At 71.6% G+C, this 57316-nt stretch carries 46 protein-coding genes, 1 tRNA gene and 3 pseudogenes (1 of these 50 running past the window's edge); 23 read left to right on the forward strand and 27 right to left on the reverse strand.

All coding sequences use genetic code 11. The annotated features are described in order from the left end of the window. From ACIRF9_RS32880 to ACIRF9_RS32900, 5 genes are all read right to left on the reverse strand, one after another. A partial coding sequence (locus ACIRF9_RS32880; RefSeq protein ID WP_403829590.1) for a YbhN family protein occupies nucleotides 1-1444 on the reverse strand: 1444 nt, incomplete at its 3' end. Beyond that, nucleotides 1444-2562: a trans-aconitate methyltransferase gene (locus tag ACIRF9_RS32885; protein WP_403829593.1), complete on the reverse strand. Its 1119-nt coding sequence runs from the start codon at nucleotides 2560-2562 to the stop codon at nucleotides 1444-1446. The genes ACIRF9_RS32885 and ACIRF9_RS32880, both read right to left, overlap by 1 nt. After that, the gene (locus ACIRF9_RS32890) at nucleotides 2559-3767 is read right to left on the reverse strand and encodes a glycosyltransferase family 4 protein (protein WP_403829596.1); all 1209 of its coding nucleotides are present in this window, start codon (nucleotides 3765-3767) and stop codon (nucleotides 2559-2561) included. Before ACIRF9_RS32890 ends, ACIRF9_RS32885 begins: the two co-directional genes overlap by 4 nt. After that, nucleotides 3764-4162: a 6-pyruvoyl trahydropterin synthase family protein gene (locus tag ACIRF9_RS32895; protein WP_403829598.1), complete on the reverse strand. Its 399-nt coding sequence runs from the start codon at nucleotides 4160-4162 to the stop codon at nucleotides 3764-3766. The genes ACIRF9_RS32890 and ACIRF9_RS32895 overlap by 4 nt, the downstream gene beginning before the upstream one ends. Before the next feature lie 116 nt (nucleotides 4163-4278). After that, nucleotides 4279-5271: a zinc-binding alcohol dehydrogenase gene (locus tag ACIRF9_RS32900; protein WP_403829601.1), complete on the reverse strand. Its 993-nt coding sequence runs from the start codon at nucleotides 5269-5271 to the stop codon at nucleotides 4279-4281. A 108-nt stretch (nucleotides 5272-5379) separates the two neighbouring features. On the opposite strand from ACIRF9_RS32900, the gene ACIRF9_RS32905 reads away from it, so the two are divergent. Further along, entirely contained in the window at nucleotides 5380-6138 is a 759-nt protein-coding gene (locus tag ACIRF9_RS32905; protein ID WP_403829604.1) for a CDP-alcohol phosphatidyltransferase family protein, read from the forward strand. Nucleotides 6139-6398: 260 nt separating this feature from the next. On the opposite strand, the pseudogene ACIRF9_RS32910 reads toward ACIRF9_RS32905, so the two are convergent. Together ACIRF9_RS32910 and ACIRF9_RS32915 are read right to left on the reverse strand one after the other, a co-directional pair. Further along, a pseudogene (locus tag ACIRF9_RS32910) lies at nucleotides 6399-6683 on the reverse strand (MFS transporter); the annotation flags it as partial. A gap of 175 nt (nucleotides 6684-6858) precedes the next feature. Then, a pseudogene (locus ACIRF9_RS32915) lies at nucleotides 6859-7389 on the reverse strand (GNAT family N-acetyltransferase); the annotation flags it as partial. A gap of 151 nt (nucleotides 7390-7540) precedes the next feature. Between ACIRF9_RS32915 and ACIRF9_RS32920 the strand changes: the two are divergent. The 3 genes from ACIRF9_RS32920 to ACIRF9_RS32930 all read left to right on the forward strand — a co-directional run bounded on the left by ACIRF9_RS32920 (nucleotide 7541) and on the right by ACIRF9_RS32930 (nucleotide 11109). Next, nucleotides 7541-8488, forward strand: coding sequence for an ATP-binding protein (locus ACIRF9_RS32920; RefSeq protein ID WP_403829607.1), 948 nt, complete (start codon nucleotides 7541-7543; stop codon nucleotides 8486-8488). 62 nt (nucleotides 8489-8550) lie between these two features. Beyond that, nucleotides 8551-8943 carry an SCO5389 family protein gene (locus ACIRF9_RS32925; RefSeq protein WP_403829610.1) on the forward strand — a complete coding sequence of 131 codons (393 nt, stop codon included), beginning with the start codon at nucleotides 8551-8553 and terminating at the stop codon, nucleotides 8941-8943. 366 nt (nucleotides 8944-9309) lie between these two features. After that, a complete protein-coding gene (locus tag ACIRF9_RS32930; RefSeq protein ID WP_403829612.1) occupies nucleotides 9310-11109 on the forward strand; it encodes a coagulation factor 5/8 type domain-containing protein in 1800 nt (599 codons plus the stop codon). Nucleotides 11110-11203: 94 nt separating this feature from the next. Here ACIRF9_RS32930 and fusA read toward each other — a convergent pair whose 3' ends face one another. After that, nucleotides 11204-13294, reverse strand: coding sequence for an elongation factor G (fusA, locus tag ACIRF9_RS32935; protein ID WP_403829614.1), 2091 nt, complete (start codon nucleotides 13292-13294; stop codon nucleotides 11204-11206). A gap of 365 nt (nucleotides 13295-13659) precedes the next feature. Then, complete coding sequence (locus tag ACIRF9_RS32940) at nucleotides 13660-14361, reverse strand: DNA polymerase beta superfamily protein (protein WP_403829616.1); 702 nt, start codon at nucleotides 14359-14361, stop codon at nucleotides 13660-13662. 466 nt (nucleotides 14362-14827) lie between these two features. Here ACIRF9_RS32940 and ACIRF9_RS32945 point away from each other — a divergent pair, with 466 nt between their 5' ends. From ACIRF9_RS32945 to ACIRF9_RS32975, 7 genes are all read left to right on the forward strand, one after another. After that, a complete protein-coding gene (locus tag ACIRF9_RS32945; protein WP_403829619.1) occupies nucleotides 14828-15982 on the forward strand; it encodes an NAD(P)/FAD-dependent oxidoreductase in 1155 nt (384 codons plus the stop codon). A gap of 79 nt (nucleotides 15983-16061) precedes the next feature. Beyond that, nucleotides 16062-16361, forward strand: a complete 300-nt coding sequence (locus tag ACIRF9_RS32950; RefSeq protein ID WP_403829622.1) for a (2Fe-2S)-binding protein — start codon at nucleotides 16062-16064, stop codon at nucleotides 16359-16361. After that, nucleotides 16354-17757 carry an FAD-dependent oxidoreductase gene (locus tag ACIRF9_RS32955; protein WP_403829624.1) on the forward strand — a complete coding sequence of 468 codons (1404 nt, stop codon included), beginning with the start codon at nucleotides 16354-16356 and terminating at the stop codon, nucleotides 17755-17757. Before ACIRF9_RS32950 ends, ACIRF9_RS32955 begins: the two co-directional genes overlap by 8 nt. A gap of 88 nt (nucleotides 17758-17845) precedes the next feature. Beyond that, nucleotides 17846-18742 (forward strand): dihydrodipicolinate synthase family protein, encoded by an 897-nt coding sequence (locus ACIRF9_RS32960; RefSeq protein WP_403829626.1) that lies wholly within the window; start codon nucleotides 17846-17848, stop codon nucleotides 18740-18742. A gap of 66 nt (nucleotides 18743-18808) precedes the next feature. Beyond that, nucleotides 18809-19810 carry a proline racemase family protein gene (locus tag ACIRF9_RS32965; RefSeq protein WP_403829629.1) on the forward strand — a complete coding sequence of 334 codons (1002 nt, stop codon included), beginning with the start codon at nucleotides 18809-18811 and terminating at the stop codon, nucleotides 19808-19810. A gap of 71 nt (nucleotides 19811-19881) precedes the next feature. After that, a complete protein-coding gene (locus ACIRF9_RS32970) occupies nucleotides 19882-20583 on the forward strand; it encodes a GntR family transcriptional regulator (RefSeq protein WP_403829632.1) in 702 nt (233 codons plus the stop codon). Between the two features lie 207 nt (nucleotides 20584-20790). Beyond that, nucleotides 20791-22077, forward strand: a complete 1287-nt coding sequence (locus ACIRF9_RS32975) for a flavin-containing monooxygenase (RefSeq protein WP_403829635.1) — start codon at nucleotides 20791-20793, stop codon at nucleotides 22075-22077. Nucleotides 22078-22298: 221 nt separating this feature from the next. Here ACIRF9_RS32975 and ACIRF9_RS32980 read toward each other — a convergent pair whose 3' ends face one another. The 10 genes from ACIRF9_RS32980 to sucC all read right to left on the reverse strand — a co-directional run bounded on the left by ACIRF9_RS32980 (nucleotide 22299) and on the right by sucC (nucleotide 32178). Beyond that, complete coding sequence (locus tag ACIRF9_RS32980) at nucleotides 22299-23459, reverse strand: tryptophan dimethylallyltransferase family protein (protein ID WP_403829637.1); 1161 nt, start codon at nucleotides 23457-23459, stop codon at nucleotides 22299-22301. A gap of 245 nt (nucleotides 23460-23704) precedes the next feature. Further along, nucleotides 23705-25054, reverse strand: a complete 1350-nt coding sequence (locus ACIRF9_RS32985; RefSeq protein ID WP_403829639.1) for a cytochrome P450 — start codon at nucleotides 25052-25054, stop codon at nucleotides 23705-23707. A gap of 8 nt (nucleotides 25055-25062) precedes the next feature. Then, entirely contained in the window at nucleotides 25063-25656 is a 594-nt protein-coding gene (locus ACIRF9_RS32990) for a GTP-binding protein (RefSeq protein WP_403829641.1), read from the reverse strand. Beyond that, a complete protein-coding gene (locus ACIRF9_RS32995; RefSeq protein WP_403829642.1) occupies nucleotides 25631-26008 on the reverse strand; it encodes a DUF742 domain-containing protein in 378 nt (125 codons plus the stop codon). Before ACIRF9_RS32995 ends, ACIRF9_RS32990 begins: the two co-directional genes overlap by 26 nt. Further along, nucleotides 26005-26406 (reverse strand): roadblock/LC7 domain-containing protein, encoded by a 402-nt coding sequence (locus ACIRF9_RS33000; RefSeq protein ID WP_399097849.1) that lies wholly within the window; start codon nucleotides 26404-26406, stop codon nucleotides 26005-26007. The genes ACIRF9_RS32995 and ACIRF9_RS33000 overlap by 4 nt, the downstream gene beginning before the upstream one ends. Next, nucleotides 26403-27575: an ATP-binding protein gene (locus ACIRF9_RS33005; RefSeq protein ID WP_403829644.1), complete on the reverse strand. Its 1173-nt coding sequence runs from the start codon at nucleotides 27573-27575 to the stop codon at nucleotides 26403-26405. The genes ACIRF9_RS33000 and ACIRF9_RS33005 overlap by 4 nt, the downstream gene beginning before the upstream one ends. 628 nt (nucleotides 27576-28203) lie before the next feature. Further along, a tRNA-Leu gene (locus ACIRF9_RS33010) sits at nucleotides 28204-28288 on the reverse strand. Nucleotides 28289-28596: 308 nt separating this feature from the next. Beyond that, complete coding sequence (locus ACIRF9_RS33015; protein WP_403829646.1) at nucleotides 28597-30138, reverse strand: aldehyde dehydrogenase family protein; 1542 nt, start codon at nucleotides 30136-30138, stop codon at nucleotides 28597-28599. A gap of 10 nt (nucleotides 30139-30148) precedes the next feature. Beyond that, nucleotides 30149-31033 carry a succinate--CoA ligase subunit alpha gene (gene sucD / locus ACIRF9_RS33020; protein ID WP_403829649.1) on the reverse strand — a complete coding sequence of 295 codons (885 nt, stop codon included), beginning with the start codon at nucleotides 31031-31033 and terminating at the stop codon, nucleotides 30149-30151. 14 nt (nucleotides 31034-31047) lie between these two features. Then, entirely contained in the window at nucleotides 31048-32178 is a 1131-nt protein-coding gene (gene sucC, locus ACIRF9_RS33025) for an ADP-forming succinate--CoA ligase subunit beta (protein ID WP_403829652.1), read from the reverse strand. A gap of 144 nt (nucleotides 32179-32322) precedes the next feature. Here sucC and ACIRF9_RS33030 point away from each other — a divergent pair, with 144 nt between their 5' ends. From ACIRF9_RS33030 to ACIRF9_RS33045, 4 genes are all read left to right on the forward strand, one after another. Continuing rightward, nucleotides 32323-34005, forward strand: a complete 1683-nt coding sequence (locus tag ACIRF9_RS33030; protein WP_403829654.1) for a thiamine pyrophosphate-binding protein — start codon at nucleotides 32323-32325, stop codon at nucleotides 34003-34005. Between the two features lie 11 nt (nucleotides 34006-34016). After that, nucleotides 34017-35249, forward strand: a complete 1233-nt coding sequence (frc, locus tag ACIRF9_RS33035) for a formyl-CoA transferase (protein WP_403829657.1) — start codon at nucleotides 34017-34019, stop codon at nucleotides 35247-35249. Between the two features lie 4 nt (nucleotides 35250-35253). Beyond that, nucleotides 35254-37404 carry an acetate--CoA ligase family protein gene (locus tag ACIRF9_RS33040; RefSeq protein ID WP_403829660.1) on the forward strand — a complete coding sequence of 717 codons (2151 nt, stop codon included), beginning with the start codon at nucleotides 35254-35256 and terminating at the stop codon, nucleotides 37402-37404. A 117-nt stretch (nucleotides 37405-37521) separates the two neighbouring features. Beyond that, nucleotides 37522-38910 carry an OFA family MFS transporter gene (locus ACIRF9_RS33045; protein WP_403829663.1) on the forward strand — a complete coding sequence of 463 codons (1389 nt, stop codon included), beginning with the start codon at nucleotides 37522-37524 and terminating at the stop codon, nucleotides 38908-38910. 406 nt (nucleotides 38911-39316) lie between these two features. On the opposite strand, the gene ACIRF9_RS33050 is transcribed toward ACIRF9_RS33045, so the two are convergent. The 4 genes from ACIRF9_RS33050 to ACIRF9_RS33065 all read right to left on the reverse strand — a co-directional run bounded on the left by ACIRF9_RS33050 (nucleotide 39317) and on the right by ACIRF9_RS33065 (nucleotide 42771). Next, nucleotides 39317-39994 (reverse strand): GntR family transcriptional regulator, encoded by a 678-nt coding sequence (locus ACIRF9_RS33050; RefSeq protein WP_403829666.1) that lies wholly within the window; start codon nucleotides 39992-39994, stop codon nucleotides 39317-39319. Nucleotides 39995-40199: 205 nt separating this feature from the next. After that, complete coding sequence (locus tag ACIRF9_RS33055) at nucleotides 40200-41147, reverse strand: beta-ketoacyl-ACP synthase III (RefSeq protein ID WP_403829668.1); 948 nt, start codon at nucleotides 41145-41147, stop codon at nucleotides 40200-40202. A gap of 171 nt (nucleotides 41148-41318) precedes the next feature. Then, the gene (locus tag ACIRF9_RS33060; protein WP_166663585.1) at nucleotides 41319-41462 is read right to left on the reverse strand and encodes a hypothetical protein; all 144 of its coding nucleotides are present in this window, start codon (nucleotides 41460-41462) and stop codon (nucleotides 41319-41321) included. Continuing rightward, entirely contained in the window at nucleotides 41428-42771 is a 1344-nt protein-coding gene (locus ACIRF9_RS33065; protein ID WP_403829670.1) for an OFA family MFS transporter, read from the reverse strand. Before ACIRF9_RS33065 ends, ACIRF9_RS33060 begins: the two co-directional genes overlap by 35 nt. A gap of 226 nt (nucleotides 42772-42997) precedes the next feature. Here ACIRF9_RS33065 and ACIRF9_RS33070 point away from each other — a divergent pair, with 226 nt between their 5' ends. The 5 genes from ACIRF9_RS33070 to fdhD are packed head-to-tail and all read left to right on the forward strand — an operon-like array spanning nucleotide 42998 to nucleotide 49426. Further along, nucleotides 42998-43969, forward strand: coding sequence for a 2-dehydropantoate 2-reductase (locus tag ACIRF9_RS33070; protein WP_403829672.1), 972 nt, complete (start codon nucleotides 42998-43000; stop codon nucleotides 43967-43969). Further along, nucleotides 43966-45885 (forward strand): molybdopterin oxidoreductase family protein, encoded by a 1920-nt coding sequence (locus tag ACIRF9_RS33075; protein WP_403829674.1) that lies wholly within the window; start codon nucleotides 43966-43968, stop codon nucleotides 45883-45885. Before ACIRF9_RS33070 ends, ACIRF9_RS33075 begins: the two co-directional genes overlap by 4 nt. 4 nt (nucleotides 45886-45889) lie before the next feature. Next, nucleotides 45890-47713 (forward strand): NADH-ubiquinone oxidoreductase-F iron-sulfur binding region domain-containing protein, encoded by a 1824-nt coding sequence (locus tag ACIRF9_RS33080; protein WP_403829677.1) that lies wholly within the window; start codon nucleotides 45890-45892, stop codon nucleotides 47711-47713. Next, nucleotides 47710-48570, forward strand: a complete 861-nt coding sequence (locus ACIRF9_RS33085; protein ID WP_403829680.1) for a 2Fe-2S iron-sulfur cluster-binding protein — start codon at nucleotides 47710-47712, stop codon at nucleotides 48568-48570. Before ACIRF9_RS33080 ends, ACIRF9_RS33085 begins: the two co-directional genes overlap by 4 nt. 7 nt (nucleotides 48571-48577) lie before the next feature. Then, nucleotides 48578-49426: a formate dehydrogenase accessory sulfurtransferase FdhD gene (gene fdhD / locus ACIRF9_RS33090; protein WP_403829683.1), complete on the forward strand. Its 849-nt coding sequence runs from the start codon at nucleotides 48578-48580 to the stop codon at nucleotides 49424-49426. Nucleotides 49427-49499: 73 nt separating this feature from the next. Here the strand turns inward: fdhD and ACIRF9_RS33095 are convergent, their stop codons facing one another. The 3 genes and pseudogenes from ACIRF9_RS33095 to ACIRF9_RS33105 all read right to left on the reverse strand — a co-directional run bounded on the left by ACIRF9_RS33095 (nucleotide 49500) and on the right by ACIRF9_RS33105 (nucleotide 51366). Then, nucleotides 49500-50027, reverse strand: a complete 528-nt coding sequence (locus ACIRF9_RS33095; RefSeq protein ID WP_403829686.1) for an isochorismatase family protein — start codon at nucleotides 50025-50027, stop codon at nucleotides 49500-49502. Nucleotides 50028-50043: 16 nt separating this feature from the next. Next, nucleotides 50044-50229 (reverse strand): annotated as a pseudogene (locus tag ACIRF9_RS33100) (MarR family transcriptional regulator); the annotation flags it as partial. A 147-nt stretch (nucleotides 50230-50376) separates the two neighbouring features. After that, complete coding sequence (locus tag ACIRF9_RS33105) at nucleotides 50377-51366, reverse strand: bile acid:sodium symporter family protein (protein WP_403829950.1); 990 nt, start codon at nucleotides 51364-51366, stop codon at nucleotides 50377-50379. A 166-nt stretch (nucleotides 51367-51532) separates the two neighbouring features. On the opposite strand from ACIRF9_RS33105, the gene ACIRF9_RS33110 reads away from it, so the two are divergent. Then, nucleotides 51533-52453 (forward strand): LysR substrate-binding domain-containing protein, encoded by a 921-nt coding sequence (locus ACIRF9_RS33110; protein ID WP_403829689.1) that lies wholly within the window; start codon nucleotides 51533-51535, stop codon nucleotides 52451-52453. Nucleotides 52454-52642: 189 nt separating this feature from the next. On the opposite strand, the gene ACIRF9_RS33115 is transcribed toward ACIRF9_RS33110, so the two are convergent. Continuing rightward, complete coding sequence (locus tag ACIRF9_RS33115; protein WP_403829692.1) at nucleotides 52643-53623, reverse strand: Lrp/AsnC family transcriptional regulator; 981 nt, start codon at nucleotides 53621-53623, stop codon at nucleotides 52643-52645. Nucleotides 53624-53779: 156 nt separating this feature from the next. Between ACIRF9_RS33115 and ACIRF9_RS33120 the strand changes: the two genes are divergently transcribed. Both ACIRF9_RS33120 and ACIRF9_RS33125 read left to right on the forward strand, forming a co-directional pair. Continuing rightward, a complete protein-coding gene (locus tag ACIRF9_RS33120; protein ID WP_403829695.1) occupies nucleotides 53780-55375 on the forward strand; it encodes an MFS transporter in 1596 nt (531 codons plus the stop codon). Between the two features lie 235 nt (nucleotides 55376-55610). Continuing rightward, a protein-coding gene (locus tag ACIRF9_RS33125) for an AMP-dependent synthetase/ligase (RefSeq protein WP_403829698.1) crosses the window boundary here: on the forward strand, nucleotides 55611-57316 show its 5' portion. It continues 121 nt past the right edge of the window; the window shows 1706 of its 1827 coding nt (coding positions 1-1706); the start codon lies at nucleotides 55611-55613; the stop codon falls past the right edge of the window.

The following is a 57316-nucleotide window of genomic DNA, read 5'->3' on the forward strand; positions in this document are numbered from 1 at the left end:
CGCCATCGCTCACCCTGACCGCCTCGGCAACCCCGGCCGACCCGGCGACGTCGGTCACCCCGACCGCACCGGTCGCCCCGGCGCCATCGCTCACCCTGACCGCCTCGGCAACCCCGGCCGACCCGGCGACGTCGGTCACCCCGACCGCACCGGTCGCCCCGGCGCCATCGCTCACCCCGGCGACAACGGGCACCTCCCCGGCGCCGGTCGCCCCGGCCCCGTCGGTGGCCCCGACCGCACCGGTCGCCCCCGCGCCGTCGGTAGCCCCGCCCCCACCGGTCGCCCCCGCTCCATCGCTCGCCCCGACCGCCTCGGCGACCCCGGCCGTCGATCCGGCCCGTACGGAGGCGTACCAGCGCACGACGAGGACGACCGCCCCCGGCAGCGCGGCCACGAAGCTCAGCACCCCGTACACCACCGCCACCGACAGGCCGGTGCTCGCGCCGAGTCCGGCCGCGCCGAACGCCCAGGCGGTGACGCCCTCGCGGGGGCCCCAGCCGCCGACGTTCAGCGGCACGCCCATGGCGAGCAGGGCGAGCATCGCGATCGGCAGCAGGGTCAGGACGGAGGCGGAGGCGCCGACGACCCGGGCCGACAGGACGAACATCGCGACGTACCCGGCCAGCACCACGAGCGACGACAGGGCGACACCGGGCCCGTTGCGCCGGGACAGCAGCCCCTCGCGCGCCTCGGCCAGCGTCTTGCGGAAACGTCCCTCCGGGCGCCGCGCGGAGGAGTTCATGCGCAGCGCGAGGACCACGGCCAGCGTGCCCACCCCGGCCGGCAGGACCAGCGGGGCGAGGCTGCGCATGTCGTCCATGACCGGGGACGGCAGCACCAGCAGGACCGTTACACCTGCCGCGGCCAGCGCCAGCTGTCCCGCCGTACGCTCCAGGACCACCGCCCGTACACCGCGCCCGACGTCACCGGCGCTCTGCCCGTGCCGCACGGCGCGGTGCACGTCGCCGAGGATCCCGCCGGGCAGGGCCGCGTTCAGGAACAGCGCCCGGTAGTAGTCGGCGACGGCCGCGCCGAACGGCAGCCGGATCCGCAGCCCGCGCGCGACCAGCGCCCACCGCCAGGCGCTGAACACGGTGGTGACCGCGCCGATCGCCAGTCCGGTCAGCAGCGTCGGCACGTCGATCCGGCGCAGGCCGTCGAGGAAGACGCCGGTGCCCATCCGCCACAGCAGCACCGCGAGGATGACGGCCCCGGCGACGGTCCCGAAGTGGGTGCGCACGGCGCGCGAGGTGAGCAGCCTGCGCCAGGCCCGCGGGGTGCGGTGCGCCTTGGTCACGATGACGCCGATGCGGGCCTCGGACACGGCGGGCCCGGTGCGGGTCACCGACGGGGCGCGCGGCGGCCGCCGTACGGCCAGGGCGCCCTCGCCCCACACCACGGGCGCGGCCGGTTCGAGCCGTGCGCCGACCGTCTCGGCACTCATCACGCCCCGCCCGTCGGCCGGGCCAGCGCCAGCAGATCGCTGTGGTGGACGGTGACGCGCAGCTCGCCCGCCTGGGAGGCGGCGATCCGTGCCGTCAGATAGGCCTCGGCGCGCTCGGCCAGTTCGGGGCGCTGCTCGACGGCCGCGCCGACCCAGCCGCGCAGCCACTGGGCGGTCAGGGCGGCGTGCTCGGGGCCGAGCCGCCAGGGGCTCGGGTGGACCTTGACGGTGGCGCCGTGGTCGGCGAACGCCTCGCAGGCCGCGCTGACCGCGTCGGGACCGAGGAGGCCGCCGCGCCGCTGGTGGTCGTTGAAGGCGGCGGTGAGTTCCTCGTCCAGCGGGTCGGGCGTGCTGAACTCGACGCGGCCGGCGACGGAGAGCGTCAGCAGCGCCGGGCAGCCCGCGCCGGCGCAGGCCGCCGCGAGCGTCTCCACCTCCTCGCGGGTCAGGACGTCGAGCAGCGCGGAGGCGGTGACCAGGGAGGCCCCGACCAGGGCGTCCGAGGTGAGCCGGGCGACATCGCCGCGCCGGGTCTCGACGGTGACCCGGCTGCCGTCGGCGGCCGCGCGCGGGGAGGCGACGGCCGCGAAGTGCAGCAGGTAGGGGTCGCGGTCGTGCAGGATCCAGTGCTGGCCGCCGTCCAGGCGGGGCGCGAGCCAGCGGCCCATGGAGCCGGTGCCGCAGCCCAGGTCGTGCACGGCCAGCCCGCCGCGGCCACCGGGCAGATTGGCGAGCCGAATCCGCAGCGGGTCCAGCAACTCCCCGGCGCGCGCGGCCGCGTCCGCGGGCTCCCGCAGCTGCAGCCACTCGGGCGCGTACCGGGGCTGGTCCTCGGGGCCGGCGTCCCGCAGGCGTACGGTGGGCCGCTCGCCGGGGCGGGTGACGGGGCCGGCGCCCGCGATGACGTCACCGGTGTCGGCCGGGCCGTCGTGCACGGTCTCGCTCAGGGTCTTGTCCACTGTCAGGTTCACAGCCTCACCAACGGCCCCACTGCCGCCGTGGTTCACCGTTTCGCTCACCGTGTCGGTCATGGTGTCGGCCTCCTTCGGGCCCGGCTGCGTCGGGATGGCACCCACACGCCGCGCCACGTCCGCCGGGGTCGCCGTCGTCTTCCTCATGCCGCCCTCCGGGGTTCGCTGGGAAGCCGGCCCAGGACGCCGGCCAGGCTCTGGGCGGTGGACGCCCAGCCGTTCAGGGCCGCGCGACGGCTGCGCGCGGCCGCCTTCAGCCGGCGCCGCACGTCCGCCTCGCCGAACCAGCCACGCAGTTCGGCGGCGAGCGCGGCCGGGTTCTCCGGCGGGACGAGGATGCCGGGCACCCCGCCGTCGGGGGCGCGGCCGACCGCCTCGGGCAGCCCGCCGACGTCCGTCGCCAGCACCGGGATGCCCCGGGCGAGGGCCTCGGTGACCGCCATGCCGTACGTCTCGGCGTAGGAGGTCAGGACCATCAGGTCCGCGGAGGCGTAGGCGGCGTCGAGCTCCGCGCCCGCCTTCGGGCCGGCCAGCTCCAGCCGGTCCTCGAGGCCGTACTCGCGGATGAGGCCGCGCAGATGGGCGACGTACTCCGGGTCCTGGCCCAGGCCGCCCACGCACACACAGCTCCACCGCAGGTCGGTCACCGCGGCCAGCGCCTCCACCAGCCGGTGCTGGCCCTTGCGCGGGGTCACGGCGGCCACGCACAGCAGCCGGGAGACCCCGTCGGTGCCGGAGGCCAGGGGCGCGATGTCGGCGCCGGGCGCGGCGCAGTGCACCTTCTCCGGGGCCAGACCGTGGTGGGAGACGAGCCGGCGCACCGCCCAGTCGCTGGTGGCGATCACCGCGGGCACGGCCCGCAGCACGTCCCGCTCCTTGGCGTCGAGTTCGGCGGCCACCAGCGGCTCGAGCCCCGTCTCGTCGCCGAGCGGGAGGTGGACGAGGACGGCGAGCCGCAGCCGCTCCGCCTCCGGTACGACGATCTCCGGGACGCCGCAGGCCACCAGCCCGTCGAGCAGGACGACCGTGCCGTCCGGGAACTCGGCGAGGGTGCGCGCCAGTTCCGTACGGGCGGCCGTCTCCGGGCGTGGCCAGGAGCCGTTCAGCAGGTGCTTGTGGACCTGCCAGCCGAAGCCGGGCAGATCCAGGCAGACCCGCCGGTCGTAGGCGTTGCCGCCGCTGGGGTTGGCCGTGTCGTAGACACCGCCCGGCATGACGAAGTGCACGGAGCTCAGGGACATGGGGAGGAGGTCACCCATCCGGGAAGCCTTGGGGGCATGGGGCGCCTTGGCGGCCGCCGACTGTGCGGGCACGTACGTGAGCGGTGCCTTCTCCAGGGTCACGTCGGTCACAGCGCACGCTCGTAACTCGCCCAGGCGATGTGCGACTCGTGCAGGGTGACGGAGATCGAGGCGATGCCCCGGGCGCCCTCGCCGAGCGCGCCCTTGTGGATCCGCTCGGCGAGCCGGTCCGCGACGATCTTGGCCAGGAACTCGGTCGACGTGTTGATCCCGGCGAACTCGGGCTCGTTGTCGAGATTGCGGTAGTTCAGCTCGCTCACGACGGCACCGAGCTCCTGCGTGGCCAGTCCGATGTCGACGACGATGTTGTCGTCGTCCAGCTGCTCGCGGCGGAACGTGGCGTCCACCAGGAACGTCGCTCCGTGCAGGCGCTGCGCGGGTCCGAAGACCTCGCCGCGGAAGCTGTGGGCGATCATGATGTGATCGCGGACGGTGACACTGAACAACGGACGACCCTCCAGGTGCGGCGCGTCTGGTCCTCCGGCCGTTGACCGCCGGGGGATGCCGTGTAGTACGGCTCTTCGCTTCCCCTTGTTCAGCCGGATCTCACTCTTTTCTCAGGTCAGGCGCTCTTGCTGGTCCTTGGCGGGTACCTGACGCGGTGACAGAGCGCGGGGATCTCCCCCGACGCGAGCCGCGGCATCACCTCCGGCAGCTCCTCGAACGCGCTTTCCCCCGTGACGAGCGCGTCGAGCGCCGGGTCGGCGAGCAGGTCGAGGGCGAGCGCGAGCCGGTCGGCGTACGTCCGGTTCGCCCGGGCCGGGGAGACGGTGCCGACCTGGCTGCTGCGGATGACCAGACGGCGGGAGTGGAACGCCTCGCCGAGCGGCAGCGCGACCTTCCGGTCGCCGTACCAGCTCAGTTCGAGGACGGTGCCCTCGGCGCTCAGCAGTTCCAGGGAACGGGTCAGGCCCTGCTCGGTGGCGCTGGCGTGCACGACGAGGTCGCAGCCGCCGAGCGCGTCCTCGGGCAGCGCGAAGCCGACCCCGAGGGCCTCGGCGGTCTTCGCGCGTGCCGGATCGGCGTCCACCAACTGCACGCGCACACCCGGGAAGCGGGCCAGGAGCGCGGCGACCGAACAGCCGACCATGCCGCCGCCGACCACCGCGATCCGGTCGCCGACCAGCGGCTTCGCGTCCCAGAGCGCGTTGACGGCGGTCTCCACGGTGCCGGCCAGCACGGCCCGTTCGGCGGGCACGGTCTCCGGTACGACCGTCACCGCCGACGCGGGAACGACGTACCGCGTCTGGTGCGGGTACAGACAGAAGACGGTCCGGCCGACGAGCTGCGCCGGCCCCTCCTCCACCAGCCCCACGCTGAGGTAGCCGTACTTCACGGGCGCCGGGAACTCGCCCTCCTGGAAGGGCGCCCGCATCACGGCGTGCTGGCTCTCGGGCACCCCGCCGCGGAAGACGAGGGTCTCCGTGCCGCGGCTCACTCCGGAGTACAGCGCGCGGACGACGACCTCGCCCTCGGCCGGGTCCGGCAGGGCGATCTCGCGTATCTCGCCCTGTCCCGGAGAGTTGAGCCAGAACGCACGTCCGGTGCGGTTCATCGGCATCCTCCTGAACGATCTGGAACTGGTGCACGTACCGAGGTGTGCACAGGTCGCGCACAGTACGCGGCCCTGATCATCTCTGTCACCTGGCCGGAGGAATGTGCGGTGGCCCTGAACAACACTTACGACGCAAGGCTGGTCCAGCAGGAGACCGCTGTGGGAGCGGGCGTTCAGATCCTGTTGCTGGCCCTGCTCGGCTCGGCGATCGGCATGGGGCCGGCGGGCTGGCTCACCGGCCTCGCCTTCGCCGTCGCCAGCTGGGCGGTGCTCTCCCGGGCACTGCACCGCTCGCGACTGCGCTCCTTCGGCCCGGCCAACCGGGTCACCCTCGGCCGCGCGACCCTGGTCGGCGGCGTCACCGCCCTCGTCGCGGACTCCTTCGAGAGCACCCCGCCGGTGACGCTGCTGGTCGGCCTCACGGCCGTCGCCCTCATCCTCGACGGCGTCGACGGCAAGGTCGCCCGCCGCACCGGCACCTCCACGGCGCTCGGCGCCCGCTTCGACATGGAGGTCGACGCCTTCCTGATCCTCGTCCTCAGCGTGTACGTCTCCATGGCGCTGGGCCCGTGGGTGCTGCTGATCGGCGGCATGCGCTACGTCTTCGTCGCCGCCGCCCGCGTCGCCCCCTGGCTGAACGCCGCGCTCCCGCCGAGCATGGCCCGCAAGACGGTCGCCGCGCTCCAGGGCATCTGCCTGCTGGTGGCGGGCGCCGACCTGCTGCCCCACGCGGCCAACTTCGGCATCATGCTGCTGGCCCTCGGCTCCCTGCTCTGGTCGTTCGGCCGGGACGTGCTGTGGCTGTGGCGCACCTCCCGGGCGGAGTCGGAGCTTCCGGCGGAGCAGCGGGTGCTGGAGCTCGCGTAACCCCTCCCAGGGGTCACACACCGGCTCGCGTGAACACGCGGGCCGCCCACGGGAAAGGGCCCGCACCGTCACGGACGGTCCGGGCCCTTCCGTATGCGCTGCTACGGGCGGGTCGTGTGTGGTTACCGCGACCGTGCCGACGGGGTTTCCACGACCGTGCCGACGGGTCCTACGACTGGGCCATGGGCGTTTGTACGACCGTGCCGTGGGCGTTTGTACGACCGTGCCGTGGGCGTTTCTCCGACTGCGGCGCGGCGTTTCTACGACCGTGCCGTGGGCGTCGTCCTCTCGGGGCCGCGGGGCAGCAGGGCGATCGCGGCGGCCGGTGCGGCCGCGAGCAGCAGCCAGGGCACGGCCGGCGGCAGACCGGTGTCGAGGAGGGTTCCGGTGGCCCCGCTGCCGAGCAGCACGATCAGCCCGGAGACCGACGACAGCGCCCCGGTGTACAGGCCGAGCCGGCCGTCCTCGGCGAGGTCGGGCACCCAGGAGCGGGCGGCGGGCGCGACGAGCATCTGGCCGAGGGTGAGCAGCACGACGAACCGCGCAGGATGAACAGCCAGGCCCGGGCGTCCTCGCGACGCCAGGACACGGCGAGCACGGGCGCGGCGGCGCCGTTGGCGTCGAGGGCGGTCAGGCCCTCGGCGACCCCGTGGCGGCAGGGATGGCGCATGGGGTGACCGACCTAGGGGGTGAGGGGGGACAGGCCGAGGCGGCGAGGGAGGGCAGCGGGACCTCGAAGTGGACGATGCCCTGGCCGCCGCCGGGCTCCTCGCGCTCGTCGTGCACGACCTCGCCGAGCGACCGCCAGAAGCCCTCGGCCCCCTCCACGGCCGGGTCGGTGTGCAGGTAGACGGAGCGGTAGCCGCCGTCCGCGGCCGCGAAGGAGAGAAGGCCCGCGACCAGCCGCCGGGCGAGCCCGCGCCGACGGTGCTCGGGACGCACGTACACCCGGCGCAGCTGCGCGGTCTCCCCGGACGGGAAGCGCTCGGCGACATGCCGCGGGTTCGGCGGATGAGCTGGCCCGCGGGAGTCCAGCGCGGCCGTGGCAACGACCTCGCCGCCGGCGCCGTCCAGCGCCACCAGCAGGGTGTGGCGGACCGGGACGAGGTACGCGGCGGCCGGGTCGACGATGTCGCCGTGCCAGCGGGGCACGTACCCGGTACCGAAGTCGCGGTAGACGGTGTCGAGCATGACGGCACGGGCACCGTCGAGGTCGTCGCGGCCTGCGGACCTGATGCAGTATTCACGCACCTGCGAATCATATGCATTAAGACCCGCGGGGCGATCACCCCCCTCCCTCACCCTCCTCATCACCCCTCCCCCCGCCCCGACTTGACAGAGATCATCGGCGGGCCCTAAATCTAGCCACATGACATTCATTTTCAAAAAGGTGGGCCGGTAGGTGCGCGTCGCGTTCGTCGGCAAGGGCGGCAGCGGCAAGACCACCCTGTCCGCGCTCTTCTCCCGCGAGCTGGCACGGTCCGGCGCGCCCGTGCTCGCCGTCGACGGCGACATCAACCAGCACCTGGCCGAGGCGCTCGATCCCGACGCCGACCCGTTCACCGCCCCGCCCCTGGCCGCGCACCTGGGCGAGATCAAGGACCTCCTGCGCGGCACCAACCCGCGGATCGCCTCCCGCGAGGCGATGATCAAGACCACTCCACCGGGCCGCGGCTCACGACTGCTGCGCCTGCTGGGCGACGACGAGCTGCACGCACGCCACGTCCAACAGCTCGGCGGCGTCCCGCTGATGGCCACGGGCGCATTCGACGAGAGTGACCTCGGGGTGGCCTGTTACCACTCCAAACTCGCAGCCGTCGAGCTCTATCTCGGGCATCTGGTCGACGGCCCCGGCGAGTACGTCGTCGTCGACATGACCGCCGGCGCGGACGCCTTCGCCTCCGGTCTGTTCACCCGCTTCGACATGACCTTCCTGGTGGCCGAACCCACCCGCAAGGGTGTCTCCGTCTACCGCCAGTACCGCGACCACGCCCGCGAGTTCGGCATCCCGCTCGCCGTGGTCGGCAACAAGGTGACCGGTGAGGACGATCTGCTCTTCCTCAAGGACCAGGTGGGCGACGACCTCCTCACCCACCTGGTCCACTCCCCCTGGGTCCGCGCGGCCGAACAGGGCTCTCCCCAGGGCGAGTTGGAGGCGGCCAACCGCCACGCCCTCACCGTCCTGCGTGAAACGGTCGACGCCCGGGTGAGGGACTGGCCGACGCTCCACCGCCATGCCGTGGAGTTCCATCTGCGCAACGCCCGCGCCTGGGCGGACGCGGCGACGGGCCAGGACCTGGCGGCCCAGGTGGACCCGGACTTCGTCCCGGGCCCGGCATCACTGACCTGACCCCCCTCCCCGCTCCCTACTTCCCCCCTCTCCCCTTCTCCCATCACAGGAACAGGACACCCATGTCTCTCGACGTCTCCCCGAAGCTCCTCGCCGAGGCCGAAGCCGGTGACATCCGCGAGGCGGACTTCGTGGACACCGTCCGCACCTCCCTCCCGTACGCCTACGACCTCATCGAGTCCCTCGCCACCCGCCTCCACGCCGGCATCACCGAGTTCACCGACAACCAGACCCCTCCCCCGTCCGAGCAGGAGCGCGGCCAACTGCTGCGCGCCCTCGCCAGCGACGCGATCCGCGGCAGCCTGGAGCGCCACTTCGGCGTGACCCTCGCCTTCCAGAACTGCCACCGGGTCGCCGCCTTCCGTCCCGGAGCGCGGGACGGGGAGACGTACGCCCGGTTCACGTCGACACGGGCGCAGGTGCTGAACCAGTCGGCGGAGCTGCGGGACTGCTGACCGGCACGTCGGCGATCGTCCGTCTGCTCGGGTGTCGCGGCGTCCAGCAGACGGACCAGGTCCTCGCGGGTGCATCCGGGCAGCGCGGCGCGGTGAACGGCCATGAGGAACAGATGGGCTGTGATCTTCGCAGGTCAAGAGCGGGTGTCCTGCCCGGATGGTCCCCACGCAGCCAGTCAGCCGTCTCGGTGCGGTACCGCTTCGGGAACTCACGCACCACCACTTGACGTACGTGTTCGGGTAGTTGAAGCATTCAGCGTCGAGAGAGCGCTCTCAACACCGCAGTCGTTCACTTCCTTAAATCAGCTGTCTCCCACTCGCGTCTCAGCCGTTCACTCCGAGCCGCCCCACCGAGGAGAGCCGCCCATGCCCCACACGCCCGAACCGTCCTCTTCCCAGTCCCCCGCCCCGCGCCGCAGAGCCGTTCTCGCCGCCGCCGCGGCCGCCGCACCCGCCCTCGCCGGTGTGTCCGCCGGCCCGGCCACCGCCGCCCCGCGCGCCTCGCGCCCCCGCCGCCTGCCGGGCGGCGGCGAACTCGGCCCCAACGTCCTCGTCCTCGACCCGTCGACCCCGGACATCCAGGCCCGTCTCGACGAGGTCTTCCGGCAGCAGGAGTCGGCCCAATTCGGCACCGGACGTTACGCGTTGCTGTTCAGGCCCGGCACCTACCACGGTCTCAACGCCCAACTCGGCTTCTACACCTCCATCGCCGGGCTCGGGCTCTCCCCCGACGACACGACCATCAACGGGGACGTGACGGTCGACGCGGGCTGGTTCGGCGGCAACGCCACGCAGAACTTCTGGCGTTCGGCCGAGAACCTCGCGCTCGTCCCGGCGAACGGCACCAACCGGTGGGCGGTCGCCCAGGCCGCCCCCTTCCGCCGCATGCACGTCCACGGCGGCCTCAACCTGGCGCCCACCGGCTACGGTTGGGCCAGCGGCGGCTACATCGCCGACAGCCGCATCGAGGGCCAGATCGGACCGTACTCGCAGCAGCAGTGGTACACCCGGGACAGCGCGATCGGCAGCTGGCTCAACGGCGTGTGGAACATGGTCTTCTCCGGCGTCGAGGGCGCCCCCGCCCAGAGCTTCCCCAACCCGCCCTACACCACGCTCGACACGACCCCCGTCTCCCGCGAGAAGCCCTTCCTCCACGTCGACGGCGGCGGCGCCTTCCGGGTCTTCCTGCCCGCCAAACGGACGAACGCGCGCGGCGTCAGCTGGGGCAACGGCACCCCGCGCGGCACCTCGCTGCCCCTGTCACGCTTCTACGTCGCCCAGCCGGGCGTCACCGCCGCGACACTCAACCAGGCGCTCGCGCAGGGCCTCCACCTGTTGCTGACCCCGGGCATCTACCACCTCGACCAGCCGATCCGTGTCGAGCGCGCCAACACCGTCGTCCTCGGCCTGGGTTACGCCACGCTGATTCCGGACAACGGCGTCACCGCGCTGAAGGTCGCCGACGTCGACGGGGTACGGCTCGCGGGCTTCCTCGTCGACGCCGGACCGGTCACCTCCCGCACCCTGCTGGAGATCGGCCCGCCCGGCGCCCGGCGCGACCACTCCGCCAACCCCACCACCGTCCAGGACGTGTTCGTCCGGATCGGCGGCGCCGGCGCCGGCAGGGCCACCGCCGGCCTGGTCGTCAACAACCGGCACACGATCGTCGACCACACCTGGGTCTGGCGCGCCGACCACGGCGACGGCGTCGGCTGGGAGACCAACCGGGCGGACTACGGCGTGGTCGTCAACGGCCATGACGTACTGGCCACCGGACTGTTCGTGGAGCACTTCAACAAGTACGACGTGCAGTGGTACGGCCAGCGCGGCCGCACCATCTTCTTCCAGAACGAGAAGGCGTACGACGCCCCGAACCAGGCCGCCATCCAGAACGGCGCGCTCAAGGGCTACGCCGCCTACAGGGTCGGCGACAACGTCACCACGCACGAGGCCTGGGGCCTGGGCAGCTACTGCTACTACAACGTCGACCCCACCATCGTGCAGCACCACGGCTTCGCCGCGCCGAACACCCCGGGTGTGAAGTTCCACGACCTGCTGGTGATCTCCCTCGGCGGCAACGGCCAGTACGAGGCCGTCATCAACGACACCGGGGCGCCGACCTCCGGGACGTCCACCGTGCCGTCGACGGTGGTGTCGTATCCCTGATGCCGTATCCCTGATGCCGTATATCGCATACAGTCGACTCCGGTGACACCCTCGGGGGCTCCTTGTACAGGAGCCCCCGAGGGTCGCGGTGGGCCTACGGCGTCGTCGTCACCACCGCGGGGGCCGGGGCGTACCCCGTGGGCCGGGCCGTGAAGGTGCCGCGGCCCTGGGTGCGGCTGCGCAGCCGCGTCGCGTAGCCGAACAGTTCCGCCAGCGGCACGGTCGCGGTGACCACCGCCGAACCGCCGCGCACGACCGAGTCGGTGACCCGGCCGCGCCGGCCCGCGAGATCGCCGAGGACCCCGCCGACGGCGTCCTCGGGCACGGTGACCGTGACCTCGACGACCGGCTCCAGCAGCACCATCGCGCAGGCGCGCAGGGCCTCCCGGAGCCCGAACCGGCCCGCCGTGCGGAAGGCCGTCTCGGACGAGTCCTTCACATGGGTCGCCCCGTCGGTCAGGGTGACCCGCAGCCCCGTCACCGGATGGCCGCCGAGGGGACCCTCGGTGAGGGCGTCCCGGCAGCCGGCCTCGACGGCGCGGACGAACTCCTGCGGAACCCGCCCGCCGACCACGGCGGACCGGAAGGCGAACCCTTCGTCCTGCGCCTCGACGTCGAGCACCACATGCGCGAACTGCCCGGCGCCGCCGTCCTGTTTGACGTGCCGGTACACCACGCCGGAGACTCCTCGGCCCACGGTCTCGCGGTACGTCACCCGAGGACGGCCGACGTTGACCTCCAGGCCGAGGGTGCGGCGGATCTTCTCCACCGCGACCTCCAGGTGCAGTTCACCCATGCCCGACAGCACCGTCTGACCGGTCTCGGCATCGGTCCGCACGACCAGCGACGGATCCTCCTCCGCCAGCCGGGCGAGCGCCGAGGACAGCCGGTCGGTGTCGGTGCTCCGGCACGCCTCGACCGCCACCGACACGACCGGGTCGGGGACACCGGGCGGTTCCAGCACCAGCGGAGCGGTGGGCGCGCACAGCGTCGAGCCCGGACGGGCCGACTTCAGCCCGATCACCGCGACGATGTCGCCCGCGACCGCCCGGTCCAGCTGGGCGTGCCGGTCGGCCTGGACACGCAGGATCCGGCCGATCCGCTCGACGCGCCGAGTACCGGACTCCCACACGGGGTCTCCCTTCTCGATGGTTCCCGAGTACACCCGCAGGTAGGTGAGCCGACCCGTGGGCGTGGCGCCGACCTTGAACGCGAGGGCGGCGAAGGGGGCGGCGGGGTCGGCGGGGCGCTCCTCGTCGGCGGTATGCCGTATACCGTCGACCGCCGCGCGCCTACCGTCGCCACCATCTCGGATACCGCATACAGCCGGCACGTCCAGCGGCGACGGCAGATAGTCGACAACGGCGTCGAGCAGCGGTTCGATGCCCCGGTTGCGGTACGCCGAGCCGCACAGGACGACCACGCCGTCGCCGGTGCGGGTGAGGTCCCGCAGGGCGGCGGTGAGGGTCGCGGCGGAGAGCGTCTCGCGGTCGCAGAACTCCTCCAGTGCGCCCGGGTGCCGCTCCGCCACGGCCTCCTCCAGGAGCCTGCGCCGGCGCAGCGCCTCCTCCCGCAGGTGCTCCGGTACGTCCCCTTCGACGACGCCTTCGCCGCCGTCGCCCCAGGTCAGTGACCGCAGGCGGAGCAGGTCCACGACGCCGGTGAAGCCGTCCTCCGTGCCGATGGGGAGCTGGACCACGAGCGGGACGGGGTGGAGGCGTTCGCGGATGGACGCCACGGCGGTGTCGAGGTCCGCGCCCGCCCGGTCCAGCTTGTTGACGAACGCGATCCTCGGGACGCCGTACCGGTCGGCCTGGCGCCACACCGATTCGCTCTGCGGCTCCACTCCGGCGACGGCGTCGAACACCGCCACCGCCCCGTCGAGCACCCTGAGGGAACGCTCCACCTCGTCGGCGAAGTCGACGTGCCCGGGGGTGTCGATCAGGTTGATGCGGTGGCCGTCCCAGTCGCAGCTGACGGCCGCGGCGAAGATGGTGATCCCACGGTCGCGCTCCTGGGGGTCGAAGTCGGTGACGGTCGTGCCGTCGTGGACCTCGCCGCGCTTGTGCGTGGTCCCGGTGGCATACAGGATCCGCTCGGTGACGGTGGTCTTTCCGGCGTCGACGTGGGCGAGGATGCCCAGGTTGCGCACGGCGGCGAGGTGACGGTCGAGGTTGTTGCGCACGGCCCTTGGCCTTTCGGGTGTTCACGGAGAACGGGCAGCGCGATCGGCCGGCACACACGGGATGGACGCGCCGGCCGCGTTGAGGGCGGACGGCGCGTCGGAGTAGCGGAGTACTCGGGTGTGTGTCAGCTCATCCGGTGCCGGCCGCGCAGCCGGGACCGGACGGACGAGGACACGAGGATCACCTCGTACCGCGCGTAGAGAGCGACGACAGCGGTGTGGTCACGCATGGCCGAGCTCCCTTCGTTCGTCACGGTACGGCGGGCCCGGTAGTGGGCGGCGCTCGATCTGCGGTGAGTGTAGGGGCGAACGCGTGGGCGCCGCACGTGATTTACGGCGAACCCGAGCCCCTCACCCCCGCACGGTCACGCCGGCTCCCCCTGCGCCGCGTAGAAGTGCCGGCGCACCCGGCGCAGCCAGGCCTCGGCGGCCGTCTCGTCGGGCTGTTCGGGCAGGACGCTGCGTGTCCCGGTGAACTTCTCCTCGAAGTCGCGCAGCAGCGACAGGGCGGCCTCGGGATCGGCGGCGACCTGCTCGCCGAAACGGTGATAGCTCTCCGGGTCGTCCACGCGGATCGTCAACTGCCCGGTGGCGTACAGCTCGTAGCCCTGGGCGCACAGCCGCTTGAGGTGCCGGGCGTTCTTGGCGATCCGTCTGCCCGTCTCCGCGGAGGGCGTGCCGTCGCTGCGGTTGGCGAGCTTGCGGAACTGCTGGGTGGCGTAGCCGAGGTAGGCGTCACGGACGCGACGGGCGCTCGGCAACGTCCCACGGATGCCGACGAGTTCGTCACCGAGCGGGGTGCGGACCTCGTACAACTCGTCCGGGAGCCAGACGAGTTCCATGACGGTCGGGTTGCCGCCGAGGGCGAGGCGGCACCACTTGGCGGCCTCGTGGAGGGTGCGGTCGGGCGCCGTGCTGACGTGGGACTCCTTCGGCGTGTGCAGGCCGTGCAGTTCCTCGGTGGGCGCCGCGAACATGCCGAGGCGGTCCACGTCGGATCCTTCGCGCGCGAGCCCGTAGGCGGTCGAGCCGACGATGCCGGACAGGAGGATGTTGGTGACGGTCACTGGTGCCCCCGTTGGTGTGCGCCCGGCGGTGTGCCTGGGTGGTGGTCCGCCCGTCGCCCCGGTGCCCTGCCGGCCTCGGCGCGTGGTGCGCCGTTGCCGGGCGACGGAACCGCCATGATGCCCCGGCCTCCGCTCCGCCCACCTCAGATTTTCCGCTTCCGGCCGCTGTCGCTTCGTTCACCCGTACGGATCAGTGCGCTGGTCGCGCGGCCGGTCCGATGGTGCCGTGGAGGGGGCCGCAGGCCCTTCCCGTTCCGTTCCTCAGGAGGCACTCGTGACCACCCCGCGCCCGTCCCGGCCGTCCCACCCCCGGCCGTCCGGCCCGAACCGCCCCTCCGGCCCGGGGCGCCCGGGCCGTCCGGGTCCTCGTCCGGTACGTGTGACGGCCGCCCCGCTCCACCGGGCCGGCATCCCCCGCCGCTCAGGCCTTCTTCCTCCCGCCAGAACCATGTGACATATTACTGTGGTGACCAAGCGACCGAGCGGTGACGTGGTGGTCGTCGGCGCCGGCATGGTGGGCGCCGCCTGTGCGCTGTACGCGGCCCGCGCCGGGCTCGACGTCGTCGTGGTGGATCGCGGCCCGGTGGCGGGCGGCACGACCGGCGCGGGCGAAGGCAATCTCCTCGTCTCCGACAAGGAACCCGGCCCCGAACTCCAACTTGCCCTGCTGTCACAGCGTTTGTGGGCGGAACTCGCCGAACAGCTCGGCGCGGCAGTAGAGTACGAGCCCAAGGGCGGGCTCGTCGTGGCGTCCACGCCCGACGCCCTCACCGCCCTGACGGACCTGGCCGCCGGCCAGCGCGCCGCCGGGGTGGAGACGGTCACCGTAGGCCCCGGTCAACTCCACGATCACGAGCCGTACTTGGCGCCTGGGCTCGCGGGCGGCGTCCTCTATCCCCAGGACGCCCAGGTGATGCCCACCCTGGCCGCGGCCCATCTCCTCCGCGTCTCCGGTGCGCGTCTGGAGACGGGCCGGACGGTGACCGGGGTGCTGCGCGGCACCGACGGCGCCGTCCGCGGCGTACGCACCGACCGGGGCGACATCCTCGCGCCGGCCGTGGTGAACGCGGCCGGCACCTGGGGCGGTGAGGTCGCCGCGCTGGCGGGGGCGGACCTGCCGGTACTCCCCCGCCGTGGCTTCGTCCTGGTCACCGAACCACTGCCGCGCCGGGTGCGGCACAAGGTGTACGCCGCCGACTACGTGGCCGACGTGGCCAGCGACTCCGCCGCCCTGCAGACCTCGCCGGTCGTCGAGGGCACCGCCGCAGGCCCCGTACTGATCGGCGCCAGCCGCGAACGGGTCGGCTTCGACCGGTCGTTCTCCCTGCCGGTCCTGCGGGCGCTCGCCGCCGGGGCGACGCGGCTGTTCCCGTTCCTGGAACACGTGCGGGCGATGCGCACGTACCTCGGATTCCGCCCGTACCTGCCCGACCACCTGCCCGCCATCGGCCCCGACCCGCGGGTGCCCGGCCTGTTCCACGCCTGCGGGCACGAGGGCGCCGGCATCGGGCTCGCGCCCGGCACCGGCCAGCTGATCGCGCAGGCGCTGACCGGCGGGAGCCCGGAGCTGGACCTGGCACCGTTCCGCCCCGACCGCTTCACCGAGGAGGCCGTCCGTTGACGACACAGCCGACCACACCGCGCGTGTCCCGGCGGTGCCGCCCGTCGGCCGCCGCGTCCACCTCCCTGGGCGGTCGCCCGTGAACCCGCTGCGCCTGGTGCGGGCCCGGCCCGGTGCGCCGTTCACCGTCACCTTCGACGGCCGGGAGATCGAGGCGCTGCCCGGGCAGACGGTCGCCGCCGTGCTGTGGTCGGCGGGCGTCACGGCCTGGCGCAGCACGCGCGCCGGGGGACGGCCGCGCGGAGTGTTCTGCGGGATCGGCGTGTGCTTCGACTGTCTGGTCACCGTCGACGGCCGCACCGACCAGCGGGCCTGCCTGGTTCCCGCCACACCGGGCGCCGACATCCGTACGCAGGAGGGGACGGGCCACGATGACTGAGCGCCGCCCGGTCCTCGCCGTGATCGGAGCCGGTCCGGCCGGTCTCGCCGCCACCCTGGCGGCGGCCGCGCGGGGCATCCGTGTGACGCTGATCGACTCCGCCGCGGAACCGGGCGGCCAGTTCTACCGGCAGCCCGCACGCGGCCTTGGCGCCCGACGCCCCCGGGCGCTCCATCACCACTGGCGCACCTGGGAACGCCTGCGCACCGCACTCGACGCGCAGCTCACCGCCGGACAGGTCACGCACCTGAGTGATCGTCATGTGTGGTGCGTGGAGCGGGAGTCGACCGGCTTCACGGTCCACGCGCTGCTCGGCCCGGAGCAGCGGGAGTCCGTCGCGGTGCGCGCCGACGGGGTGCTGCTGGCGACCGGTGGATACGAGAAGGTCCTGCCGTTCCCGGGCTGGACGCTGCCGGGCGTGGTCACCGCCGGTGGCGCCCAGGCGCTGCTGAAGGGCGGACTCGCGCTGCCGGGTCGCACGGCGGTCGTGGCCGGCACGGGCCCCCTGCTGCTGCCCGTCGCGACGAGCCTCGCGGCGGCGGGCGCCGAGGTGGTGGCCCTGGTCGAGTCGGCCGACCCGAGGAACTTCGTACGCCGGGCCCGGACCCTCGCCCCGGCGGCGGACAAGCTCGTCGAGGGCGCCGGTCACGCGGCCCAACTCCTCTGGCACCGCGTCCCCGTGAAGGTGCGTCATACGGTGCTGGAGGCGCACGGCGTCGAGCGGCTGGAGTCCGTGACCGTCGCCGCGCTCGGCCCCGGGGGGCGCCTCGTGCCCGGCACCGAGCGCCGCCTCCGCTGCGACACCCTCGCCGTGAGCCACGGGCTGCTGCCGCACACCGATCTCGCGGACGGGCTCGGCTGCGGCCTCGACGGACCGGCCGTGCGCGTGGACGACGAACAGCGCACCGACGTCCCCGGCGTCTGGGCCGCCGGCGAGACCACCGGGATCGGCGGCGCGGCTCTGTCCCTGGCCGAGGGGCACATCGCGGGACGGTCCGCGGCAGCCCGCCTCCGGGGCACCGTCCCCGACCCGAGCGGGTGGGCGCCGGCCGCCCGGGCCCGTACACGACTGCGCGCCTTCTTCGCGGAACTCGACGGCGCCTACGCGCCCGCGGCCCGCTGGGCGGAACGGGTCACCGACGAGACGGTGGTCTGCCGCTGCGAGGAGGTCACCGCCGGGGCTGTCCGTCACGCCGTCGGCTCGCTCGGCGCCGGCGACCTGCGCACCGTGAAGCTGCTCACCCGGGCCGGCATGGGCTGGTGCCAGGGACGGATGTGCGAACCCGGGGTGGCGGGCGTGGCCGGTTGCGACGCCACCCCGGCACGACGACTGCTGGCCCGCCCCGTCCCCCTGGGCGTACTGGCCGCACTCACCGATCCGCCGCCCTCCCAGTGATATGTCACACGTCACCGGGCCGGGGAGACCACCCGGGACAACGCGCCGGACGACAGCCGAACCCATCGACGGAAGAGAGGCCCCTCCCATGACCGCTCCTCAGCACCGGCCCTGGCGAGGCGTCCTCGTCGCGACCGCGCTCCCTCTCCGCGAGGACCTCTCCGTGGACTACGACCGGTACGCCGAGCACTGCGCCTGGCTGGTGGCGAACGGCTGTGACGGGGTCGTACCGAACGGCTCGCTCGGCGAGTACCAGGTCCTCACGCCCGAGGAGCGCACCCGGGTGGTGGAGACCGCGGTGGCCGCGATCGGCGGGGACCGGGTGATGCCGGGGGTCGCGGCGTACGGTTCGGCGGAGTCGCGGCGCTGGGCGGAGCAGGCGCGCGAGGCGGGCTGCGGGGCGGTGATGCTGCTGCCGCCCAACGCCTACCGCGCCGACGAGCGGGCGGTCGTGGCCCACTACGCGGAGGTCGCTGAGGCGGGTCTGCCGGTGGTGGCGTACAACAACCCGATCGACACCAAGGTCGACCTCGTGCCCGAGCTGCTGGCCCGGCTGCACGGCGAGGGGCTCGTCCAGGGCGTGAAGGAGTTCTCGGGCGATGTCCGTCGCGCCTACCGCATCGCTGAACTCGCCCCGGAACTCGACCTGTTGATCGGGGCCGACGACGTACTGCTGGAGCTGGCGGTGGCCGGCGCGAAGGGCTGGGTGGCCGGGTATCCCAACGCGCTGCCGCGTGCCTCGGTGGAGCTGTACCGGTCCGCCGTCGCCGGTGACCTCACCACCGCGCTGCCCCTGTACCGGCAGTTGCATCCGCTGCTGCGGTGGGACTCCCGGGTCGAGTTCGTGCAGGCGATCAAACTGTCGATGGACGTGGTGGGCAGGCACGGCGGCCGGTGCCGTCCGCCCCGCGTCCCGCTGTTGCCGGAACAGGAGGCGGCGGTCCGCGCGGCCACCGAGAAGGCGGTCGCCGCGGGCCTCGCCTAGCCCGGGGACCGTCACGCCACCGCACCGATCCGGGGGCCACAACACCACGGCAGAGAAAGGGACTTCATGCGCAGCAAACTCGTCCTGCACGCCGTCGATTCGCACACCGAGGGCATGCCCACCCGGGTGGTCACCGGAGGGATCGGCACCGTCCCGGGCGCGACGATGAACGAGCGGCGGCTGTACTTCCGTGAACACCGCGACGACATCAAGCAGTTGCTGATGAACGAGCCGCGCGGGCACTCCGCGATGAGCGGGGCGATCCTCCAGCCGCCCACCCGCCCCGACTGCGACTGGGGCGTCGTGTACATCGAGGTGTCCGGCTATCTGCCGATGTGCGGGCACGGCACGATCGGCGTGGCGACCGTACTCGTCGAGACCGGCATGGTGGAGGTCGTCGAACCGGTCACCACCATCCGCCTGGACACCCCCGCCGGGCTCGTCGTCGCCGAGGTGGCGGTGCGGGACGGTGCGGCCACGGCCGTCACCCTGCGCAACGTGCCCTCCTTCTCGGTCGCCCTGGACCGCAAGGCCACGCTGCCCGACGGCCGTACGGTGACCTACGACCTCGCGTACGGCGGCAACTTCTACGCGATCCTGCCGCTCGAGCAGTTCGGGCTGCCCTTCGAGCGTGCCCGCAAGGACGACATCCTGCGGGCGGGGCTGTCGCTGATGGAGGCCATCAACTCCGAGGAAGAGCCGGTCCATCCGGAGGATCCGTCCATCCGCGGCTGCCACCACGTCCATCTGTACGCACCCGGCGCCACCGCCCGTCACTCCCGGCACGCGATGGCCATCCACCCCGGCTGGTTCGACCGCTCCCCGTGCGGTACGGGGACCAGCGCGCGTATGGCGCAACTGCACGCCCGGGGCGAACTCCCGTTGCACACGGAGTTCGTGAACGAGTCGTTCATCGGCACCCGCTTCACCGGCAGGCTGCTCGGGACGACGGAGGTCGCCGGCCGGCCCGCGGTCCTGCCCAGCTTCACGGGCCGTGCCTGGATCACCGGCACGGCCCAGTACCTGCTGGACCCGACGGACCCGTTCCCGGCCGGGTTCGTGCTCTGACACCGGGGACCGCACCACCGTAGATACTGGTGGTACGTGATATGGCACAGCCCGTTCCGAGGAGACCCGTCATGGCCGCCCCGCCCCCGAGCAGCAGCCCGCAGCACGCCGCACCGTCGCTCCCCGTGCTCGGCGGCCGCCGCAGCAGCTACCGCGAGCGGGTCGCGGACGCCCTGCGGGCCGCGCTGATCGCGGGCGAACTGCGGCCCGGCGAGGTGTACTCGGCACCGGCCCTGGCCACCCGGTTCGGCGTCTCGGCGACCCCGGTCCGCGAGGCGATGCTGGACCTGGCCAAGGAAGGCCTGGTGGGCCCGGTCCCCAACAAGGGGTTCCGGGTCACGGAGGTCTCCGACCAGCAGCTCGACGAGTACACGCACGTCCGCGCGCTCATCGAGATCCCCACGGTCGCCGCGCTGGCCACGACCGCCGACCCGGTGTCGCTGGAGGCGCTGCGGCCGGCCGCCCGGGAGATCGTCTCCGCCGCGGTCGCGGGCGACCTCATCGCCTATGTCGAGGCCGACACCCGCTTCCACCTGGGCCTGCTCGCCCTGGCCGGCAACGCCCATCTCGTCGAGGTGGTTCGCGGTCTGCGCGGCCGGGCCCGCCTCTACGGTCTGACCGCCCTCGCCGCGTCGGGCCGGCTGCTGGCCTCCGCCGAGGAGCACCTGGAACTCCTGGACGCTTTGCTGGCCCGCGACGAGCGGGCCGTGCGCGAGGTCATGACACGGCACCTGGGGCATGTACGGGGGCTGTGGGCGTCCGCCCGGGACTAGACGACACAACCTCCACCCGGGCCCCACCCGGGACCAGCCGGCTCCCCCGGGCACCTCTCGTCCTCCCTGCTCACCCCGCCCTTCCCGGCCTCTACGCCCTCGCCTCCTGTGATCCTTGTCGCTGGTGCGAGAGGCGTGGGGCGTGGGCCGGATGGGCAGTCAATTGCGGGTGCGCGAAAGGATGGTGTCTTTTCTGTGGGGGGTCCCGTGCGTGTGTGTCTGATCGGTGCAGGCCTGTCGGGACTGGCGACGGCTCATGCGCTGAAGTCCGAGGGCGTCGACTTCGTCTGCCTGGACCGGGCGCGCGAGGTGGGCGGGCTCTGGCGGCAGCCGTCGGCCGGTGAACGCGGCCCGGGCTATCTCTCGCTCCACCTCAACACCAACAAGCAGCTGACCGGTTACGCCGACTTCCCCATGCCGGCCTCGTACCCCGTCTATCCCCGGCACAGCGACTTCGCCGCCTACTTGCGTTCCTTCGCCGAGTGGGCCGGCGTCCTGGACCACATCGAGCTGGAGACGGCCGTCGAGTCGGTACGGCAGGACGCCGACGGTTCGTGGACGGTCGTCAGCCGGGACGCCGGCGGCGCTCGCCGAGAACGCGCCTTCACCCAGGTGATCGTGGCCTCGGGGCACAACACCGAGCCCGTCCTGCCCCCTCCGCCGCCGGGTGCCGACACCTTCGAGGGAAGGATTCTGCACGCGCTGGACTACCGCGACGGCAGCGACTACACCGGCGAGCGCGTCGTCGTCGTGGGGCTCGGCGCCTCGGCGGTGGACATCGCCGCGGACGTCTCCCGGTACGCCGCGCAGACGGTTCTCTCCGTGCGCCGGGGCCTGCACATCCTGCCCAAACAGCTCTTCGGCATGCCCCTGGACGACGTCGCCGAGGCCCCGTGGTGGACGAGCATGTCCCTGGAGGAGCAACGGCGGTTCATCGAGCAGGCCCTGCTCGTGGCGCGGGGCAAGCTCTCGGACTACGGCCTGCCCGAGCCGGACCACCCGATCTTCGCGTCGGCCGTGACGATCTCCGACGAGATCCTCACCCGTATACGCCACGGCGGGGTCACTCCGCGGCCCGCGATCGACTTCGTCGAGGGCGACCGGGTGGTGTTCACGGACGGCACCTCCGCAGCCGCCGACGCCATCGTCTACTGCACCGGTTACCGCATGGCGTTTCCGTTCCTGCCCGCCGACTGCCCGATCGGCGCGCAGGGCTCGGTCGAGCTGTACAAGCGGGTCGTCGCGCCGGGCCACCCCGGACTGCACTTCATCGGTCTGGTCCGTCCGCACGGTTCGATCACCCGGCTGGTGGAGGCCCAGTCACGCTGGGTGGCACGGCTCGTCGCGGGGCGGGCCGTCCTCCCGGAGCCGGAGGTCATGCGCAAGGAGATCAGCGCCTACCTGGGCGGAATCGCGGGCCAGTACGGTCAGGCGCAGAGCGCGTCGATCCAGGTCAACGTGGCACCGTACCTGGAGGAGTTGCGCGCGGAGTGACGGCGGCCCGAGGGCCGGCGTGGGACAGGGGTTCGGTGCGCGGAGGCCGTCTTCGCGGGCCGGACCCCTTGGCCGTGCCGCCGCCCGGGCGGTCTGGGCGGCCTGCGCGTCCACATGGTCGTGGGGGGAGGGGAGCGGTTCGACGACGCCGGCGTACGGCTCCCCTCGGAATTTCTGTGGTGCGGGTTACTGCGGTACCGCTGTCGGTGCGGTGCCGCCGGCTACCGTCCGGCCGTGGCTTCGGCGGGTACGGGGGCGGCGGGCGGGCGGACCTCGTACGCCTCCGAGGAGATGTACGTCATGATCCGGGGCGGGCGGCCGTGCTGGTGGGCGAGGCCCAGGTAGGCGACGAGTCCGACGCCGTCCTCGGGTCTGCGGGAGGTGACGGCCGCCAGGGCGGGTTGCAGCGGTGCGGGGTCCATGCCGTAGCGCCGCAGCAGTGCCGTGGCGCGGGCCAGGGCCTCGCCGTCGTGGGGGGCGTGGTCCCGTACCGGGACGTAGAGGGTGAAGCCGCCGGGCCGGCCGGCTGCCGTGTCGGTGAAGGCGTGGCAGGTCTGCAGGGGCCGGCGGACGATCCGTGGCTGCGGCCCGCCGTCACCGGCTAAGCCGTCGGCCCCGGTTTCGGGTCCGGTGGCGGCGCGGAGGAACTCCTCGATCTCCGCGGGTTCGGGGCCGTCGTCCATGCGGGACAGGCCGCCCACCTGAGCCGCCGGCAGGTCGTGGTGCGCGAGGTAGACCTTCACCCGTGGTTCGTCCCAGTCGCCGAGGTCCAGGGCGAAGAACAGATGACGGTCCCCGTCGGGGAGCGCCTTGAAGGCCCGGCGGTGGCCGAGACGTTTCAGCGCCTTGCGGACCGTCTTCGCCGCGTGTGCGGGTCCGTTCGCCGCGGGGTTGAGGTAGGCCTTGACCCGGGGGACGCCGCCAGGGCGCAGTTCCAGGGCGCACCACAGGGCCAGCGGGCCCTCGGGGGACGGCGGGAAGAACAGGTCCTCCAGTTCGTCGAGAGGGGTGGTCGTGACGCCCCAGCGTCCGGCGAGTTCACGCAGGACCCGCAGTCCGGTACGGCCGCTGCGCGCCAGTCCGCCGGCACCGGCGCCCGGCTCCAGCAGGACCCTCAGGGTGGGTGCCCTGCCGGGTTCGAAGGAGAGCGAGTACTCCACGGGCGTGTGGTCGTCGGAGAGGAAGCTGTCGCTGGGCGGCGGCAGATCCAGCGGCCGCCCGGAGACGGGGCCCAGCGCCTCGACGAGTGTGCGCGCGTAGATGTGGGAGTCGACGTCGGGAAGCCCCGCGATCTCGCTCAGCCGCAGCAGCTGACGTGTCACGTGAGCGCCCAGCGTGCCCGCGTCGGGCGCCTGCGCGGCCCCGGGTTCGGACCCGGTCACCGCCCCTCCCCCGAAGGGAGGCGACGAACAAGAAGATACCCGCCTGGCGGGGCGGGTATCAGGGGCTGCACGACGATGGGGGGTCGTATGAACACGGCGTCCGCGGATATGTGATCCACGGCACCTCCTCTGTCTCGTGAGTAACACGGAATGCCGCGTTCCTCACTACCCCAGAGGTTGAATCGTCATGCAATCGTGAAGAGTTGGGAGGTGTTGTGAGAATCACCCCGTTGTCCTGTTGTGCATCACCTCGTCAGCCAGTTGAGGAACTGGCTCCACACGCCTCCGCGTTCGCCCCTGCCGCCCCTCGCGGTGCGCTCGGCGCCGACATGCGTCTCGGCGGTGGCCTGGGGCTCGGGCCTACGCACGGGCTGGACGGGGGTGAACTTGGCGGGCAGCGCGGCGAGTCCGCGGTTGAAGGGGCCGGGCCGCCAGGTCAGGCTCTCGACGGGGACGGCGAGTTCGACGTCCGGCACCTTGTTGAGCAGGTTCTCGATGGCCGTCACGGTGATCTGGCGCGCGGGGTCCTTCGAGGGGCAGGCGTGCGGGCCGGCGCTCCATGACAGATGGGCGCGGTTGCTGCCCGCCTGCCGGGCCGCGGTCAGGGCCGGACCGGTGTTGGCGGCGGCGAAGCTGACCAGGACCAGGTCGCCCGCCTGCAGCTTCTGCCCGGCGAACTCCATGTCCGAGGCGGGGTAGTGGGCGCCCAGGTTCTGCATGGGCGGGTTCTCCCACAGCGTGTCGTCGATCGCCTCGTCGATGAGACCGCCCTGGTGGGCGTACTTGTCTTGGGTGAGCAACCGGTGCAGGGTGTTGCCGATGAGGTTGCGCAGCGGTTCGTTGCCGCCGACCATCAGCAGGGCGAGCTGATGGACCATCTCCTCGTCGGTGAGCTTGGCGGGGTGCTGGCTCAGCCAGGAGGTGACGTCGTCGCCCGGCCGTGTCCGCTTGAGCGCCACCAGTTCGCCGACCGCGCCGAACAGCACCCCCATCGCCTGCTCGGCGTTGACGCCGTCGAACATGCCGGTGATGCCGAACACGATGCGGTCGCCGATGTCGGCGGGCACACCGAAGAGTTCGTTGAACACGAACAGCGGCAGCTGCTTGGCGTAGTCGCCGAGCAGGTCGGCCGAGCCGCGCGAACCGAACTGGGAGATCAGGTAGTTGGAGACCTGCTCGGTGCTCTGGCTCACCTTGCGCGAGTCGATGCGGGCCATGCTGTCCGTGATGGCCTGACGCAGCCTCAGGTGCTCGGCGCCGTCGCTGAACATGGCGTTGGGGCGGTACGCCAGCACCGGCGCGACCGGGCTGTCGTGCGGGATCTTGCCTTCGCCGAGGTCCCGCCAGCGGCGCGCGTCCTTGCGGAACGAGCCGGAGTCCTGCAGGAGTTGGAGTGCGGTCGCGTAGTCGGTGACGAGGGTGGCCTCGACTCCCGGGGAGAGCTCGACGGGCGCGGTCGGCCCGTAGTGGCGGAGGTAGGCGTAGTAGGCCTGCGGGTCGGCCGCGAACTCCGGCCCGTACAGCGGCACTCTGCCGCCCGAGTTGTGCGCCGGGCACCCGGGCGGGGGCACGGGGGCGGTGGGTTGGGCGTCCATGTCTGCTCCTAGTGGGCACGGTCCTGCAGGTGGCGGACGAGAGTGATCAGCGCTTCGGCCGAGGACTTCTCGTCTCGTGCGTCGCAGGTGACGACGGGGGTGTCGTCGAGCAGGTCCAGTGCGTCGCGCAGGGCCATCTCGTCGCGCAGCGGCGAGCCGTCGAAGTGGTTGACGGCGATGGCGTAGTCGAGTCCGTACTGCTCGATCAGGTCGATCACGGCGAAGGAGTCCGCGAGTCGCTCGGGGTCGACGAGCACGAGCGCGCCGAGCGCGCCGCGCGCCATGTCCTCCCACATCTGCACGAAACGCTGCTGGCCCGGCGTTCCGAACAGGTACAGCACGACGCGGTCGCTGATGGTCAGACGGCCGAAGTCCATGGCGACCGTGGTGGTGGTCTTGCCCTGGACTCCCTTGAGGTCGTCGACCGACTCGGCGGCCCGGGTCATCGTCTCCTCGGTGGACAGCGGATCGATCTCGGAGATCGCCCCGATGAACGTGGTCTTGCCCACCGCGAAGTGGCCCACGACGAGGATCTTCACCGCCGTCTGCGTCGCGCCCTCGCGGACGTACGCATGCTCATCCAAACTTGGCCCTGAGACCATTCAGCACCTCCTCCAGGATCTCCCTGTCGGCGAGCGGTGCCCGCTGTACGGGCGGGCGGGTGACGAGGTAGCCGCCCTCGGTGAGGGCGGCGAGGAGGATCTTGACGACACCGAGGGGCAGTTGGGTGTGCCCCGCGATCTCGGCGACCGAGAGGTAGCCCGCCGAGCACAGGTCGAGCAGGCTCTGCTCCTCCGGGGACAGCCGGGTGGGCCGCTGCTGCTCGTCGGCGGCGGCGGTGACCAGGGTGATGAGGGAGAGCTTGTCCTCGTCGGGCAGTCCGCGTCCCTTGGTGATGACGTACGGACGCACTAATTCCGGCGTCTGGGGCTCCAGTTCGTCGAAGCCGGTCATGACCGTACGCCGAGGTTCTCGCGCGGCGGTGTCGTCAGGGCCTTGCCGAGCTGGCCGACGAGCTGCTGCATCCGGAAGGTGATGTCCTGCATGTCGACGTCGGGCGAGGCGGAGACGCCGAGGTAGGCGCCCTCGCCGGCGGAGATCAGGAAGACCCAGCCGCCGTCGAACTCGACCAACGTCTGCCGCCACCGCTGGTTGGCGTCCTCGCAGAAGAAGGCGAGCGAGCGGCTGAGCGACTGCACGCCGCTCATCGCGGCGGCCACCCGGTCCGCGTCGTCCTTGCCGAAGTCCTGCGTCCGTGCCATCAGCAGGCCGTCGGCGGAGATCAGGACGGCGTGCAGGGCCCCGGGAATCTCCAGGGCGCTGTCAAGCATCCATGACAGATCGTCGTTCACGAGAACTCATGCCCTTCGCTGCTTGCACCACGGGTGCTGCTCGACTGTTCCGCGGGGTCCGTCTGCGAGGCCCGGCCCGACCGGGTGCCTCGCTGGAAGGCGCCCATGATCGCCGCCGTCTCCGCACCCGAGCGGGCGGGGCCGGAGCCGTTCGACGCGCTGCCGGGCACGATGGCCATCGGCCGCTTGCGGCGCCGCTTCGGCAGCCCGTCGGGGGTGGTGGTCATGGCCAGCGGGGCCTCGGGGCCACTCGGGGCCGGTGCGGCCGTCACGGGGGGTGCGACGGGCGCCGGCTCCTTCTGCTCGGGCGCGTTGGTGAGCAGGTCGTGCGGCAGGAGGAGGACGGCGCGGACACCTCCGTACGGGGAGCTGGAGTCCACGGACACCTCGAAGCCGAAGCGCTCGCTGAGCACGCCGATCACGGCGAAGCCGAACTGCGGCGGGTTGCCGAGCGCGGAGACGCCGGAGACGCGCTCACTGGTGAGGAGTTTCTCGGCGCGGGCCCGTTCCTCGTCGTTCATACCGACACCGGCGTCGTCCACGACGATGCAAATGCCCTTGGGCACGGTGCGGATGTTGATTTCGACGACGGTGTCCGGGCTGGAATAGCTGGTGGCATTGTCGAGCAGCTCGGCGAGGGCCAGTGCCACCGGTTCGACGGCGCGGCTGGTGATGCCGAAGTCGACCTGCGAGAGAATTTCCACCCGCCGGTAATGCCGGACCCTGCCCTGGGCGCTGCGGACGACGTCGTAGACCGACGCGACATCGCGCTGACGTCCGAGCCAGCCGTCGCAGAGCACGGCGATGGACTGGGCGCGGCGGCCGAACTGGGAGTTGGTGTGGTCGATCTCCAGCAGGTCCTGGAGGATGACCGACTCACCGTATTTGTTCTGCAGCCGGGAGACAATCAACTGCTGTTCCGCGGCCAGGCCCTGGAGGGTCCGCATGGCGGACTTCAGGACCGTTTTCGTAGCCTCTTCGGCTCTTTCCTGAGCTGCCTCGACGGATTTCGCGTACCCGTTCTCGAGCTCGGTGTGACGAGCCCGGAGATCTGCGAACTCCTGCCTTAACGTCCGCGCCGCCCTGCGCTGGCGAACAATGAGGGCGACGGCGACGAGTACGGCGACGAGGAGAGCCCAGAGTACCGGGTTCTGTATGTAATCAGTCATAAGACTCTCTTCAGGCGGCCTCGACTGACGGCCAGTTGCTGAATTCCCGTCAATTGCGGGTGGACCGGCGGACCGCCCGCACCGGGGTTGCCGCCCGGACTGTCCCCGTAGTCGGAGATGTCGTCTTGCACCCATCCGCCCGCTCTACAAGCGAGCGTGATCGTATCACCACAAGAAGACAACACAGACCGTCAATATGGGGATCCTGATGAACATTGACGGACCGTCAGCCGTACGGGAGAGCAGCCTCCGCAACGACACGTGTCAAGGGCGCCGCAAGGCAAGTGATAAACGGGCTTCCGCGACATTCAGGGGTAATTCATAGGGCTGCCGGACCGGGCAATCACGGAACGGAATCCACTCGGCACACAGAGTGGGAAGGGCCGGCCGGACGCACGGTCCGGCAGCGAGGTTCATGCCGCCGCCGAAAGCGGCGAGCGGGACGCGGTCACCGACGGCGAGCCGGCCCTGGCGGCGGGCCGCGCCGAGCGGCCGGGAGGGAGACGGTGCCCGTCCGGAAGAAGTGTGAGCCGTCGGAGACGGTCGCCGGCGAGGCGGGCAAGCCGACCGCAAACGCCTTGTGCGGGCCGAGCTGGGCTCGACCCGCACAAGATGGAATCACAGAGAGTGTCCGAGGGGGGACTTGAACCCCCACGCCCGATAAAGGGCACTAGCACCTCAAGCTAGCGCGTCTGCCATTCCGCCACCCGGACAACGTGTCTGTCGCTCGAAGGGGTGTTCCCCGCGGCGACATGGACAACAATACCAAGGTTTCGGAGTGCGTTTCACCTGCATATCCGCCCGCCGGGCAGGTGACGGGTCCGGGGCCCGGACCCGTCACACCGTGCCACGGACCGGTCACGTCCCCGCGGATTCCTCCACCGGGGACGTGATCGCGGGGCGCCCGCCACCACGGTCGCGGTCCGTCCGTCCGGTCGCGCCGGCCGGCACTCACCGCGCCCCGTGGGTATCCGGCCGCTCACCGGAGGTGACCGCCGGTCGTCTGCGCCGGGACGAGTGGTCAGGGCATCAGCTGGTACTCCGGGAAGTTCCCCGGCAGCCTCTCCCCCACCGGCCCCCGGGTCACCGCGCGCACCAGGAGTTCCCCGCCGACGAACGCGCCGCGCCAGGACGCGCCGAACCCGCCGAAGAGTTCCTCGCGGTCGCCGCGCGAGCGGGGCCGGCCGTGGCCGACCTTGAAGGCGCGGATCTGCGGGGACAGCCGGTCGTAGGTGGCGCGGTCGTCCGTGGACAGGGTGGCGACGAGCGCGCCGTTGGACGCGTTCATCGCGGCCAGCAGCTCCGCCTCCGTGTCGACCAGGACGATCGTGTCGACCGGACCGAACGGCTCCGCGTGGTGCAGCGGCGAGGACGGCGGCGGACCCAGCAGCGTGACGGGCTGGACGTACGCCGAGGTGTCCTGGCCGGGCAGGAAACGGGCGTCCGCCAGACTGCCCCGGTACAGGGGGACGGCACCGCGGTCGATGGCCTCGGCGACCTGGTCGCGCAGGTCCTTGGCCTTGGCCGCGTTGATCACCGGTCCGAAGTCCAGCCGGGGGTAGGGGTCGGCGCGCTGCTCCACGGCCAGCGGATGCCCGAGGGTCAGCGTGCGCACCGCCGGGAGGTACGCCGCGAGGAACGCGTCGAACAGCTCACGCTGGACGACGAACCGCGGATACGCCGTGCAGCGCTGCTTGCCGTAGTCGAAGAGCTTGGGGATCACCGCCGTCAGGGTGTCCCAGTCCGAGTAGTTCCAGATGCCCCAGGTGTTGAGTCCCTCCTGTTCGAGTACATGCCGTTTGCCGAGGTCGGCGACGGCCGTGGCCACCGCGGCGCCGGTGTCGCGGCCGCCGACGAAGGAGACACAGCCGATCTCGGGCGCCCGCACCAGCGCCTGGGACAACTCGCCCCCGCTGCCGCTGACGAGGGTGACGGGGATCCCCTCCCGGGCGGCCAGCGCACAGGCCAGGGTCAGACAGGCGACACCGCCGTCGGTGGGGGTCTTGGCGATGACCGCGTTGCCCGCAAGTGCCTGCACCAGCACTGCGTGAACGAGCACGCTCATCGGGTAGTTCCAGCTCGCGATGTTGGAGACCGGGCCGTCCAGCGGAGCCCGGCCGGCCGTCATCTCCTCGATGCCGTCGACGTACCAGCGCACCCCGTCGACGGCCCGGTCGACGTCGGCCTGCGCGAGCCGCCACGGCTTGCCGATCTCCCAGACCAGCAGCAGGGCGAGGAGTTCACGGTGCTCGGCGAGGGCGTCGAGGGTGGCGGCGATCCGGGCCCGGCGCTCGTCGAGCGGCACATGCCGCCAGGCGCGGTGCTGATCGAGCGAGGCACGGACCGCTTGGTGCGCGGTGGCCCGGTCCAGACGCGGAGGTCCCACGATCGGGCTGCCGTCGACCGGGCTGGTGGCGGGCAGCGTACGGCCGTCCGCCTGCCAGCCGGCGTTCCAGAGGTTGAGGACACGGTCGTCGCGGAATGCCTCCGGGGCGACAGCGAGGCAGCGCCGCCAGGCGTCGGCCCAGGAAGTACCTGACTTGAGGGTGAGGGTGGTGGCCATGGGAGTGCGGTCACGCCCCTTCGTCGAGTACGGCGAGGGCGAGCCGCGCGGTCTCGGTGGGCGTATCGCCCACCCGTACCCCCGCCGCCTCCAGCGCCTCCTTCTTCGCCTGCGCGGTGCCCGACGAACCGGACACGATCGCGCCCGCGTGCCCCATGGTCCTGCCCTCGGGCGCGGTGAAGCCGGCGATGTAGCCGACCACGGGCTTGGTGACGTGGTCGCGGATGTAGGCCGCCGCCCGTTCCTCCGCGTCACCGCCGATCTCCCCGATGAGCACGACGAGTTCGGTGTCGGGGTCGTCCTGGAAGGCGGCCAGGCAGTCGATGTGGCTGGTGCCGACCACCGGGTCGCCGCCGATGCCGACGCAGGTCGAGAACCCGATGTCCCGCAGCTCGTACATGAGTTGGTAGGTGAGCGTGCCGGACTTGGAGACCAGTCCGATACGGCCCGGCTTGGTGATGTCGGCCGGGATGATGCCCGCGTTGGACTGGCCGGGGGTGATCAGGCCGGGGCAGTTGGGACCGATGACCCGCGTGCCGCGTGCCTTCGCGTACGCGGCGAAGGAGACGGAGTCGTGGACCGGGATGCCCTCGGTGATGACGACGGCGAGACCGATCCCGGCGTCGGCGGCCTCGGTCACCGCCGCCCTGACGAAAGCCGGCGGGACGAAGACGACACTCACATCGGCGCCGGTCGACTGTATACCGTCGGCGACCGACCCGAAGACGGGTACGGCGCGGTCGTCGAAGTCGACGGTACGGCCCGCCTTGCGCGGGTTGACGCCGCCGACGACGTTCGTGCCGGCCGCGATCATGCGCCGGGTGTGCTTCATACCCTCGCCTCCGGTCATGCCCTGGACGAGGACCTTGCTCTCCTTGGTGAGGTAAATGGCCATGGCGTCCGGTCTCCTCAGGCTGCGGTGGCGAGGTCGGCGGCGCGGCGGGCGGCGCCGTCCATGGTGGTGGCCTGCTGGACCAGGGGGTGCCGGCGCTCGTCGAGGACGGCGCGCCCCCGGGCCGCGTTGTTGCCGTCGAGCCGGACGACGAGCGGCTTGGTCAGCCGTACGGTGTCCAGGGCGCGCACGATGCCCTCGGCGACCGCGTCGCACGCGGTGATGCCGCCGAAGACGTTGACGAAGACGGACTTCACGGCGGGGTCGGCCAGGACGACCGCCAGTCCGTCGGCCATGACCTGCGCGGACGCTCCGCCGCCGATGTCGAGGAAGTTGGCGGGGCGGGCGCCGCAGCCCGCGACCACGTCGAGGGTCGACATGACGAGTCCGGCGCCGTTGCCGATGATGCCGACCTCGCCGTCGAGCTTGACGTAGTTGAGGCCCCTGGCCGCGGCGGCCGCCTCCAGCGGGTCGGCGTGCCCGGCCTCGACCGCGCCCCAACGGGCCTGCCGGAACGACGCGTTGTCGTCGAGCGTGACCTTGCCGTCGAGGGCGAGGAGCTGCCCCTGCCGGGTGCGCACGAGCGGGTTGACCTCGACGAGCAGGGCGTCCTCGCGGACCAGGACCTGCCACAGCCGCACGAGGACGTCGACGGTCTGCGAGGGGAGTCCGGCGGCCTCGGCGATCTCGGACGCCTTGGCCGAGGTGACGCCCACGGCCGGGTCGACGGGGATCCGGGCGACCGCCTCGGGCCGGGTGGCGGCGACCTCCTCGATCTCCATGCCGCCCTCGGCGGAGGCGATCGCGAGAAACCGGCCGGCCGCGCGGTCCAGTACGTAGGAGACGTAGAACTCGGTCTCGATGTCCACGGGCTGGGCCAGCATCACCGTGCCGACCGTGTGCCCCTTGATGTCCATGCCCAGGATCTGACGGGCCGTGAGCTCGGCGGCGGCCGGGTCGACGGCGAGCTTGACGCCTCCCGCCTTACCACGCCCACCGGTCTTGACCTGGGCCTTCACCACGACCCTGCCGCCGAGGCGGCGGGCGATCGCCCGTGCCTCCTTGGCCGAGCCGGTCACCTCGCCCCTCGGCACGAGGAGGCCGTGTTCCTCGAAGAGTTCCCTTGCCTGGTGTTCGTACAGGTCCATTCCGGCTCCTGTCTGAAAGTGCCGCACGCCCCCTGGACACCACCCACCGGATGCGGGATAACAAGCTTCATACAGTATTCGTCGACTGTATGCAATGTACCGCAGACGGCATCCCACCCCCCTACGAAGGGACAGGACTTCGCCATGCCCGACGACACGCAGGACGTGATCTCCGGCGGCCATCTCGTTGCCAAAGCCCTGAAGGCGGAGGGGGTCGACCGCATCTACACCCTGTGCGGCGGCCACATCATCGACATCTACGACGGCTGCGTCGACGAGGGCATAGAAGTCGTCGACGTACGCCACGAACAGGTCGCCGCGCACGCCGCCGACGGCTACGCGCGCATCACCGGCAAGCCCGGCTGCGCGGTGGTCACGGCCGGCCCCGGCACCACCGACGCCGTCACCGGTGTCGCCAACGCCTTCCGCGCGGAGTCCCCGATGCTGCTGATCGGCGGTCAGGGCGCGCTCACCCAGCACAAGATGGGCTCCCTGCAGGACCTGCCGCACGTCGACATGATGGCGCCGATCACCAAGTTCTCGGCGACCGTGCCGGACACGGCGCGCGCGGCCGACATGGTGTCGATGGCGTTCCGCGAGTGCTACCACGGCGCGCCCGGGCCTTCCTTCCTGGAGATCCCGCGCGACGTCCTGGACGCCAAGGTTCCCACGCCGAAGGCGCGCGTCCCCCGGCCGGGCGCGTACCGTGCCTCGACCCGCTCGGCCGGCGACCCCGAGGCGGTCGAGAGGCTCGCCGACCTCCTCGTGCACGCCGAGAAGCCCGCGATCCTGCTGGGCAGCCAGGTGTGGACGACCCGCGGCACGGAGGCCGCCGTCGAACTGGTGCGCACGCTGAACATCCCGGCGTACATGAACGGCGCCGGCCGCGGTGCCCTCCCGCCCGGCGACCCGCACCACTTCCAGCTGTCTCGCCGGTACGCCTTCTCGAACGCCGACGTCATCGTGATCGTCGGGACGCCCTTCGACTTCCGGATGGGCTATGGAAAGCGGTTGTCGGCGCAGGCGACCGTCGTCCAGATCGACCTCGACTACCGGACCGTCGGCAAGAACCGGGACATCGACCTGGGGATCGTCGGCGACGCCGGCCTGGTGCTGAAGTCGGTGACCGAGGCGGCCTCCGGACGCGTCAACGGCGGCGCGTCGAAGCGCAAGGAGTGGCTCGACGAACTGCGCGCCGCCGAGCAGACCGCCCTCGAGAAGCGGCTCCCGCAGCTGCGCTCGGACGCCTCCCCCATCCACCCGTACCGCCTGGTCAGCGAGATCAACGACTTCCTCACCGAGGACTCGATCTACATCGGCGACGGCGGCGACATCGTCACCTTCTCCGGGCAGGTCGTCCAGCCCAAGTCCCCCGGCCACTGGATGGACCCGGGCCCGCTGGGCACCCTCGGCGTCGGCGTCCCCTTCGTGCTCGCGGCCAAGCAGGCGCGCCCCGACAAGGAGGTCGTCGCCCTCTTCGGCGACGGCGCGTTCTCCCTCACCGGCTGGGACTTCGAGACCCTCGTCCGCTACGACCTCCCGTTCGTCGGCATCGTCGGCAACAACTCCTCGATGAACCAGATCCGTTACGGCCAGGCCGCCAAGTACGGCGTGGAACGCGAACGAGTCGGCAACACCCTCGGCGACGTCCACTACGACAAGTTCGCCCAGCTGCTGGGCGGTTACGGCGAGGAGGTGCGCGACCCCGCCGACATCGGCCCCGCCCTGCGGCGCGCCCGCGAGTCGGGGAAGCCCTCGCTGATCAACGTCTGGGTGGACCCGGACGCGTACGCCCCCGGAACCATGAACCAGACCATGTACAAGTGAGGTGAACGCCCATGACCGCCAGGGCACTCGAGGGCATTCGCGTCCTCGACATGACCCACGTCCAGTCCGGGCCCTCCGCGACCCAGCTGCTCGCCTGGCTCGGCGCGGACGTCGTCAAGCTGGAGGCGCCCTCCGGTGACATCACGCGCAAGCAGCTGCGCGACCTCCCGGACGTCGACTCCCTCTACTTCACGATGCTCAACTGCAACAAGCGGAGCATCACCCTCAACACCAAGACCGAGCGCGGCAAGGAGATCCTCACCGAACTGATCCGGCGTTCGGACGTGATGGTGGAGAACTTCGGACCGGGCGCGGTCGACCGTATGGGGTTCACCTGGGATCGCATACAGGAGATCAACCCCCGGATCGTGTATGCGTCGATCAAGGGGTTCGGCGACGGACCGTACACCGCCTTCAAGGCGTACGAGGTCGTCGCACAGGCCATGGGCGGCTCGATGTCGACCACCGGCTTCGAGGACGGGCCGCCGCTGGCGACGGGCGCGCAGATCGGCGACTCGGGCACAGGAGTGCATACAGTAGCCGGAATATTGGCGGCACTCTTCCAGCGTGAGCAGACCGGCCGCGGCCAGCGCGTCAACGTGGCCATGCAGCACGCCGTGCTCAACCTGTGCCGGGTGAAGCTGCGCGACCAGCAGCGCCTGACCCACGGGCCGCTCGCCGAGTACCCCAACGAGGACTTCGGCGACGAGGTGCCCCGCTCCGGCAACGCCTCCGGCGGCGGACAGCCCGGCTGGGCGGTCAAGTGCGCGCCGGGCGGCCCCAACGACTATGTGTACGTCATCGTGCAGCCCGTCGGCTGGCAGCCGATCAGCGAACTCATCGGCCGGCCCGAGCTGGCCGACGACCCCGAGTGGGCGACTCCGCAGGCCCGGCTGCCCAAGCTGAACAAGATGTTCCAGCTGATCGAGGAGTGGTCCTCGACGCTGCCGAAGTGGGAGGTGCTGGAGCGGCTCAACGCCCACAACATCCCGTGCGGGCCGATCCTGTCCACCAAGGAGATCATCGAGGACGAGTCGCTGGTCGCCAACGAGATGGTGGTCCGTGTCCCGCATCCCCAGCGCGGCGAGTTCGTGACGGTGGGCAGCCCGCTGAAGCTCTCCGACTCCCCCGTCGAGGTGACCTCCTCCCCGCTGCTCGGCGAGCACAACGAGGAGATCTACGTCGGTGAACTCGGCCTCGGCGACGAGGAGTTGCGCCTTCTCAAATCGAACGGGGTGATCTGAGGTGATGGCCGAGGACCGGATCCTGCGGGTGCGCACGCTGCTCGACGCGGTGCGGGCAGAGGGGCGCGCCGCGCTCACCGCGCCGGAGGGCAAGGTGATCGCCGACGCGTACGGGATCGCCGTACCGGGCGAGGAACTGGCCACGGACGTCGAGGAGGCCGTGGCGTACGCGGCCCGCTTCGGCGGACCCGTGGTGATGAAGATCGTCTCGCCGGACATCCTGCACAAGACCGACGCCGGCGGTGTCGTCGTGGGCGTGGAGGGGGCGGCGGACGTACGGGCCGCGTTCCACCGGATCGTGGAGAACGCGCGGGCGTACGACGCCGGGGCACGCATCGAGGGGGTGCAGATCCAGGAGCTGCTGCCGAAGGGCCAGGAGGTCATCGTCGGCGCGGTGACCGATCCGACCTTCGGGAAGGTCGTGGCGTTCGGGCTCGGCGGGGTGCTCGTCGAGGTGCTCAAGGACGTCACCTTCCGGCTCGCGCCGGTGGACGCCGACGAGGCGCTGTCGATGCTCAAGTCGATCCGGTCGGCGGAGATCCTGCGCGGGGTGCGCGGGCAGGCCGGCGTCGACCGGTGGGCGATCGCCGAACAGATCCGGCGGGTGTCCCAACTGGTCGCGGACTTCCCGGAGATCGCGGAGGTGGACCTCAATCCGGTGATCGCCACGCCGGAGGGGGCGGTCGCCGCCGACATCCGGGTGATCCTCGCCGCGTCACAGCCGGCATCTCGTCGACGGTATACACGCGACGAGATCCTGTCGACGATGCGCCGTCTGATGCAGCCACGCTCCGTCGCCGTCATCGGCGCCTCCAACGAGCAGGGCAAGATCGGCAACTCGGTGATGCGCAACCTCATCGACGGCGGTTTCGCCGGGGACATCCATCCGGTGAACCCCCGGGCCGATGACATCTTGGGGCGCAAGGCGTACAAGAGTGTCACCGACGTTCCCGGTGAGGTGGATGTGGCGGTCTTCGCGATCCCCGCCAAGTTCGTGGCCTCGGCCCTGGAGGAGGTGGGACGCAAGAACATCCCGAACGCCGTGCTGATCCCCTCCGGGTTCGCGGAGACCGGCGAGCACGAACTCCAGGCGGAGATCGTGGCGATCGCCGAGCGGTACGGCGTACGCCTGCTCGGGCCCAACATCTACGGCTACTACTCGACGTGGCAGGACCTGTGCGCCACGTTCTGCACGCCGTACGACGTCAAGGGCGGGGTGGCGCTGACCTCGCAGTCGGGCGGCATCGGGATGGCGATTCTCGGGTTCGCCCGCACCACGAAGACGGGCGTGTCGGCGATCGTCGGGCTGGGCAACAAGTCGGACCTGGACGAGGACGACCTGCTGACCTGGTTCGGCGAGGACCCGCACACCCAGTGCATCGCGATGCACCTGGAGGACCTCAAGGACGGGCGCGCCTTCGTCGAGGCCGCGCGGGCGACCGTGCCGAAGAAGCCGGTCGTCGTCCTCAAGGCGGGGCGTACGGCGGCCGGTGCGAAGGCGGCCGGGTCGCACACCGGGGCGCTCGCGGGCGACGACGCCGTGTACGACGACATCCTCCGGCAGGCGGGTGTCATCCGGGCGCCGGGCCTGAACGACATGCTGGAGTACGCGCGCGCGTTGCCGGTGCTGCCCACCCCGCAGGGCGACAACGTCGTGATCATCACCGGCGCCGGCGGCAGCGGCGTCCTGCTGTCCGACGCGGTCACCGACAACGGCCTGACCCTGATGGAGATCCCGCCGGACCTGGACGCGGCGTTCCGGGAGTTCATCCCGCCCTTCGGGGCGGCGGGCAACCCGGTCGACATCACGGGGGGCGAGCCGCCGTCGACGTACGAGGCGACGATCCGGCTCGGTCTGGAGGACCCGCGCATCCACGCGCTCGTCCTCGGCTACTGGCACACCATCGTGACGCCGCCGATGGTGTTCGCGGAGCTCACCGCCCGCGTGGTCGCCGAGTTCCGTGCACGCGGTATACAAAAGCCCGTCGTCGCGTCGCTCGCCGGCGACGTCGAGGTCGAGGAGGCCTGCCAGTACCTGTTCGAGCGGGGGGTCGTGGCGTACCCCTACACGACCGAGAAACCGGTTTCCGTGCTGGGTGCGAAGTACCGCTGGGCGCGGGCCGCAGGTCTGTTGGGGGGGCGGTTCATGAGGTGACGCGGAGGGGGCCGGCCGACGGGTGCGCGTCGGCCGGCCCCGGGACCCGTGCGCGCACGAAAGGCATTGGACAGGGGGCGCTGGCCAGAACTTTCGACGCAAGGGGTGCTGAGCGACATGACAACAACCGACTACTCGATGTCCCTCCCCTACCGGGAGGTGACGGACCGCAACGGCCGCGTGTACCGGATCGGCGAGTCCGACGTCGACATCATGGGCCGCGCACGCAAGTGGATGGTCATCCTGCCCTGGGTGGGCATGATGGGCATCAGCTCCGCCGAGTACGCGTTCACGTCGGCGGAGGACACGCTCCACGAGGCCCACCTGTGGAGCAGCGGACACATCTTCTGGCTGATGGGCGTCTGGGTGTTCTTCCAGGCGGCCGTGGCCTTCCCGGCCGGACAACTGCGGGAGAGCGGCAGGCTGCCCGCCCGTACGGCGATGCTGATCGGCGCGGTCGGGACCCTACTGGGCTATCTCTCGCTGGCGTACGCCCCGAACGTGCTCGTCGCCTACTTCGGCTTCGGCATGTGCAGCGGCATCGGCGCCGGTCTGGTGTATGCGACCTGCGTGAACATGGTCGGCAAGTGGTATCCGGAACGCAAGGGCGGCAAGACCGGCTTCGTCAACGGCGGCTTCGCCTACGGCTCCGTGCCGTTCGTGTTCCTGTTCACCTCGTACATGGACCTCGGCAACTACAAGGGCGTACTGGCCTCGGTGGGTGTCGGGCTGTGTCTGGTGGTGGCCACGGCTGGCTGGTTCTTCCGGGACCCGCCGAAGAACTGGTGGCCCGCGCACGTCGACCCGCTGAAGGCGACCGACGACCCGAAGATCCGCCGGGCGCTGGCGAAGAACCCGCCGGCGGTCAAGCAGTACACACCGAAGGAGGCCGCGCGCACCCCCGTCCTGTGGATGATGTGGTTCTGTCTGCTGTGCACGGCCGGCATCAACATCTTCGGCATCGCCTTCCAGGTGCCGTTCGGCAAGGACATGGGCTTCGCGGGCGGAATCGTGGCCACGGCGATGTCCCTGAAGGCGATCGTCAACGGCACCGGCCGCGGTGTCATCGGCTGGATCTCCGACCGCTACGGCCGCCGCAACACGCTGATCATCGTGTGCCTCGTGCTCGGCACCGCGCAGTTCGGGGTGCTGGTCTCCGGTCAGATGGGCAGCATGCCGTTCTTCCTGTTCTGCTCGATGGTCTCCGGCTTCGGCGGCGGCGCGATCTTCCCGCTGTTCGCGGCCATGACGGCCGACTACTTCGGTGAGAACAACAACGCCAGCAACTACGGGATGGTCTACAGCTCGAAGCTGATCTCGGGGCTCGTCGGCTCCGGTATGGGCGCGGTCGTCGTCGACCACTGGGACTACGAGGGCGCGTTCGTGCTCGCGGGTTGCATCGGGCTGGCCTCCGCCGTGCTGGCGCTCTTCCTGAAGTCCCCGGGCGCGCCGAAGGCCCGGAGCATCGTCCCCAACCCGCAACCGCTCGGCGAGGAGATGGCGTAGACAATGACGGCGGACCGCATCGCGGCGCACGGGTGATCTGGCTGCCGTGGATCGCCACGACGGCGATCAGCGCCGCCTAGGGGTATATGGCCATGGGACCCGCCGCAGCCGTGGCGGGTCCCCAACCTGTCTGCGGGGCACTGCAGTTCATGAGGCCGATCAGCGGCGTGGCGAACTCCTGCCGACAGCAGGCCTGTTCGGTGGCGATCCGGGCGCGGGCGTGAGGAAGACCCCTCCGCCTTCTCACCGAACACCCGCACACGGAACCGGCGTTGGCCCTCGCGGGTGGTGTGGCGCTGTTCCTCACCGGGGGACGCAGCCTGCCGCTCGCGCTCGGGCTGCGTCCCGTACGGTTCCGGCTCGGTGCCGGCCGCCAGGCCCGCAGGGGCATGCGCCCCGGGATGGCTCAGGACTTGGCGCGGTCGTGATACGAGCGACGGGTGTGCTCGGTGTGCTCCCGCATCAGCCGGGTGGCGAGTTGCTCGTCGTGATCGGCGATCGCGGCGATCAGGTCGCGGTGCTCGATCCAGGACTGGTGGCCGCGCTGCCGGGCCACCGGCGTGTAGTACCAGCGCACCCGGCGGTCGACCTGCGCGGCCAGTTCGGCGAGGACCGCGTTGCCGGCCAGCTCCATGACCTTGGCGTGGAAGCGGGCGTTCAGCGCGACGGCGGCGTCCACGTCGTCACTGGCGACGGCCAGCTGTCCCTGGGCCTGGATCTCGTCCAGGGCCTCGATACCGGCCTTGTCCGCGTGCGCGGCCGCGAGCCGGGCCGCCTCGGCCTCCAACAGCGTACGGACCGTGAGGAGTTGGTCGGCCTCCTCCTCGGTCGGCTCGTGCACGAACGCGCCCTGGGCGGGCCTGAGGTCCACCCAGCCCTCGGTGTTGAGCCGCTGCAGCGCCTCACGCACCGGCTGGCGGGAGACGCCGAGATGATTCGCCAGTTCGCTCTCGACGAGGTGCTGGCCGGGCTGGAGGGCGCGTGTGGTGATCAGCTCGAGCAGCGCCTCGTAGACACGGTCACGCAGCGGTCCTGGCCGTTCGAGCTTGGGCACCGCACCCTGCGGCAGTCCTGTCGACAACATCGGTCGGTTCCCCTCCTGGGCAGCGCCGGGCCGCAACTGCAGCCGGAATAGCCACGAATGCGAAAGACGTACCGGATTCGGCTGTCCACTGTGTACTGCGTACTGTCTACAGCCGAGTATCGATTGTCTTTCGTCTACAGTCTACGGCGCACTGTAGCCAGTCCCCGGGGCAGTCGGACGCGTCACACCCCCTGGAGCACGCCGCTCACGGGCAGCGTACGACCTGCCCCGCGTACGACAGATTGCCGCCGAAGCCGAACAGCAGCACCGGGTCCCCGGTGGAGATCGCGCCCTGCTCGACCAGCTTGGAGAAGGCGAGCGGGATGCTGGCGGCGGAAGTGTTGCCCGAAGCGGTGACATCGCGGGCGACCACCGCGTTGACGGCGCCGATCTTCTGCGCGAGGGGTTCGATGATCCGCAGGTTCGCCTGGTGCAGGACGACGGCGGCCAGCTCCTCGGGGGTGAGACCGGCCCGCTCGCAGGCCTGCCGGGCGAGCGGCGGCAGCTGGGTGGTGGCCCACCGGTAGACGCTCTGCCCCTCCTGCGCGAACCGCGCCGGCTGCCCCTCGATGCGTACCGCGTGCCCCATCTCGGGCACCGACCCCCACAGCACGGGCGAGATACCGGGCTCTGCGCCGTCGGGACAGGCCTCGACGACCGCGGCGCCCGCCCCGTCGCCGACGAGCACGCACGTCGTACGGTCGGACCAGTCCGTCACCTCGGACATCTTGTCCGCGCCGATGACCAGCGCGCGGGTCGCCGCGCCCGCGCGGACGGTATGGTCGGCGGTCGCCAGGGCGTGGGTGAAGCCGGCGCACACGACGTTGACGTCCATGGCGGCCGGGCGCGGAACGCCGAGGCGGGCGGCGACCCGGGCGGCCATGTTGGGCGAGCGGTCGACGGCGGTGGAGGTGGCGACCAGCACGAGGTCGATGTCGGACGGCGCGAGGCCGGCCGCCGCGAGCGCCTTGGCTGCGGCGTGCGCGGCCAGCTCGTCCACGGGCTCGTCGGGGCCTGCGATGTGACGCGTGTGGATGCCCACCCGGCTCCTGATCCACTCGTCACTGGTGTCGACCATGCCCGCCAGGTCCTCGTTGGTGAGCACCTTGGCGGGCTGGTAGTGGCCGACGGCGGCGATGCGCGAGCCGTTCATTGGGGGTCCCCCTCGTTGCCTTGGGTAGCGGGATCCACCAGTCTGATCAGTGACTCGCGGGTACGAGGACAGGTGTTGCGACAGGAAACGGGCGCCGGGGTTGTCGGCTTCCCTCTAACCCTCGGACGCCCGAACACTTCCCGAACACCTGCCCATGAGCAGCGCGAACGGCTATCCGGTGAACAGTTTCGTCGCCTTCTGCACGAGTTCGTACAGACCGTAGGCGAGCGGCGCGCCCACCCACAGCCAGGCGAACGCGATGAGCGGCCGGCGGTCCGGCTCAGGCGGACTCGGGCTGCTGTCGGGCTGCGACATCGACGGCCTCCTTCGGGGCGGGGACGTGGTGGCGGGCGTCGACGGGGCGGACCAGCTCGTTGGCGACGAAGCCGACGGCGAGCAGCCCGATCATGATGAACAGGGACAGGGAGTAGAGGTCCGAGCCGTGCTTGCCGGCCTCCTCCTGGCGGTCGGCGATCCAGTTCACGATCAGCGGGCCCAGCACGCCGGCCGTGGACCAGGCGGTGAGCAGCCGCCCGTGGATCGCGCCGACCTGGTAGGTCCCGAACAGGTCCTTGAGGTAGGCGGGGATCGTGGCGAAGCCGCCGCCATAGAAGGAGAGGATCACCAGGGCGCAAAGGATGAACAGCGGCTTGGACGAGTCGCCGAACAGGGCGATGAGCGCGTACATCAGCGCGCCCACGCCCAGGTAGAGGCGGTAGATGTTCTTCCGGCCGATGAGGTCGGAGGTGGACGACCAGCCGATGCGGCCCGCCATGTTCGCGGCGGACAGCAGCGCGACGAAACCGGCCGCCGCGGTGGCTGACACCGTTGTCGAGGTGTCGGCGAAGAAGTCCGTGATCATCGGGGCGGCCTTCTCCAGGATGCCGATGCCGGCGGTCACGTTCATGCAGAGGACCACCCACAGGCACCAGAACTGCGGGGTGCGCACCGCGGAACGCGCCGAGACCTGTACGCCCGTGACACTGGCCGGCCCGTCCGCGGTCGCGGTCGCGGCCTGCACGGTGCGGGGCACGCGGACCAGCAGCACGCCGAGGGTCATGAAGACTGCATACGACATCCCGTGGACGAGGAACGCGAGGGCGATCCCGGAGGAGTCGGCGCCGAAGGACTCCAGCATCTGCGCCGACCAGGGCGAGGCGATGAGCGCGCCGCCGCCGAAGCCCATGATGGCGATGCCGGTGGCCATGCCGGGCCGGTCCGGGAACCACTTGATCAGGGTGGAGACCGGCGAGATGTACCCGATCCCGAGGCCGATGCCGCCGACGAAGCCGTAGCCGAGGACGATCAGCCAGTACTGCTCGGTGGCCGCACCGAGCGCGGAGATCAGGAAGCCGGAGGAGAAGCAGACCAGGGCGACCGTCATCGCCCAGCGCGGCCCGTTGCGCTCGACGAGCGTCCCGCCGAACGCGGCGGACAGACCGAGCATGACGATGGCGAGCTGGAAGGGCAGCGCGCTCTGGGTGCCACTGAGGTCGAGCGCGGACTCCAGCGGCGGCTTGAAGACGGACCAGGCGTAGGCCTGGCCTATGGAGAGGTGGACCGAGAGGGCGGCCGGGGGCACGAGCCAGCGGCTCCAGCCGGGCGGTGCGACAGGGGGACTCATGAGCACCGAACCGTAGGCAGCCGCACGGTAGTTGAAAAGGCGGCGCGTCGACCGTATGCGCTGAGCGGTATGCGGCATGCGGCGAACGGTCGGACCGGCCGGTTTCCCCCGACGCCGCAGGTGCTGCGCGAACCCTTGCCGCCCCCACCGCCATACTGTAGACAATATTCAGTCGACAGTGTTCGGCAGTTCCTCGGTACCCTCGACCGAACGGAGCTCCTTCACCATGAAAGTCGCAGTTCTCGGCGCCGGTGCGATCGGCGCCTACGTCGGTGCAGCGCTCCATCGCGCGGGCGCCGACGTGCACCTCGTCGCCCGTGGACCCCATCTGGCGGCCATGAGGCGGGACGGGGTGCGGGTGCACAGTCCGCGCGGCGACTTCACCGCCCGCGCCCACGCCACCGACGACCCGGCCGAGATCGGCCCGGCCGATGTCGTCTTCCTGGGCCTGAAGGCCAACTCGTACGCGGCGTGCGGGCCGCTGATCGATCCCCTGCTGCACGACACCACGGCGGTGATCGCCGCCCAGAACGGCATCCCCTGGTGGTACTTCCACCGGCACGGCGGCCCCTACGACGGCCACCGCGTCGAGAGCGTGGACCCCGACGGCGCGGTCAGTGCGGTGCTCGCGCCCGAACGGGCCATCGGCTGCGTGGTGTATGCCGCGACCGAACTCGAAGCACCGGGCGTCGTACGGCACTTGGAAGGCACCCGGTTCTCGATCGGCGAACCGGACCGCGGTGTCTCGACCCGGTGCGCGCGGTTCAGCGAGGCCATGCAGGCGGGCGGGCTCAAGTGCCCGGTGGAGCCGGACCTGCGCAACGACATCTGGCTCAAGCTGCTGGGCAACATCTCCTTCAACCCGATCAGCGCCCTGGCCCGCGCCACCATGCGGCAGATGTGCCTGCACGGCGGCACCCGCCGGGTCATCGAGACGATGATGCGCGAGACCCTGGCCGTCGCCGAGGCCCTCGGCTGCGAGGTGGGCGTCTCCATCGAACGTCGCCTCGCCGGCGCGGAGAAGGTCGGCGACCACCGCACCTCCACGCTCCAGGACCTGGAGCGCGGCAAGCCGCTCGAACTCGACGTACTCCTCGCGGCGGTCGTCGAGTTGGCGGAGATCACCGGCGTCGAGGTGCCCACCCTGCGCACCGTGCACGCCATCTCGGACCTGCTCGCGCTGAGGAGCGCCGCATGAGGAAACGGCAACCGAAGACCTACACAAGGCTCACCCACCCCCTGGTGCGCGACTCCCGCGACGAACCCTTCCGGCAGGCGAGCTGGGAGGAGGCACTCGATCGCGCGAGCCGGGGACTGGAGCGCAGCCGGGGGGCGTTCGGCATGTTCTCCTGTGCCCGCGCCACCAACGAGATGAACTACGTGGCACAGAAGTTCGCGCGGGTCGTGATGGGCACCAACAACGTCGACTCCTGCAACCGCACCTGTCACGCGCCCAGCGTCGCGGGTCTGTCGGCGGCCTTCGGCTCGGGCGGCGGGACGTCGTCGTACGAGGAGATCGAGCACACCGACGTCATCGTGATGTGGGGCTCCAACGCCCGCTTCGCGCACCCGATCTTCTTCCAGCACGTGCTGAAGGGGATCAGGAACGGCGCCCGGATGTACGCGGTCGACCCGCGCCGCACCTCCACCGCCGAGTGGGCGGAGAGCTGGCTCGGCCTGAACGTCGGCACCGACATCCCGATGGCGCACGCGATCGGCCGCGAGATCATCCAAGCGGGCCTGGCCAACGAGGCGTTCATCGAGCGGGCGACCTCCGGCTTCGAGGAGTACCGGGCGCTCGTCGAGCCCTGGACGCTGTCGCTCGCGGAGAAGGTGACGGGCGTACCGGCCGCCGCCATCAGGGAGTTGGCGCACGCGTACGCCCGCGCCGAGCGCGCCCAGCTGTGCTGGACCCTCGGCATCACCGAGCACCACAACGGCACGGACAACGTGCGCGCGCTGATCAACCTGTCGCTGCTGACCGGCCATGTCGGGCGCTACGCAAGCGGGTTGCAGCCGCTGCGCGGCCAGAACAACGTCCAGGGCGGCGGCGACATGGGCGCCATCCCCAACCGTCTGCCCGGCTTCCAGGACATCCTCGACCCCGGGGCCCGGCTGAGGTTCGAGTCGGCGTGGGGGAGCGTCATCCAGCCGCACTACGGGCTGAACCTGACGGAGATGTTCGAGGCGATGGAGGAGGGCACGCTGAAGGCCGTGTACTGCATCGGGGAGAACCCGGCGCAGTCGGAGGCGGACAGCGAGCAGGCCGTACGGCGCATACGGCAGCTGGACTTCCTCGTCGTGCAGGACATCTTCCTCACGAAGACGGCCGAACTGGCCGACGTCGTGCTGCCCGCGACCGCCGGCTGGGCCGAGACGGACGGGACGACCACCAACAGCGAGCGGCGAGTCCAGCGGGTCCGCAGGGCGCTCACGCCGCCCGGTGAGGCGCGCGAGGACATCGACATCATCTGCGACCTCGCGGCCCGGCTCGGCCACGACTGGAAATACGCGGACGCCGAGGCCGTGTGGAACGAACTCCGTTCGGTCTCCCCCGACCACTACGGCATGACCTACGAGCGCCTGGCGGAGCACCAGGGCCTCCAGTGGCCCTGCCCGAGCACCGAGCGCGTGGAACCCACCTATCTGCACGGCCGGTTGTGGGAGAAAGAGCCGCAACGGCGTGGCCCGCGGGCGCCGTTCGGGATCGTGCGGCACGACCCCCCGGTCGACCTGACCGACGAGCGGTATCCGATCCGGCTGACCACCGGGCGCCGCCTGGACTCCTACAACACCGGTGTGCAGAGCGGGAGTTTCGCCTCCCCGCTGCGGCGCGGCGAGTTCGTCGAGCTGTGCCCGGAGGACGCCGAGCGGTACGGGGTCGTGGTCGGTGAGGAGGTGCGGGTCGCCTCGCGGCGCGGGACGGTCGTCGCGCCGGTGTGGATCGACACCGCGCTGCGCCCGGGGCTGGCGTTCATGACGATGCACTTTCCCGACGAGGTGGACACCAACCAGCTGACGATCGAGGCCAATTGCCCCATCGCGGGGACGGCGGAGTTCAAGGCGTCGGCGATCCGGATCGAGAAGCTCCCGGCCCCGGCCTACGTGAGGTGATGTCGTGGACCTGCACTTCGGCGACAGCAAGCCGACGGACGACGAACGGGCGGCCGTCGACGCCCTGCTCGGCCCACCGCAGTCGGCGTGGGAGGGCGCCGACCGCACGGACGCCGACCTGAGGTGGGCGCGCGGCGGACGTGAGGCCCGGGACCGCCGCGACCTGCTGCTGCCGGGGCTGCACGCCCTCAACGACCGCGTCGGCTGGATCAGCGAGGGTGGCCTCGACTACCTGTGCCGCCGGCTGACCGTGCCGCCGGCGGAGGCCTACGGCGTCGCCACCTTCTACGCGATGTTCTCGGTCAGGCCCCGCCCGGCGACCGTGCTGCACGTGTGCACGGACCTCGCCTGCGCGGCCGCCGGCGCGGCGGAGCTGTGCGCCGGGGTCGAATCCCGGCTCGGTCCCGGCAGCGGGGTGTCCGTCGAGCGCAGCCCCTGCCTGGGCCTGTGCGAACGCGCCCCGGCCGCCCTCGCGATCAAGGCGGGCGACCCGGTGCGTACGGCGGTGTCGGCACCGGCTGCCGTCGAGGCGGCCGTACTCGCCGCGAGCGCGCCCGACTCGGCGCCCGAGGAGCCGCCGCCGGCGCTGGCGGTCCCGCAGGCCGGCGACCCGTCGCTGACCCTGCTGCGCCGTGTGGGCGTGGTCGACCCGTCGTCGCTGGACGACTACCGGGCGCACGGCGGCTACGCGGCCCTGCGCCGGGCCTTCTCGCTGGGCCCGGCCGGGGTCATCCGCGAGGTCACCGACTCCGGTCTGGTCGGGCGCGGTGGGGCCGCCTTCCCCACGGGGCGCAAGTGGCAGGCGACGGCGTCCCAGCCGGACCGTCCGCACTACCTGGTGTGCAACGCCGACGAGTCCGAGCCGGGCACCTTCAAGGACCGGGTGATCATGGAGGGCGACCCGTACGCGCTGGTGGAGGCGATGACGGTCGCGGCGTATGCGATCGGCGCGCATACGGGATACATCTATCTGCGCGGCGAATACCCGCGGGCGATACACCGTATGCAATATGCCGTCGACCAGGCGCGCGCCCGCGGCCTCCTCGGCGACGACATCCTCGGCCAGGGCTACGCCTTCGACATAGAGATCCGGCGAGGCGCGGGCGCGTACATCTGCGGCGAGGAGACCGCCCTGTTCAACTCGATCGAGGGCTACCGGGGCGAGCCGCGGGCGAAGCCGCCGTTCCCCGTGGAGAAGGGCCTGTTCGGCAAACCGACGGTCGAGAACAACGTGGAGACCCTCGTCAACGTCCTGCCGATCCTGACGACGGGCGCGCCCGCGTACGCGGCCATCGGCACGGCGAAGTCGACCGGCCCCAAGCTGTACTGCGTGTCGGGCAGCGTCGAACGCCCCGGCGTGTACGAGCTGCCGTTCGGCGTGACGCTGGGCGAGCTGCTGGAACGCGCGGGCGTGCGGCCGGGCCTGCGGGCCGTGCTGCTCGGCGGCGCGGCCGGCGGCTTCGTACGACCCGACGAGCTCGGGATCCCCCTCACCTTCGAGGGCACCCGCGAGGCGGGCACGACCCTCGGCTCCGGTGTCGTCATGGCCTTCGACGACACGGTGCCGCTCCCCCGTCTCCTGCTGCGCATCGCCGAGTTCTTCCGCGACGAGTCCTGCGGGCAGTGCGTGCCGTGCCGGGTGGGGACCGTGCGCCAGGAGGAGGCGCTGCACCGGATCGCCGACCGCACGGGCGCGGCGGCGGCCGACGACATCGCCCTGCTCAGAGAGGTCGGCCGGGCCATGCGGGACGCCTCGATCTGCGGCCTGGGGCAGACCGCGTGGAACGCCGTGGAATCCGCCATCGACCGTCTGGGGGCGTACGAATGACCGTGACACCGCTGGGGATCCCGCGCCGGCTGCTGGAGTTCACGATCGACGGGGAGTCCGCCCGGGTCCCCGAGGGGGCGACCATCCTCGACGCGTGCCGGGCGGCCGGGAAGGACATCCCGACCCTCTGCCAGGGCGACACGCTGCGGCCGAAGAACGCCTGCCGGGTGTGCGTGGTCGAGGTGGAGGGCTCGCGCACGCTCGTCCCCGCCTGCTCCCGCAGGGCCGAGCCGGGCATGGTGGTCCACACGGACACGGAACGCGCCCGGCACAGCCGCAAGATCGTCCTGGAGCTGCTCGCCTCCTCGGTCGACCTGTCCACGACACCGATGGTTGCGGAATGGGTCAAAGAGTACGAGGCGAAGCCGGACCGTTTCGGCCCGGACGCTGTCCGGCTCAACGAACAACCGAAGATCGACAACGATCTCTACGTCCGCGACTACGACAAGTGCATCCTCTGCTACAAGTGCGTCGACGCCTGCGGTGACCAGTGGCAGAACACCTTCGCGATCTCCGTGACGGGTCGCGGTTTCGACGCCCGGATCGCCGTGGAGCACGACGCCCCGCTGACCGACTCGGCGTGCGTGTACTGCGGGAACTGCATCGAGGTGTGTCCGACGGGGGCGCTGTCCTTCAAGTCGGAGTTCGACCGGCGGGAGGCCGGCACCTGGGACGAAGCGGCACAGACACGGACGACGACGGTGTGCGCGTACTGCGGAGTGGGCTGCAACCTGACCCTGCACGTGCAGGACAATGAGATCGTGAAGGTCACCTCACCGCACGACAACCCGGTGACCCACGGCAATCTCTGCATCAAGGGCCGCTTCGGCTACCAGCACGTACAGAACCGGGGCTGATCATCACATGGGACGAGTCACCGAACGACGCAAGGTGCTCCGCATACGCGACGGAGCGGTCTCCACCCGGCCGGACACCCTCGTCGCCGAGGAGCCGATGGAGATCAGGCTCAACGGCAAGCCGCTCGCCGTCACCATGCGCACGCCCGGTGACGACTTCGCGCTGGCTGCCGGTTTCCTGGTCAGCGAGGGTGTCCTGGCCGCCGTATCCGATCTGCAGAACATCGTCTACTGCGCGGGGGCGACCGCCGACGGCTCCAACACGTACAACGTGGTGGACGTGAAGACGGCCCCCGGCGTGACGATCCCCGACATCACCCTCGAGCGGAACGTCTACACCACCTCCTCCTGCGGCCTGTGCGGCAAGGCCAGCCTGGACGCGGTCCGTACGACGACCCGCTGGCCCATCGCCGACACTCCCCCGGTCCGCGTCGACCCCGAGCTGCTCGCGAGCCTCCCCGACCGGCTGCGCGCGGCCCAGCGGGTCTTCGACCGGACCGGGGGCCTGCACGCGGCGGCCCTGTTCTCCGAGGACGGCGAACTGGTCGACGTACGGGAGGACGTGGGCCGGCACAACGCGGTCGACAAGCTGGTCGGCCGCGCCCTGCAGAACGGCGACCTGCCCCTGTCCCGCACGATCCTGCTGGTGTCGGGGCGGGCCTCCTTCGAGCTGGCGCAGAAGGCCGTGATGGCGGGCATCCCGGTTCTCGCGGCGGTGTCGGCGCCCTCCTCGCTCGCGGTGGACCTGGCCGCGGAGACGGGACTGACGCTGGTGGGCTTCCTGCGGGGCAGCTCCATGAACGTGTACGCGGGTGAGGACCGCATCGCCCTGCGGACCGCGGCCGCCCGGGGGTGACCCGGTTTCCCCGCGGCACGGCGGCGGGGCCCCGACCGGCGGGGAGCGCCCCCTGCGCCGCAGGGGCCCCGCCTCAGCCCGCCGCCAGGCGCACCTGCGCCGCCCGCACGACCGTGCCCAGGCGCGGGAAGTCCAGTTTCACCGACGCCTCGTGCTCGGCCTCGGTGAACGCGGCCATGGCATCCTCGACGAAGACGAGGTCGTAGCCGAGGTCGCCGGCGGCGCGGGCGGTGGACTCGACGCCGAGGTTGGTGGCGATGCCGCCGAACACGACGGTCGTCACACCGTGGCCGCGCAGCCGCTCGTCCAGGCCGGTGCCCTGGAAGGCGCCGATCGTGCGCTTCACGATCTCCACGTCGCCGTCCCGGAGCAGCCCGTGCACGAGTCCGCCGCCGGGCGGCTGCTCGGCGACGCCGGGGCGTTCGACGCGGACGAGGACGACGAGCGCGCCGGCCGCGCGGAACGCGTCCGCCAACTCCTCGGCGACGGACAGCACTTCGGTGCCCTTGCGGGGTTCCAGCGGCAGGGCGACGATCCGGTCCATCAGGTCGACGAGGACGAGGGCGGTGCGCGCGGGGGCGAGCGTGAGGGGTGCGGTCATGACGGAACGTTATCGGTCATGAGCCGTCCGTACCGGAAATCCGGATCAACAGGCCCATGAACCTGTCACGTTCGGCGGCGGAGAGCGGAGCGAGGAGGGCGTCGTTCGGATCCGGTTCACGGACGGCGAGGCCTGCGGACGGCAGATCGTTGAGGATGCCCACCAGGTCCTTAGGGTCCCGGCCGAGGTCGGCCTGGGCGAGAAAGGTGGTACTGGTTCCTTGATCCTGATGCCTTGATCCGGTCGCCGGAATCCGCGACTCGGTCGACGACCGACCGTACATTGCATACCGTCGCACGCACTCGGTCGACACCCGCCCCCACCGCACACCCGGGCGTCGACAGTGGCCTCACACCACCGCCGATGCCCTCTCCGTGACGACGTCCCCCGACTCCTCCAGCGGATCCCGCGCCCGCCGCTTGGCGATCACCGCGCAGACCATCAGCTGCATCTGGTGGAACAGCATCAGGGGCAGGACGGCCAGGGAGGCGTGCGCGCCGAACAGGACGCTCGCCATGGGCAGTCCGGAGGCGAGGGACTTCTTGGAGCCCGCGAACTGGATGGCGATCCGGTCCTCGCGGTTGAACCGCAGCGCCTTGCCGCCGTACCAGGTCAGGGCGAGCATCACCGCGAGCAGGACGCCCTCGACGACGAGCAGGCCACCGAGCCGCACGGCGCTGACTTGGTGCCAGATGCCCTGGACCATGCCCTCGCTGAACGCGGTGTAGACGACGAGGAGGATCGAGCCGCGGTCGACCAGCCCCAGCACCTTCTTGTGCCGGGTGACGAACCCGCCGATCCAGCGGCGCAGCACCTGCCCGGCGATGAACGGCACCAGCAGCTGCAGCACGATCTCCACGAGCGAGTCGGCCGAGAAGCCGCCCCCGCTGCTGCCCAGCAGAGCGGCCGCCAGCAGCGGGGTGACGACGATGCCCACCAGGGAGGAGAAGGAACCCGCGCAGATCGCGGCGGGAACGTTTCCGCGGGCGATCGAGGTGAAGGCGATCGACGACTGGATGGTCGACGGGACGAGGGTGAGGAAGAGCAGGCCCTGGTAGAGCGGCTGGGTGAGGAACACCGGCACGAGTCCGCGGGCGGCCAGGCCGAGCAGCGGGAAGAGGACGAAGGTGCAGACGACGACGGTGACGTGGAGCCGCCAGTGCCGCAGGCCGTCCAGTGCCTCACGGGTGGAGAGGCGGGTGCCGTACAGGAAGAAGAGGAAGGCGATCGCGGCCGTGGAGGCGCCGGAGGCAACGTCGGCGGCGGTTTCGCGGGCCGGGAACAGTGCCGCGAGCCCGACCGTCCCGAGCAACAGCAGGATGTAGGGGTCGACCGGCATCCAACTCGGCCACTGCAGGCGTTTCACGGTGCTCCACGTACGTTCGATGAGAGTGCGTCGGGGCCGGAGGGCCCCTCTCCATCGTCCTCTTCCGTCCCGTGATCGGGAATCCGTCATACCGCTCTGACTGTGATCGCGGTATGCGATAAGCGGTACGGTGTCGACTGTGTACGATCCCTCCCACCTGCGGACCTTCCTCGCGGTCGCCCAGACGCTGAGCTTCACGCAGGCCGCACGGCGTCTCGGGCTGCGTCAGTCCACCGTCAGCCAGCACGTACGGCGACTGGAGGACGCCACCGGGCGGGCACTGTTCACCCGGGACACCCACTCCGTGGAACTCACCGAGGACGGCGAGGCGATGCTCGGCTTCGCGCGCCGAATCCTGGAGGCGCACGAGCAGGCAAGCGCTTTCTTCGCCGGCACCCGGCTGCGCGGCAGGCTGCGCTTCGGCGCCTCCGAGGACTTCGTCCTGACCCGGCTGCCCGAGATCCTGGAGGGCTTCCGGTACGACCATCCCGAGGTCGACCTGGAGCTGACGGTGGAACTGTCGGGCACGCTCCACGAGCACCTGGCCGCCGGAAGACTCGACCTGGTGCTCGCCAAACGGCGCCCCGAGGACCCGCGCGGCGAACTGGTCTGGCACGACGAACTGGTGTGGATCGGCGCCGAACGACTGCGCCTCGACCCCGAGCGTCCGGTACCACTGATCGTCTTCCCGCCGCCGGGCATCACCCGCGCGCTCGCCCTGGAGGCACTGGAGCGGCAGGGGCGGGCGTGGCGGATCGTGTGCACGAGCGGCAGCCTCAACGGGCTGATCGCGGCGGCCCGGGCCGGCCTCGGCGTGATGGCACACTCGCGGGGCCTCATCCCGCCGGGCCTGGTGCGCGTCCCGGACCGAGCGGGGCTGCCGGAACTGGGCCGGGTGGACTTCGTCCTGGTCCACGGGCGGCGGCGCACGGAGGCCCAGGGCGCGGCGGACGCCCTGGCGGCGGCGATCCTGGCGGGCGGGGACCGACTGCAGCGCCGACCGGTGGCGGGGCCCGGCCGGCGGGGTGGCTCACGGGGTGGTGGGGACGGCGGCGACTGAGGCAGCCCGAGGGTGCATACGACGCACCGCATAGTGCATACCGCGTGCGACCGACGGTGTACCGAACACCGTAGACGGCACCCCACATACCGCGGACAGCGGACAGCGGACAGCGGACAGCGGACAGCGGACAGCGGACAGCGGACAGCGGATTGCATACCGCATCCCGTCCACCGCCCACGCCCTCTCTCACCGCCCACCCTCCTGATAGGTCAACTGCTTCACCCTCCGCAAAAACGGCGTGGCCTCCACGTGCTGCACCCCCTCCAACCGCCCCAGCGCCCCGCTCAGGTACGCGTACAGCCCGGCCGTGTCCCGGACGACCGCGGTGACGACGATGTGGGAGGGTCCGGCCGTGGCGGAGGCGAAGGCGATCTCGTCGTGGGTGGCGAGGGCCTCGCCGACCGTGTGCAGCGCGGAGGGTGTCGTGGTGATCCACAGGACGGCGGCGACGCCGTATCCGAAGGCCTCGGAGTGGTATTCGACGTCGATGTAGACCGCGCCGGAGGCGAGCAGGGCGGCGAGGCGGCGTTTGACGGCGGACTCGGAGCGGCCGGTGGCGCGCTGGAGTTCGGGGTAGCCGGCGCGGCCGTCGCGTTCGAGGACGGCGAGGAGGGCCTCGTCCTCGGGGTCGATGCGGGCCGGGCCCGGGGTCGTCTCGTGGCGAGGGGTCAGGGCGGCGGTCTGCTCGTCGTCGAGGGCGCGGAACTTGCGCATCCAGCCGGTGGGGCCGCCGTAGAAGCGGTGGAGGAGTTGCTGGGCGCGGATCTCCACGACACGCGGGGTGCGCGGGAGTTTGCCGAGGAGCAGGTCGTCGTGGTCGCCGGGGTGGCGCGGGCGGGTCATGCAGACGATCTCGGTGCCGCCGGAGGCGAGGCCGATCCAGGCGGTGTCGCGGCGTTTGGCCAGGGCGTCCGCGATGACGGTGGCGCTGTCGGGTACGCAGCGCAGGCGGAGCATCCACTGGTCCTGTCCGAGGCGTTCGGCGTCGCGGACCGCGACGACCCTGAGGCCCGCCTCGGCGCTGAGCCGGCGGAAGCGGCGGGCGACGGTCTGGTCGGAGACGCCGAGGACCGCGCCGATCCGGCTGAAGGGGGCGCGGCCGTCTGCCTCCAGCGCCGACAGCAGTTGCAGGTCCAGTCGGTCGAAGGTGTGGGATTCCATCTCCATCGGCTTCTCCCCCGTCGGATTCCGTCGGACAGCCCCCGTATACCACTGTGATCGTCCGCGATGCGCCCATCGTACGGAGCACACGCATGCATCGCAGGCAAGCGCAGACATGCATCGGACAGGGATCGGACCGATCACCGGACAGGGAGTGGAGAGATGCGCGGATGGGGGCCGCTGACGGCGGTGTGTCTGGGCACGTTCATGTTGTTGCTGGACGTGACGATCGTGGTGGTGACGCTGCCGGACATGGCGGGGGCGCTGGACGCCTCGCTGAGTGATCTGCAGTGGGTGGTGGACGGGTACGCGCTGGCGCTGGCGGCTCTGCTGCTGGGCGCGGGGGCGGCGGCCGACATTCTGGGGCGGCGGCGGGTGCATGTGGCGGGGGTGGTGCTGTTCGCGGCGGCGTCCCTGCTGTGCGGGCTGGCGTCGGGGCCGGGGACCCTGGTCGCCGCCCGGGCCGTGCAGGGGGTCGGGGCGGCCGCGATGTTCGCGACGACGCTGCCGCTGCTGGGCTCGGTGTACCAGGGGCGGCGGCGGTCGGCGGCGCTCGGGGTGTGGGGCGCGGTGAGCGGCGGGGCCGCGGCGGTCGGGCCGGTCCTGGGCGGGCTGCTGGCTCAGGGGCCCGGCTGGCGGTGGATCTTCTTCGTGAACCTGCCGGTGAGTGTGGCCGCGGTGTGGCTGACACTGAGGGCGGTTCCCGAGTCGAGGGGCCCGCGGGGGATGCGGGTCGACTGGGCGGGTACGGCGGCGTTCGCGGGGTTCGCGGGCGGGACGACGTACGCCGTCGTACGGGCCGGGGAGGACGGCTGGACGGCGCCGGCGACGCTCACCTCCTTCGCGGCGGCCGCGCTGGCGCTCACGGTGTTCGTGCTGGTGGAGCGGCGGGCGGCGCATCCGCTGCTGGACCTGGCGCTGCTGCGCAGGCCGGCGTTCGTGGGGGTGCTGGCGGGGGCGCTGGCCTTCAACGGGGTGGCGTTCGGGGTGACGCCGTACCTGTCGATCTGGATGCAGACGCTGCTGGGGATGAGCCCGGTGCGCGGTGGGCTGACGCTGCTGCCGATGACGGTGGCGGCCATGGTCACGGCGGTCGTGGTGGGCAGGCGGTTCCACGGTGTTCCCGCGCGGCTGACCATCGGGGGCGGGCTGCTGCTGATCGGCGCGGGGTGCTTCGCCCAGGCGGTGCTGGGGGCGGGCTCGGACTGGACGGCGCTGGTGCCGGGGTTCGTGCTGGTCGGTGTGGGGACCGGTTTCGTGTCGCCGACCGTGGCGGGGGCGGCGCTGGCCTCGGTGGAGCCGGCGCGGCACGGGATGGCGGGCGGCGCGGTGAACACCGTACGGCAGCTGGGGTACGCGCTCGGGGTCGCGGTCTTCGGCACCGTACTGACGTCCCGGATGGCGGACGATCTCCCGCACGGGACGGCGCACGCGCTGGCCGGCGGCGGCGCGGCGGCCCTGCGGGGCGTCGTGCCCGAGCACACCCTGCACGCCGCGTTCGCCGCCGGGCTCGACAGGGCACTGGTGACGGCGGGCTGCGCGGGGCTGGTCGCCGGTGTCCTGGTGCTCGCCCTGGTCCGGGCGCCGCGTGCGGCCGCTGCCGCTGCCGCCACCGGGGAAAGCACGGCCGCGACCGGAGAAAGCAGGACCGGCGCCGGAGAAAGCAGGGCCGGCGCCGGAGAAAGCACGGCCCCCGCCGGAGTAACGGAATCCGCCGTTCCCACGCTGAGCGAGGAGAAGACGGCGCGCCGTCCGTGACCTCGCGGGGAGGGGGCGGGCGGCGTAAGCGGGACGGGCAGATTCGGTGGAGATTACGGCACCGAACCTTACTCAACCGTCAGTTTTGTGTCCGACCCTTCCCCATGTGAGCCCATTTTCCGGCACTGACCAGCCCAGACGAGAGCATCGCTCGCTTTCCGACCCCCTCCCGCCCCGTGCGGAGGTGGGGTAGCTTTCACGGCGCTGTGCGGCCATGAGAAGCGGGGTGCGGGGTTTGCGCGAGTTCACCAACCCTCCGTTGGCGTTGGCACCGCCGGTCGGCGGTCTGGCCGACGTCGTCTTCCGGCACGCTCAGGAGGACCCGCTGTACGTGGCGCTCGGCCGCAAGGACGAGCACGGCGAGTGGCGGGACGTGACCGCCGCCGAGTTCCGTGACGAGGTCCTCACGCTCGCCAAGGGCCTCCTCGCGCAGGGCGTCCGCTTCGGCGACCGGGTCGCGATCATGTCCCGCACCCGCTACGAGTGGACTCTGTTCGACTTCGCGCTGTGGACGATCGGCGCGCACGTGGTGCCGATCTACCCGACCTCGTCCGCCGAGCAGTGCTTCTGGATGCTGTACGACGCCGAGTGCACGGCCGCGGTCGTGGAGCACGAGGACCACGCGATGACGATCGCCACCGTCATCGACCGGCTCCCGCGGCTGCGGCAGCTGTGGCAGCTGGACGAGGGCTGCGTGCAGGAGCTGTACGACGCCGGCGCCTCGGTCGAGGACGACGTGGTGCACCGGCACCGGGAGGCGGTCACCCCCGACTCGATCGCCACGATCATCTACACCTCGGGCACGACGGGCCGCCCCAAGGGCTGTGTGATCTCGCACGGCAACTTCATGTTCGAGGCGGACACCGTCATCGAGCGCTGGGAGCCGGTGTTCCACTCCAAGAAGGGCGACGAGGCGGCGACCCTGCTGTTCCTGCCGCTCGCGCATGTCTTCGGGCGGATGGTGCAGATCGCCGCGATCCGCGGCAGGGTCCGCTTCGGCCACCAGCCGCAGCTGCACGCGGCCGCCCTGCTGCCGGACCTCGCCGCGTTCCGGCCGACGTTCTTCCTGGCCGTGCCGTACATCTTCGAGAAGGTGTTCAACGCGGCCCGCCGCAAGGCGGAGCGGGAGGGGAAGTCCGGCCCGTTCGAGAAGGCGATCGAGGTCGCCGTCGCCTATGCCGAGGCGGTGGAGGCGAAGGCGTGGGGCGTCGGGCCCGGCCCGTCGGCGGGGCTGCGGATGCAGCACCAGTTCTTCGACAAGGTCGTCTACGCGAAACTGCGCGGGGCGATGGGCGGCCGGGTGCGGCACGCCATGTCGGGCGGCTCGGCGATGGACCGCAGGCTGGGGCTGTTCTTCGCGGGCGCGGGCGTACAGATCTACGAGGGCTACGGCCTGACCGAGTCGACGGCGGCCGCGACCGCCAACCCGCCCGGCCGCACCCGCTACGGCACCGTGGGGCAGCCCATTCCCGGGATGACCGTCCACATCGCGGACGACGGCGAGATCTGGCTGCGCGGCGACAACGTGTTCCAGGGGTACCTCAACAACCCCAAGGCCACCGACGAGACCCTGCACGACGGCTGGCTGGCCACCGGTGACCTGGGCTCCCTCGACGAGGACGGCTACCTCACCATCACCGGCCGCAAGAAGGAGATCCTCGTCACCTCGGGCGGCAAGAGCGTCTCGCCGGGGCTGCTGGAGGAGCGGGTGCGCGACCATCCGCTGGTCAACCAGTGCATCGTCGTCGGCAACGACCGGCCGTTCGTCGCCGCCCTCGTCACCCTCGACCAGGAGGCGATCGAGCACTGGCTGCAGATGCGCGGCAAGCCGCAGATGAGCCCCGCCGAGCTGGTGCGCGACCCGGATCTGGAGGCGGAGGTGCGCCGCGCCGTCGTGGCGGCGAACACACTGGTCTCGCAGGCCGAGTCCATCCGCACCTT

The organism is Streptomyces sp. NPDC096132 (assembly GCF_044763345.1).
Taxonomy (GTDB): Bacteria; Actinomycetota; Actinomycetes; order Streptomycetales; family Streptomycetaceae; genus Streptomyces.

Excerpts from the sequence above, each read along its gene's own strand:
- frc (WP_403829657.1), top strand. The coding sequence starts at position 34,017 with ATGACCGCCAGGGCACTCGAGGGCATTCGCGTCCTCGACATGACCCAC.
- sucD (WP_403829649.1), bottom strand. The coding sequence starts at position 31,033 with ATGGCCATTTACCTCACCAAGGAGAGCAAGGTCCTCGTCCAGGGCATG.
- ACIRF9_RS32965 (WP_403829629.1), top strand. The coding sequence starts at position 18,809 with ATGCGCAGCAAACTCGTCCTGCACGCCGTCGATTCGCACACCGAGGGC.
- ACIRF9_RS32925 (WP_403829610.1), top strand. The coding sequence starts at position 8,551 with ATGTCTCTCGACGTCTCCCCGAAGCTCCTCGCCGAGGCCGAAGCCGGT.
- ACIRF9_RS32995 (WP_403829642.1), bottom strand. The coding sequence starts at position 26,008 with ATGACCGGCTTCGACGAACTGGAGCCCCAGACGCCGGAATTAGTGCGT.
- ACIRF9_RS32900 (WP_403829601.1), bottom strand. The coding sequence starts at position 5,271 with ATGAACCGCACCGGACGTGCGTTCTGGCTCAACTCTCCGGGACAGGGC.
- ACIRF9_RS33030 (WP_403829654.1), top strand. The coding sequence starts at position 32,323 with ATGCCCGACGACACGCAGGACGTGATCTCCGGCGGCCATCTCGTTGCC.
- sucC (WP_403829652.1), bottom strand. The coding sequence starts at position 32,178 with ATGGACCTGTACGAACACCAGGCAAGGGAACTCTTCGAGGAACACGGC.
- ACIRF9_RS33050 (WP_403829666.1), bottom strand. The coding sequence starts at position 39,994 with ATGTTGTCGACAGGACTGCCGCAGGGTGCGGTGCCCAAGCTCGAACGG.
- ACIRF9_RS33045 (WP_403829663.1), top strand. The coding sequence starts at position 37,522 with ATGACAACAACCGACTACTCGATGTCCCTCCCCTACCGGGAGGTGACG.
- ACIRF9_RS33015 (WP_403829646.1), bottom strand. The coding sequence starts at position 30,138 with ATGGCCACCACCCTCACCCTCAAGTCAGGTACTTCCTGGGCCGACGCC.
- ACIRF9_RS32930 (WP_403829612.1), top strand. The coding sequence starts at position 9,310 with ATGCCCCACACGCCCGAACCGTCCTCTTCCCAGTCCCCCGCCCCGCGC.
- ACIRF9_RS32985 (WP_403829639.1), bottom strand. The coding sequence starts at position 25,054 with ATGGACGCCCAACCCACCGCCCCCGTGCCCCCGCCCGGGTGCCCGGCG.
- ACIRF9_RS33055 (WP_403829668.1), bottom strand. The coding sequence starts at position 41,147 with ATGAACGGCTCGCGCATCGCCGCCGTCGGCCACTACCAGCCCGCCAAG.
- ACIRF9_RS32960 (WP_403829626.1), top strand. The coding sequence starts at position 17,846 with ATGACCGCTCCTCAGCACCGGCCCTGGCGAGGCGTCCTCGTCGCGACC.
- ACIRF9_RS32955 (WP_403829624.1), top strand. The coding sequence starts at position 16,354 with ATGACTGAGCGCCGCCCGGTCCTCGCCGTGATCGGAGCCGGTCCGGCC.
- ACIRF9_RS33120 (WP_403829695.1), top strand. The coding sequence starts at position 53,780 with ATGCGCGGATGGGGGCCGCTGACGGCGGTGTGTCTGGGCACGTTCATG.
- ACIRF9_RS32885 (WP_403829593.1), bottom strand. The coding sequence starts at position 2,562 with ATGAGGAAGACGACGGCGACCCCGGCGGACGTGGCGCGGCGTGTGGGT.
- ACIRF9_RS33005 (WP_403829644.1), bottom strand. The coding sequence starts at position 27,575 with ATGACTGATTACATACAGAACCCGGTACTCTGGGCTCTCCTCGTCGCC.
- ACIRF9_RS33105 (WP_403829950.1), bottom strand. The coding sequence starts at position 51,366 with ATGCCGGTCGACCCCTACATCCTGCTGTTGCTCGGGACGGTCGGGCTC.
- ACIRF9_RS33075 (WP_403829674.1), top strand. The coding sequence starts at position 43,966 with ATGAGGAAACGGCAACCGAAGACCTACACAAGGCTCACCCACCCCCTG.
- ACIRF9_RS32970 (WP_403829632.1), top strand. The coding sequence starts at position 19,882 with ATGGCCGCCCCGCCCCCGAGCAGCAGCCCGCAGCACGCCGCACCGTCG.
- ACIRF9_RS33040 (WP_403829660.1), top strand. The coding sequence starts at position 35,254 with ATGGCCGAGGACCGGATCCTGCGGGTGCGCACGCTGCTCGACGCGGTG.
- ACIRF9_RS33085 (WP_403829680.1), top strand. The coding sequence starts at position 47,710 with ATGACCGTGACACCGCTGGGGATCCCGCGCCGGCTGCTGGAGTTCACG.
- ACIRF9_RS33095 (WP_403829686.1), bottom strand. The coding sequence starts at position 50,027 with ATGACCGCACCCCTCACGCTCGCCCCCGCGCGCACCGCCCTCGTCCTC.
- ACIRF9_RS33070 (WP_403829672.1), top strand. The coding sequence starts at position 42,998 with ATGAAAGTCGCAGTTCTCGGCGCCGGTGCGATCGGCGCCTACGTCGGT.
- ACIRF9_RS33115 (WP_403829692.1), bottom strand. The coding sequence starts at position 53,623 with ATGGAGATGGAATCCCACACCTTCGACCGACTGGACCTGCAACTGCTG.
- ACIRF9_RS32990 (WP_403829641.1), bottom strand. The coding sequence starts at position 25,656 with ATGGTCTCAGGGCCAAGTTTGGATGAGCATGCGTACGTCCGCGAGGGC.
- fdhD (WP_403829683.1), top strand. The coding sequence starts at position 48,578 with ATGGGACGAGTCACCGAACGACGCAAGGTGCTCCGCATACGCGACGGA.
- ACIRF9_RS33065 (WP_403829670.1), bottom strand. The coding sequence starts at position 42,771 with ATGAGTCCCCCTGTCGCACCGCCCGGCTGGAGCCGCTGGCTCGTGCCC.
- ACIRF9_RS33060 (WP_166663585.1), bottom strand. The coding sequence starts at position 41,462 with ATGTCGCAGCCCGACAGCAGCCCGAGTCCGCCTGAGCCGGACCGCCGG.